Annotated in this window: 46 protein-coding genes, 1 pseudogene and 1 riboswitch (1 of these 48 running past the window's edge); of the genes and pseudogenes, 19 read left to right on the top strand and 28 right to left on the bottom strand. The window is 32.9% G+C overall.

The annotated features are described in order from the left end of the window. The 6 genes in view from F0000_RS15900 to F0000_RS15875 are tightly spaced (at most 38 nt apart) and all read right to left on the bottom strand, a layout consistent with a single transcriptional unit that may run on beyond the window. Positions 1-1,324, bottom strand: the 5' portion of a protein-coding gene (locus F0000_RS15900; RefSeq protein WP_149625718.1) for a fumarate reductase/succinate dehydrogenase flavoprotein subunit. Its footprint begins 587 nt before the window's first position; the window shows 1,324 of its 1,911 coding nt (coding positions 1-1,324); it begins with the start codon at positions 1,322-1,324; its stop codon lies beyond the left edge, outside the window. Between the two features lie 9 nt (positions 1,325-1,333). Beyond that, a complete protein-coding gene (locus F0000_RS15895; RefSeq protein ID WP_149625717.1) occupies positions 1,334-2,002 on the bottom strand; it encodes a succinate dehydrogenase cytochrome b subunit in 669 nt (222 codons plus the stop codon). Between the two features lie 17 nt (positions 2,003-2,019). After that, positions 2,020-3,090 (bottom strand): type II asparaginase, encoded by a 1,071-nt coding sequence (locus tag F0000_RS15890; RefSeq protein WP_149625716.1) that lies wholly within the window; start codon positions 3,088-3,090, stop codon positions 2,020-2,022. Positions 3,091-3,128: 38 nt separating this feature from the next. Further along, positions 3,129-4,553 carry an aspartate ammonia-lyase gene (gene aspA / locus F0000_RS15885; protein WP_149625715.1) on the bottom strand — a complete coding sequence of 475 codons (1,425 nt, stop codon included), beginning with the start codon at positions 4,551-4,553 and terminating at the stop codon, positions 3,129-3,131. A 29-nt stretch (positions 4,554-4,582) separates the two neighbouring features. After that, positions 4,583-5,884: an anaerobic C4-dicarboxylate transporter gene (locus F0000_RS15880; protein WP_149625714.1), complete on the bottom strand. Its 1,302-nt coding sequence runs from the start codon at positions 5,882-5,884 to the stop codon at positions 4,583-4,585. A gap of 11 nt (positions 5,885-5,895) precedes the next feature. After that, a complete protein-coding gene (locus tag F0000_RS15875) occupies positions 5,896-6,270 on the bottom strand; it encodes a hypothetical protein (RefSeq protein WP_149625713.1) in 375 nt (124 codons plus the stop codon). Positions 6,271-8,000: 1,730 nt separating this feature from the next. On the opposite strand from F0000_RS15875, the gene F0000_RS15870 reads away from it, so the two are divergent. Then, positions 8,001-9,455, top strand: coding sequence for a spondin domain-containing protein (locus tag F0000_RS15870; protein ID WP_149625712.1), 1,455 nt, complete (start codon positions 8,001-8,003; stop codon positions 9,453-9,455). Positions 9,456-9,678: 223 nt separating this feature from the next. On the opposite strand, the gene F0000_RS15865 is transcribed toward F0000_RS15870, so the two are convergent. From F0000_RS15865 to F0000_RS15835, 7 genes are all read right to left on the bottom strand, one after another. Further along, positions 9,679-10,734, bottom strand: a complete 1,056-nt coding sequence (locus tag F0000_RS15865) for an NAD(P)/FAD-dependent oxidoreductase (protein ID WP_149625711.1) — start codon at positions 10,732-10,734, stop codon at positions 9,679-9,681. Continuing rightward, positions 10,721-11,338, bottom strand: a complete 618-nt coding sequence (locus F0000_RS15860; protein WP_255452768.1) for a bifunctional precorrin-2 dehydrogenase/sirohydrochlorin ferrochelatase — start codon at positions 11,336-11,338, stop codon at positions 10,721-10,723. Before F0000_RS15860 ends, F0000_RS15865 begins: the two co-directional genes overlap by 14 nt. Positions 11,339-11,443: 105 nt before the next feature. After that, positions 11,444-13,534: a HEPN domain-containing protein gene (locus F0000_RS15855; protein ID WP_149625710.1), complete on the bottom strand. Its 2,091-nt coding sequence runs from the start codon at positions 13,532-13,534 to the stop codon at positions 11,444-11,446. Positions 13,535-13,633: 99 nt separating this feature from the next. Beyond that, positions 13,634-14,881 (bottom strand): sulfate adenylyltransferase subunit 1, encoded by a 1,248-nt coding sequence (locus F0000_RS15850; protein WP_149625709.1) that lies wholly within the window; start codon positions 14,879-14,881, stop codon positions 13,634-13,636. A gap of 163 nt (positions 14,882-15,044) precedes the next feature. Continuing rightward, positions 15,045-15,983, bottom strand: a complete 939-nt coding sequence (cysD, locus tag F0000_RS15845) for a sulfate adenylyltransferase subunit CysD (protein WP_149625708.1) — start codon at positions 15,981-15,983, stop codon at positions 15,045-15,047. Between the two features lie 19 nt (positions 15,984-16,002). After that, a complete protein-coding gene (locus tag F0000_RS15840; protein WP_149625707.1) occupies positions 16,003-16,629 on the bottom strand; it encodes a phosphoadenosine phosphosulfate reductase family protein in 627 nt (208 codons plus the stop codon). Then, positions 16,626-16,892, bottom strand: coding sequence for a DUF2061 domain-containing protein (locus F0000_RS15835; RefSeq protein WP_188112145.1), 267 nt, complete (start codon positions 16,890-16,892; stop codon positions 16,626-16,628). The genes F0000_RS15840 and F0000_RS15835 overlap by 4 nt, the downstream gene beginning before the upstream one ends. A 686-nt stretch (positions 16,893-17,578) precedes the next feature. Between F0000_RS15835 and F0000_RS15830 the strand changes: the two genes are divergently transcribed. Continuing rightward, the gene (locus tag F0000_RS15830) at positions 17,579-17,776 is read left to right on the top strand and encodes a hypothetical protein (RefSeq protein ID WP_149625706.1); all 198 of its coding nucleotides are present in this window, start codon (positions 17,579-17,581) and stop codon (positions 17,774-17,776) included. Positions 17,777-18,029: 253 nt separating this feature from the next. On the opposite strand, the pseudogene F0000_RS15825 reads toward F0000_RS15830, so the two are convergent. Next, positions 18,030-18,206 (bottom strand): annotated as a pseudogene (locus F0000_RS15825) (PLP-dependent transferase); the annotation flags it as partial. Positions 18,207-18,487: 281 nt separating this feature from the next. Here F0000_RS15825 and F0000_RS15820 point away from each other — a divergent pair. The 3 genes from F0000_RS15820 to F0000_RS15810 all read left to right on the top strand — a co-directional run bounded on the left by F0000_RS15820 (position 18,488) and on the right by F0000_RS15810 (position 22,384). Continuing rightward, positions 18,488-18,697: a hypothetical protein gene (locus F0000_RS15820; protein WP_149625705.1), complete on the top strand. Its 210-nt coding sequence runs from the start codon at positions 18,488-18,490 to the stop codon at positions 18,695-18,697. Positions 18,698-18,763: 66 nt separating this feature from the next. Continuing rightward, complete coding sequence (locus F0000_RS15815) at positions 18,764-19,540, top strand: GLPGLI family protein (protein WP_149625704.1); 777 nt, start codon at positions 18,764-18,766, stop codon at positions 19,538-19,540. 192 nt (positions 19,541-19,732) lie between these two features. Further along, a complete protein-coding gene (locus F0000_RS15810) occupies positions 19,733-22,384 on the top strand; it encodes a TonB-dependent receptor (protein ID WP_149625703.1) in 2,652 nt (883 codons plus the stop codon). 149 nt (positions 22,385-22,533) lie between these two features. Here the strand turns inward: F0000_RS15810 and F0000_RS15805 are convergent, their stop codons facing one another. The 6 genes from F0000_RS15805 to F0000_RS15780 are packed head-to-tail and all read right to left on the bottom strand — an operon-like array spanning position 22,534 to position 30,075. Further along, on the bottom strand, positions 22,534-23,712 hold the full coding sequence (locus F0000_RS15805) for a PLP-dependent aspartate aminotransferase family protein (RefSeq protein WP_149625702.1): 1,179 nt from the start codon (positions 23,710-23,712) through the stop codon (positions 22,534-22,536). Further along, a complete protein-coding gene (locus F0000_RS15800; protein WP_149625701.1) occupies positions 23,709-24,134 on the bottom strand; it encodes an OsmC family protein in 426 nt (141 codons plus the stop codon). The genes F0000_RS15805 and F0000_RS15800 overlap by 4 nt, the downstream gene beginning before the upstream one ends. 32 nt (positions 24,135-24,166) lie before the next feature. Beyond that, positions 24,167-25,342, bottom strand: a complete 1,176-nt coding sequence (locus F0000_RS15795; protein ID WP_149625700.1) for a cytochrome-c peroxidase — start codon at positions 25,340-25,342, stop codon at positions 24,167-24,169. A 26-nt stretch (positions 25,343-25,368) separates the two neighbouring features. Beyond that, entirely contained in the window at positions 25,369-27,786 is a 2,418-nt protein-coding gene (thrA, locus tag F0000_RS15790; RefSeq protein ID WP_149625699.1) for a bifunctional aspartate kinase/homoserine dehydrogenase I, read from the bottom strand. Between the two features lie 11 nt (positions 27,787-27,797). Continuing rightward, positions 27,798-28,760: an alpha/beta fold hydrolase gene (locus tag F0000_RS15785; RefSeq protein ID WP_149625698.1), complete on the bottom strand. Its 963-nt coding sequence runs from the start codon at positions 28,758-28,760 to the stop codon at positions 27,798-27,800. A gap of 25 nt (positions 28,761-28,785) precedes the next feature. After that, positions 28,786-30,075: an O-acetylhomoserine aminocarboxypropyltransferase/cysteine synthase family protein gene (locus F0000_RS15780; protein ID WP_149625697.1), complete on the bottom strand. Its 1,290-nt coding sequence runs from the start codon at positions 30,073-30,075 to the stop codon at positions 28,786-28,788. A gap of 126 nt (positions 30,076-30,201) precedes the next feature. After that, a riboswitch (SAM riboswitch) is annotated at positions 30,202-30,307 on the bottom strand. Between the two features lie 349 nt (positions 30,308-30,656). Here F0000_RS15780 and metK point away from each other — a divergent pair. The 6 genes from metK to F0000_RS15750 all read left to right on the top strand — a co-directional run bounded on the left by metK (position 30,657) and on the right by F0000_RS15750 (position 38,577). Beyond that, positions 30,657-31,913, top strand: coding sequence for a methionine adenosyltransferase (gene metK / locus F0000_RS15775; protein ID WP_149625696.1), 1,257 nt, complete (start codon positions 30,657-30,659; stop codon positions 31,911-31,913). A gap of 189 nt (positions 31,914-32,102) precedes the next feature. Beyond that, on the top strand, positions 32,103-32,453 hold the full coding sequence (locus F0000_RS15770; RefSeq protein ID WP_149625695.1) for a hypothetical protein: 351 nt from the start codon (positions 32,103-32,105) through the stop codon (positions 32,451-32,453). Between the two features lie 324 nt (positions 32,454-32,777). After that, complete coding sequence (locus F0000_RS15765; protein WP_149625694.1) at positions 32,778-33,092, top strand: hypothetical protein; 315 nt, start codon at positions 32,778-32,780, stop codon at positions 33,090-33,092. Positions 33,093-33,892: 800 nt separating this feature from the next. Further along, positions 33,893-34,336 carry a hypothetical protein gene (locus tag F0000_RS15760; RefSeq protein WP_149625693.1) on the top strand — a complete coding sequence of 148 codons (444 nt, stop codon included), beginning with the start codon at positions 33,893-33,895 and terminating at the stop codon, positions 34,334-34,336. Next, positions 34,318-35,358, top strand: a complete 1,041-nt coding sequence (locus tag F0000_RS15755) for a hypothetical protein (protein ID WP_149625692.1) — start codon at positions 34,318-34,320, stop codon at positions 35,356-35,358. The genes F0000_RS15760 and F0000_RS15755 overlap by 19 nt, the downstream gene beginning before the upstream one ends. 342 nt (positions 35,359-35,700) lie before the next feature. Continuing rightward, positions 35,701-38,577 (top strand): patatin-like phospholipase family protein, encoded by a 2,877-nt coding sequence (locus F0000_RS15750; RefSeq protein ID WP_149625691.1) that lies wholly within the window; start codon positions 35,701-35,703, stop codon positions 38,575-38,577. A gap of 22 nt (positions 38,578-38,599) precedes the next feature. Here the strand turns inward: F0000_RS15750 and F0000_RS15745 are convergent, their stop codons facing one another. The 5 genes from F0000_RS15745 to F0000_RS15725 form a co-directional block, all read right to left on the bottom strand. Beyond that, positions 38,600-39,073 carry a GNAT family N-acetyltransferase gene (locus tag F0000_RS15745; RefSeq protein ID WP_149625690.1) on the bottom strand — a complete coding sequence of 158 codons (474 nt, stop codon included), beginning with the start codon at positions 39,071-39,073 and terminating at the stop codon, positions 38,600-38,602. Between the two features lie 468 nt (positions 39,074-39,541). After that, on the bottom strand, positions 39,542-40,735 hold the full coding sequence (locus F0000_RS15740) for a serine hydrolase (RefSeq protein ID WP_149625689.1): 1,194 nt from the start codon (positions 40,733-40,735) through the stop codon (positions 39,542-39,544). Between the two features lie 1,096 nt (positions 40,736-41,831). Further along, positions 41,832-42,347 (bottom strand): DUF302 domain-containing protein, encoded by a 516-nt coding sequence (locus F0000_RS15735; RefSeq protein WP_188112144.1) that lies wholly within the window; start codon positions 42,345-42,347, stop codon positions 41,832-41,834. 154 nt (positions 42,348-42,501) lie between these two features. After that, positions 42,502-43,416, bottom strand: a complete 915-nt coding sequence (locus F0000_RS15730) for a DUF302 domain-containing protein (RefSeq protein WP_149625687.1) — start codon at positions 43,414-43,416, stop codon at positions 42,502-42,504. A 218-nt stretch (positions 43,417-43,634) separates the two neighbouring features. Next, entirely contained in the window at positions 43,635-45,032 is a 1,398-nt protein-coding gene (locus F0000_RS15725) for a T9SS type A sorting domain-containing protein (RefSeq protein WP_149625686.1), read from the bottom strand. 357 nt (positions 45,033-45,389) lie between these two features. On the opposite strand from F0000_RS15725, the gene F0000_RS15720 reads away from it, so the two are divergent. Both F0000_RS15720 and F0000_RS15715 read left to right on the top strand, forming a co-directional pair. Then, the gene (locus F0000_RS15720; protein ID WP_149625685.1) at positions 45,390-46,175 is read left to right on the top strand and encodes a hypothetical protein; all 786 of its coding nucleotides are present in this window, start codon (positions 45,390-45,392) and stop codon (positions 46,173-46,175) included. A 7-nt stretch (positions 46,176-46,182) separates the two neighbouring features. Further along, complete coding sequence (locus tag F0000_RS15715) at positions 46,183-46,803, top strand: deoxynucleoside kinase (RefSeq protein WP_149625684.1); 621 nt, start codon at positions 46,183-46,185, stop codon at positions 46,801-46,803. 115 nt (positions 46,804-46,918) lie between these two features. On the opposite strand, the gene F0000_RS15710 is transcribed toward F0000_RS15715, so the two are convergent. Further along, positions 46,919-47,206, bottom strand: coding sequence for a hypothetical protein (locus tag F0000_RS15710; protein WP_149625683.1), 288 nt, complete (start codon positions 47,204-47,206; stop codon positions 46,919-46,921). A 108-nt stretch (positions 47,207-47,314) separates the two neighbouring features. On the opposite strand from F0000_RS15710, the gene F0000_RS15705 reads away from it, so the two are divergent. Beyond that, positions 47,315-47,971 (top strand): DUF2461 domain-containing protein, encoded by a 657-nt coding sequence (locus F0000_RS15705; protein ID WP_149625682.1) that lies wholly within the window; start codon positions 47,315-47,317, stop codon positions 47,969-47,971. 43 nt (positions 47,972-48,014) lie between these two features. On the opposite strand, the gene F0000_RS15700 is transcribed toward F0000_RS15705, so the two are convergent. Further along, the gene (locus tag F0000_RS15700) at positions 48,015-49,268 is read right to left on the bottom strand and encodes a 3-deoxy-D-manno-octulosonic acid transferase (RefSeq protein ID WP_149625681.1); all 1,254 of its coding nucleotides are present in this window, start codon (positions 49,266-49,268) and stop codon (positions 48,015-48,017) included. A gap of 325 nt (positions 49,269-49,593) precedes the next feature. Here F0000_RS15700 and F0000_RS15695 point away from each other — a divergent pair, with 325 nt between their 5' ends. The 4 genes from F0000_RS15695 (at position 49,594) to F0000_RS15680 (ending at position 55,197) form a co-directional block, all read left to right on the top strand. Then, a complete protein-coding gene (locus tag F0000_RS15695; RefSeq protein ID WP_149625680.1) occupies positions 49,594-50,763 on the top strand; it encodes a DegT/DnrJ/EryC1/StrS aminotransferase family protein in 1,170 nt (389 codons plus the stop codon). 111 nt (positions 50,764-50,874) lie between these two features. Further along, entirely contained in the window at positions 50,875-52,056 is a 1,182-nt protein-coding gene (locus F0000_RS15690; RefSeq protein ID WP_149625679.1) for a hypothetical protein, read from the top strand. Positions 52,057-52,169: 113 nt separating this feature from the next. Further along, complete coding sequence (locus F0000_RS15685) at positions 52,170-53,780, top strand: DEAD/DEAH box helicase (protein WP_149625678.1); 1,611 nt, start codon at positions 52,170-52,172, stop codon at positions 53,778-53,780. Positions 53,781-53,922: 142 nt separating this feature from the next. Continuing rightward, complete coding sequence (locus F0000_RS15680) at positions 53,923-55,197, top strand: amidohydrolase family protein (protein WP_149625677.1); 1,275 nt, start codon at positions 53,923-53,925, stop codon at positions 55,195-55,197. A 139-nt stretch (positions 55,198-55,336) separates the two neighbouring features. Here F0000_RS15680 and F0000_RS15675 read toward each other — a convergent pair whose 3' ends face one another. Beyond that, positions 55,337-56,494, bottom strand: coding sequence for a gliding motility-associated C-terminal domain-containing protein (locus F0000_RS15675; RefSeq protein WP_149625676.1), 1,158 nt, complete (start codon positions 56,492-56,494; stop codon positions 55,337-55,339). Positions 56,495-56,799: 305 nt separating this feature from the next. Here F0000_RS15675 and F0000_RS15670 point away from each other — a divergent pair, with 305 nt between their 5' ends. Continuing rightward, positions 56,800-57,321 (top strand): hypothetical protein, encoded by a 522-nt coding sequence (locus F0000_RS15670; RefSeq protein ID WP_149625675.1) that lies wholly within the window; start codon positions 56,800-56,802, stop codon positions 57,319-57,321. The last annotated feature ends 350 nt before the right edge of the window (positions 57,322-57,671 follow it).

Raw genomic sequence — 57,671 nt, 5'->3', positions numbered from 1 at the left:
GTAATGAGTTTGCTCCCAGTCTATTAGCTCCATGATCAGAGAAATTACATTCGCCTATCGCATACAATCCGGGTATCGTAGTCATTAATTCATAATCTACCCACAATCCTCCCATAGAGAAGTGCGCCGCAGGTGATATTTGCATAGGTTCTCTATAGGCATCAATCCCTGTGATTTTTTTATACATCGTAAAGAGGTTTCCATAGCGATCTTTAATCGTCTGGATTCCGAATTTTTCGATGGCATGTCTAAAATCAAGGTAAACGGCATTCTTTAATCTCCCCACGCCATATCCTGCATTTATTCGCTCTTTTGCGGCTCTCGAGGCTATATCACGAGGTGCTAAATTTCCAAAGCTTGGATATCTTCGTTCTAAATAATAATCTCGTTCATCCTCCGGTATATCGTTTGCTTTTCTTGCATCCTGTTGTTGTTTAGGTACCCATATTCTTCCATCATTACGTAAAGATTCTGACATCAAGGTAAGTTTAGATTGCGCTTCGCTAGATTGTGGCAATGCTGTTGGGTGAATTTGTGTAAAACTGGGAGCTGCAAATAAGGCTCCTTTTTTATGAGCTTTCCATAAGGCACTACCATTACATCCAATAGCCAATGTAGATAATCTGAAAACACGAGAATACCCACCAGTTGCCAGTACTACAGCATCTGCAGCGTAGCGTTTAAGTTCACCTGTTACCAAATCACGAACGATGATTCCTTTTGCTTTTCCGTCAATAACTACCAAATCCAGCATTTCACTACGTGGGAACATCTTTACTTTCTTAGCACGTACCATTTTATACAACTGAGAATATGCAGCCATTAATAATTGCTGCCCTGTTTGCCCTCTGGCATAAAAAGTACGCTGTACCTGTACTCCCCCAAAACTACGATTGACTAATACGCCTCCGTATTCTCTGGCAAAGGGAACTCCTTGTTGTACGTAATGATCAATAAGCGGAGCAGAAAGTTCGGCTAATCTATAGGTATTCGCTTCGCGAGATCTAAAATCTCCACCTTTCAAGGTATCATAAAACATTCTCCAAACACTATCTCCATCATGCTGATAATTCTTAGCCGCATTGATTCCTCCCTGTGCTGCTACAGAGTGTGCCCTTCTGGCAGAATCCTGGTAACAGAAGCATTGTACATCGTATCCCAATTCTGCAAGTGTAGCAGCTGCTCCAGCACCCGAAAGTCCTGAACCAACTACAATAACATTTAACTTCTTTTTATTGGCTGGATTGATCAATTGTGATGTAACCTGATAGTTACGCCACTTATCTTCTAGTTTTCCTTCTGGAATTTTTGAATCTAATTTCATCTGTATATTCTATTTGAGGTAAACAATGAATGGAATAATCCCGAAACCAATACCCATAATAAGAGCATAAACCAAAGAGACCTTTGCTATAATCTTTAATCCTTTTTTATGATAAAAGCCTAAGGTTTTGAAACCACTTTTAAAACCGTGATACAAGTGAAATGCCAGCGGTACGGATATAATAGTATAAAAGATAACATAATAAATGTTGTGAAAAAGACTATACGTTACTTCATATACATCTTTATTCCCATCTACATCTAATGCTACCGCATCACCAAATCCTAATTTGATACGCGCCCAAAAATTCACTAAATGTATAACGATAAAGATCAAAATAAGCGTTCCTAAAATCCCCATATTTCGAGAAGACCAGCTGCTATTTTGGTGAGCGTGATTCATAACATATTTTTGTGGCTTCGCTTTTCTATTTCTGATAGTAATCAGTAATGCATACACCACATGAAGAATAATAGATAGATATAACAAATACGCTACAATCTTTATCAATGGACTTTCCCTTAAAGTAGTCGAATACGAATTATACATTCCTCTAGCAATGTCTTCGGGTAATAACAGAATGCAGTTTGCAGAAAGATGTACTACCAGGAAAACACATAAGAACAGCCCTGTTCCTGCAACAAGTGTTTTCCTAAAAAATAATGGATTAAGTGCCATAATCTATTTCTGTTAAATTAGTACGTATAAAAAAGTTCTTGCATGTCATTTAATTTTTCACCCATAGAAAGCGCAAGCATTAATAAAATTCTTGCTTTAGCCGGATTTAAATCTCCAGAGGCAACAGTGTGATAATCTTTATCTTTAAACTCGTTGTCTCGCAAAACCCACCCAGTGGCAGCACGTGTACTTCTAACAACAATAACACCATGATCTTCGTAGGCTTTCTTTGCTGCATTCAGGATGGCATCCGTCATATTACCATTCCCAACACCAGCAATTACAATTCCTTTGGCACCAGCTTTTACGTGCATATCGATTAAATCCGGAGCCATATCTGCATAGGCATAAATAATATCAACTCGGGGTAATTTTTTGACCCCCGTTATTGAAAACTTACTGGTGTTTCCGAATTTTGTGTTTGGTTCGCGGAAAAAGCCCAATCTGCCATAAAACACACCACCCAACATCCCTTTAATAGGGGATTGAAAACTATTGACATTGGTTGTATTCATTTTACTCACGTCGCGGGCTGCATGTATTTGATCATTAAGTGATACCATCACACCTTTTCCTTTGGCTTCCGGGTTCGAAGCAATAGCCACCGCATTGTATAGATTCAAAGGACCTTCAGCACTTATAGAAGTTGAGGAACGCATAGAACCTGTAGTAACCACAGGCTTGTCACTTTTGACAACCAAACTTAGAAAATATGCTGTTTCTTCTTGTGTATCGGTGCCATGAGTTACTACGATGCCATCGACATCATCAGAAGCTAATAGTTCATTAATCCGATTTGCCAATTTCAACCAGATTTCTACCGTCATATCTTGTGAGCCTACATTGGCAACTTGTTCTCCTGAAACATCCGCTAGTTTTTTTATACCAGGAACTGCATTAATCATGGTCTGAATCCCTATTTGACCTGCTTCATAACTCCCAGAAGTGGCAGATGCGGCTGATCCTGCAATAGTACCTCCCGTTGCTAGAATTTTAACATTTGGGAGGTCAATGTCTTGAGCAAAACCAATAGCAGTTATTACAACTACTATTAGGAATGCCTTTATTTTTATATTAAATAATTTCATAATAAAAGAGTTTGTATTCTCTATTGCTTTTGGAAAAATCAATTATTTTTATGTAATGCAGCTGTATATTTTGGATGCATCAAATTATCTACACTGAGAATTTTATCTAATTCTTCTTCGGAAAGTAATTCTTTCTCGAGAACCAATTCACGAATTGATTTTCCTGTTGCCACAGCTTCTTTACCCAGAACATCTCCCATATGATGACCAATGTATGGGTTTAAGAAGGTGATAATTCCAACCGAATTAAACACCATTTGTTTGGTATGCTCTTCATTGGCAGTGATACCATTAATACATTTTTTGGCTAGTGTGACACATGCATTGGAGAGTAGCTCTACAGATTCAAACATACATTGTGCAATTACAGGTTCCATTACGTTTAGCTGTAATTGTCCTGCCTCGGCTGCAAATGAAATGGTCACATCATTTCCAATAATCTTAAAACACACCTGATTCGCTACTTCAGGAATTACCGGATTTACCTTCGCTGGCATAATGGAAGAACCTGCTTGCATTTCCGGAAGGTTAATTTCATTGAATCCACATCTGGGTCCAGAAGAAAGTAATCTTAAATCATTACAAATTTTAGATAACTTCACCGCTGTTCTTTTCAAAGCTCCTGAAATCATCACATACGCACCACAGTCTGAAGTCGCTTCTATCAAATTTGCGGCAGGCACAAAACTAGCCTTTGTGAATTGTTGTAAATACCCTATGGACAGTTCTGTGAATCCATCAGGTGCATTTACTCTTGTTCCGATTGCTGTGGCACCGAGATTAACTTCTAAGATAAGGTCACGACTATTTTTTAAATTTTTAGTTTCTTCTTTTAAATTTGCAGACCAAGCTCCAAATTCATCACCCAAGGACATGGGTACAGCATCTTGTAATTGGGTTCTACCCATTTTAAGGACATTTTTAAATTCGGCAGCCTTTTTATCAAAACTAGTGGTCAGTACATTGATTTTTTCCAACAAATGATTCATATAATAATAAACAGCTACCCTAAAGCCAGTTGGATAGGCATCATTCGTAGACTGTGATTTATTTACGTGATCATTAGGATGTAAAATATCATAACTTCCTTTTTCGTGTCCGTTTAGTTCTAAAGCTACATTTGCAATCACTTCGTTAGTATTCATATTTACAGAAGTACCTGCTCCTCCTTGAAATACATCTGAAGGAAAATATGCTGCGTACTTATCTAGATTTCCAAGAATTTCATCACAAGCCTGAATGATCATATCTGCTTTATCTGCCGGAATTGTTCCGATTTCTTTGTTCGCACATGCACACGCCTTTTTAGTAACTACTAATCCTTTTATAAAAAACGGATAATCTCCGATTATTGAATGCGAAATTTGAAAATTATTAAGAGCTCTTTGTGTATGAACTCCATAATACAAATCTCCGTTTATTTCTAGCTCTCCTAAAAGATCTGTTTCTTTTCTTGTTTTCATAAGTTCTTTATTTTGATTTGATTATGAGTTTATAAAATAAGACCTCCAAGTATAAATCCGAAGATGACACTGGAAGCAATCGTTACTATTCCAGGAATAATAAAAGAGTGATTAAATACATATTTCCCTATTTTGGTAGAGCCTGTGTCATCCATTTCTACGGCAGCCAATAATGTCGGATACGTAGGTAATACAAACAAGGCACTTACAGCGGCAAAAGAAGCTATAGCAGCAATAGGGCTTACTCCTAATGCTAAAGCAGCTGGCATTAATGCGGTTGTAGTCGCTGCTTGAGAGTATAGCAACATACTCGCTAAGAATAAAACAACTGCCAGCATCCAGGAATATTCATTTAAAATACCTCCTGCTGCTTCTTTAATTTCCACAATATGATTACTCACAAAGGTATCTCCTAACCAAGCAACACCAAGAACGCATATTGCAGCACTCATACCCGATTTAAAAGTGGACATACCTGTAACTTCATTAAGTTTTATTTTACAAACTAATGCAATCACCATAGCAGCTAATAACATAATGGCCATTATGGCGTGATTACGACTAATTGTTGGATCAGGAATTAACCCCACTTTCTTAGAAATTAAGCTTGCGTAGGTTACTATAATTAATATAGCAACACCAAAAATACCCACAGACCATTTTGCGCTTTTGGGGCTTTCGCTACGTTCCTCTGTTTTCTGTTTTATCAATCCAGACGCTACACGTCTTTGATATTCTGGATCTTCAACCAAGGGTTTCCCTAATTTGTTAGCTACAATAGCTCCAACCATACAAGCTAAAACTGTAGAAGGAATAGCAACAGCTAAAAGTTGCAAGTACGATACTCCTAAAGGCTCTAAAAAACTTGCAAAAATCACTACAGCTGCTGAAATAGGAGAAGCTGTAATTGCTATTTGTGATGCTACTACAGAGATACTTAAAGGTTTAGAAGGTCTTACGCCTCCTTCTTTAGCCACTTCAGTAATTACAGGTAAAGCAGCATAAGCGGTGTGACCAGTTCCTGCCAATAACGTCATCCAATAGGTTACGGTAGGCGCAATAAACGTAACACGCTTTGGGTTTTTTCTAAGAATCTTTTCAGATACATTGACTAGATAATCCAGTCCGCCAGCCTTTTGCATCGCAGCAATGGCAGCTATTACAGACATAATAATGAGTATTACATCTACTGGAACCGAACCAGCTTTGAGTCCAAAAACCAAGGTAAGAACAACAACACCAGCACCACCAGCATAACCAATACCGATACTTCCCAGTTTTGAACCCAAGAATATAAAAAAGAGTACAACTAATAATTCAATCCAAATCATATCTCAAGTGTTTAGTTAGTTAATTTCCAATTTTTACGTTGATAAATACCTTTAAGAATGGCATTCCAACTGTTCTTATGAATTTCAAATTGTTTAGGGTTGAGCAGGTCTTCTACATCCTTGTGAAGTTTTCGTATCTGCTTCGGGAATTCATGACGGATTTGTTCATCACTTAATTGAGCTTTTGGGTTTCCTAGACGTTCCATTTTGTAGGCGTGATAGACCACAATTTTCTTGTAATTTTCTCGTAACTCTCCTGTTAGCTTCATTTTATCCATTCGGTCTTCATACCATAATGCTTGTAGTTCCTTGTCATCTGTAGAGAAAACATCTACTTTGTATTCGAGACGTTCTTTTTGTTCGTCTGTTAATTCTTGTGCCTGCACATTTAAGAAACAAAAGCAAGCCAAAAAAACTATGATAAAATGATTACGATACATATCTATATATAAAATTTTATAAGTAACACTAATGTTGGAAGTCTTAGCTAAAGTAGTTCGCTATTAAGATTAAATTTCTAGCCATTTAAGTGAAGTAACCTAAATCAAACATGAAGTGTCTAAACCTAATATTGAAATCTTTTTTTGGTTATAAAGCTTATTTTTTTTACTTAAAAGTAGATACTTTATTATGTACTATAATTATCAATTTGGTTCAGTAGGTTTGGTAAATTAAATTAAAAAAAATATTCATTCCCAACCGTTGCAATGATCAGACAAATAACAGATATATAACATGTAGATATTGACTTCTTCCGAGTCTCTGGTTATGGCTAGTATATAAATAAAAAGAATTCGAATAAACCGATTCAATTATGAAATGTATTAATGATATAAGTCAAGAATTATATACACCTGCTTTCTTTAGATATATATTATAGTAGAAGGTTATATTTATGATGATGATCATTAGATTTAAGGCTGGCATATTAATATTATACGATTTACGGGTGAGAATTTCGTAAAAATAATGGCAAGGATTTTTCGCTAGATTGATGAATCAAATTAAAGAATAGCTATTGTTTCATTTTATGAAGAAAATATAGTAGAAAAAGAATGTCATTAGATGCGAAATTTTTATTCGTAAATCGTATTAGACCATCTAATGAAAATCCTGAAAATAAATAGTTTTACAATATATCTTAATGCTTTGAAGAATATGGGTTATCAAATTAACGATGGTGGTTCTGGTCTTTGCAATGCATAAATAATCTCAAAAATCCAATTAAACGATCTATAATAAATGAAAGGTGAGGATGAATGGTAGAATCAACTTTAAAAAAATATAGTAAAAAAGGAGAGATTAATTTCAAATATTGAATTTGTAAAAGCTGTATTTCAATTTTTCACAAGTGAGTTAACTGATACATCATTATTTGAAGAAATAATAATATCTACCTTGTATAACCATGCTAAGAGAATGAAAATAAAGGTTTGTGCTAAGAAGGGGTCATACGATTTATAACTAAAAATTTCGCATATTCATCGTTTCTTTTTCCTTTCTACTTCGTTTAAAAAAATAAACCGTAGCTATAGCTATGCTTGATTTTTTTGCCTTGCATAAAGAAAAAATAATTCAATGAATTTATACGAATTTTTTAATCACAAATCGTATCACAATATCAATATATAATAAATCATCGTCCACCAATTTGATATTTATAATATATTTTGTTCTTATATTTCACTTTTACACCTCATGCTACTGATAATCAAAGTATTTTCTTTTACCGCAAATTCAAACAATAAATGGTATAACAGGGGTATTTTTTAAGTATACAATTCTTATATGAAATCAGCGTAAACTGAATCAAATTATTTTTTGATTCAGACGAGAAAGAAAATTGACAGATTGCAGCGCTATTGGCTTTTTTTATTTCGAAGTATGAAATAATTTTGTAGGTAATTTCGTTTGAGAATTGAATTATTTACGGAGTAGACATATCTAAAAAAAGCCAAAACCTCCTTTGCTTATTTCTCTATTTACAAAAAGGTCCACCCATATATTTAAACATCAATTCGTTACACAATTTAACATTAAATTTCCCTAAAAAAATGTAAGGTGCTCTTCCTCCAACTGACAAACATTAGATTATTATTAACCAAATTAAAATCAAATGAAAAAACTTATTTTTCAAATTTCAATGTTTGTAATGGCAATTACAGCCTATGGACAATCTACAGCAACATACGATGTTGTTTTTACAAGTAATTGGGAAGCCCATGGATCACTTCCTGGTAGTAACGCTCATTTTACTGAACTTGTTGGTGCCACCCATAATAAGGACATCACTTTTTTAAGAAATGGAGGTATCGCAACTTTAGGAGTAGAAAGAGTCGCAGAAACAGGGTCAAACGGAACATTTTCCGGTGAAGTAAACAGAGCCATTAATAATGGTACCGCAGATCAATATATCGAGGGACCAAATCTTTTTTTTAACGGTACAGGCAGAACAATTACCATCAATGATTTAGCTGTTAGTTCTGAGTATCCGTTAGTATCTCTTCTTTCTATGATTGCCCCTAGTCCTGATTGGATTATTGCTGTAAACAGTGTCTCTTTATTAGACACTTCTGACGAATGGATTCAAAATATCACTTTGGATCTATTTCCTTATGATGCAGGAACCGAAGAAGGAACAACTTATTCGCTAAACAATCCTGCTACAAATCCAAAAGAGCCTATCTCCAGCATAAGAGGCATTAGTCCTTTTAATTCTGAAAAAATAGGCACATTAGTTTTTACATTAAAATCAGTAGATACGGGTGGAGGAAACACTAGCGAATGCACTACAGCGGTAACTGATTTTCCTTACAATCAAGGATTCGAATCTACCTTAGGAGATTGGTCTCAAGATACTTCAGATGATCTCGATTGGCTCATTAACTCTAATGGCACTCCTTCTAGAGGTACAGGTCCGGATAGCGCTATAGAAGGGACTGAATATATATACGTAGAAGCCTCCGGAAATACCGTAGGGTTCCCTAGAAAAAGAGCGATTATCAATTCTCCTTGTTTTGACTTAACTCAAATGAGCACAGCTTCTTTTACATTTAAATATCATATGTTTGGTAGTAATAATATGGGAAGCATTGATCTAGAAGTAAGCACAGACAATGGTGCTAACTGGACAAGCATATGGAATAAAACAGGGAACCAAGGAAATTCGTGGTTTAGCGAAAATGTAGATCTTAGCCCTTACACAAACACTAGTATCAAATTAAGATTTAACAGACTAACAGGAACTACCTGGCAAGCAGATATCGCCATTGATGATATTACGGTAACTGCAACTTCTTCCTTAGTTACTAAAAATAGCAATACCATTACCCAACCATTGGTATCAAAATTAAAAATACATGCGAACCCTGTACAAGATGGCATTTTAAATATTAGTATATCAAATGAAACTAAAGGAAATTATACCATTAATAATCTTATGGGTAAAACTATGCATTCCGGAATTTTTTCTAACACCATTAATGTAGAAAAACTGGTTTCAGGAATATATCTTATAAACGTTAAAACTAAGGATGGAGCTGAATATGTTGAACGTTTTATAAAGCAATAATTTTCAGTTCTTATACGCTTCTTTGACGCTCAAAACATGTAAACAGCGTACGTTAAACAAGTATATTGCAGAGCTCACGTTGCGTAAAAAATAATACCTCAATTACAAATCTCCTTGTATATGTTAAGAGATTTGAAATTGAGGTATTTTATTATATGATAATCTCAATTAAAAAAGTATACCATATACTTCTTCACAAATTATCATACTACTACTTTTATTCTTATATGATAGCTTTTACAACTTCTTTTTTTGCTTCTTTTTTAGAGCCATCAAATCCTTCAACACCTCCCACAGTCGTATACTTCATTACGTATTTTTTATCTGGAAAAATTCTTTGATACGCACTCTGACACATAATTGCAGCTTCATGGAAACCAGAAAGAATTAGTTTTAATTTACCCTTATAGGTATTTACATCTCCAATAGCATAAATACCAGGAATATTAGTTTGATAATCGTATGAGTTATTTACCTTAATAGCATTCTTTTCGATCTCTAATCCCCAATCGCCTATCGGCCCTAATTTTGGTGACAATCCAAATAAAGGAATAAAGTAATCTGTTTCAAAATGTATATCACCTTTTGTTTTATGTTTTATACCAACAGCAGTTAAATGATCTTCTCCTTTTAGTTCTTTTACCTCTGCTTCTGTAATAAGGTTTACTTTTCCTAATTTAGAAAGTTCTGCAACTCGTTCTACAGAATCCAAAGCTCCTCTAAACTCGTTACGTCTATGTACCAAAGTGACTTCACTGGCTACATCTGCTAAAAAGATGGACCAATCCAAAGCAGAATCTCCTCCTCCAGCAATAACCACTCTTTTGTCTCTATACACTTCTGGATCACGAATGATATAGGCAACTCCTTTATCTTCAAAATCAAGAATATTAGGGATTGGTGGTTTACGAGGCTCAAAAGAACCTAAACCACCAGCAATTGCAACCACTGGTGCATTATGCTGTGTTCCTTTATTGGTCGTCACTAAAAAAGTATCGTCTTCTAGTTTTTCGATAGTTTCTGCTCTTTCGCCCAATGTAAAACCAGGTTCAAAAGGCTTTATCTGTTCCATCAGATTATTTACTAAATCTCCAGCCAGAATCTCTGGAAAACCAGGGATATCATATATTGGTTTTTTAGGATATATCTCTGAACACTGTCCTCCAGGTTGAGGCAAAGCATCGATAAGGTGCGTTTTTAACTTCAGTAATCCTGCTTCAAAAACGGTGAATAATCCTGTTGGTCCCGCTCCGATGATTAAAATATCAGTCTTGATCATTTTCAACTTCTTTTTTTCCTATTAATCCTTTGGTAAATTCATTAAGTGTTTCCACTTTTTCTTCGAAATCACCTTTTATTGTTTTTCTATATTCGTTTAAATTCTTCACTAAATCGTCTACATTTTCTGGAATTACCTCCTCAAAAAACTGACGTAATCGTTTGGCTGTTGTAGGTGATTTTCCATTAGTAGAAATCGCTACTTTCACATTCCCTTTGCTCACAATGCCACCCATATAAAAATCACAATATGGAGGATTATCTGCTACATTAACCAATTTTGCCTGCGCTCTACAATCTTTCCAGACCTGAATATTCACCTCTGGAATATCTGTAGTAGCGACCACAATATGACGCCCTTCCAGATATTTCTTGTTATAAATATCAGTAACCCTGGTCACGCAAAATTTTTCTGCCAAGGCTATTGTTTTTTCTCTAAACATTGGCGAAACCATAGTTACCTTAGCATCCGGACTCGATTTTAATAAGAACGTTAGTTTTTCTTCTGCTACATTTCCTCCTCCTACAATCAGAACACTCAAGTTTTTAACTTTCAGAAAAACCGGATATAAATTATTTCTTTCTTCCATCTTATAGCTATCCATAACTATCAAGATACAATTTCTTCTTGAATTTTATTATAAATAGAATTTAATTTAGCTTTTTGTTTCACAATATTATTAATCTCGATGTAACATTTAACAACTTACTTACGCGTTTGTTACTTCTAAGTTTCTGTACTCCTGAACTTTTTGTAAAAACTGTTCTGCACTCTTTATATAATCTACTGCAAAATCTTTACTTGGTGAATTTTTCTTTAATTGATATATTAATTCTGCAAAAGTACCGTCCAATGCTATCTTTCCACTCGCAATAAATTCTTCATCAAACTGATTTATGATTCCTGCATGTGTATTTGTCTTTTTATTTTCTGCCAGAAGCATCGCTTTTGCCGAGTTTACCAAGGAACTATAGGCGTGGTAAATTGCATCAGAGTACACTCGATTTTCGAAAGAAATTTTGGCATTTTCTATCTTTTCCTGGCTTTCCAGAAACAAGGTAGCAATTAGATCAATAACTACACCTGCACATTCTCCTATTCCGATTGCTTTTACATATTCTTCTTCAGTTCCCCAATCGATAAAATCTTCTTGGGTAAGGTTATCTACATTAGATAAATCTGTCAGAAAATCATAAAAATATTTCTCTCCTCTATCTGTATAATAATCCACAAAAGTTTTTCCATTCGAATTTGCTTCAAAATCATCCAGAATTCTTCGTAATGCTTCAGGTCCTCTTCTACTTGGTATTTTTACCACCTTATCTGCAAAGCGACCTTTTCCTGATCCTAAATTTCCTCCTCCCAGCAATACTTGTAGTGCTGGCGCTACTAGTTTATCTTTTGTACGCACAGACATTCCCTGAAAACCAATATTTGCCATATTGTGTTGCCCACAGGCATTCATACATCCACTGATCTTAATAACCAAGTCTTCTTTTTCGAGATATTGAGGGTATTCTGTTTTTATAACTTTTTCCAGTTCTTCTGCAATACCTGTACTACTGGCAATACCTAGATTACAGGTATCTGTTCCTGGACACGCCGTAATATCTACCGCTTTATTATATCCAGCTTCTACAAATCCTAATACTGATAATTCCTGATAGAAAAATGGTACTAAATCTTCCTTTATAAAAGGAATCAAAATGTTCTGACGTAATGATAATCTGATTTCCCCAGCAGCGTATTTATCTACTAAATCTGCTAGTAATCTTGCCTTATCTGTATAAAAATCTCCTAATAGCACTTTAATCCCAATAGCTACATACCCTTTTTGTTTTTGCGGAATCACATTGGTAGATTTCCATAAATCAAATGCGTTTTGGTCTTTTATTCCTGCTTGCGGAGCATCGATTGATACTGGTACAGATATCTTGTATGCCTCTGCATCAATAGCAACAGTTTTTTGCGCTATCGCTTTTTGTTCTGCTTCTACTAATTCTTTAAATGCTTCTAAGCCTATATCTTTTACAAGGAATTTCATTCTGGCTTTGGCTCTACTTTTACGTTCACCATAGCGATCAAATATTCTTAATACTCCTTCCATTAAAGGAATAATTTTATCTGAAGGTAAAAAGCTATATAATTCATCTGCCAGTCTTGGTTGCGAACCTAATCCTCCAGCCAACATTACTTTAAATCCTCGCACACCATTTTCAATTTTAGCGATAAAACCTAAATCGTGCATATAAGAGAGTCCTGTATCTTCTTCGGTTCCTGAAAAAGAAACTTTAAACTTACGTCCCATTTCCTGACAAATAGGATTTCTCAAAAAGAAACGAAATAAAGCATCTGCATATGGAGAAACATCAAAAGGTTCTTTTGGATCAATTCCAGCAGTTTCTGAAGCTGTTACATTACGAACTGTATTACCACAAGCTTCTCTTAGGGTTACATCATCTTTTTCTAATTCTGCCCATAGTTCTGGAGTTCTGTTCAGATCTACATAATGAATCTGTATATCCTGACGTGTTGTAATATGCAATCGCCCTCTGGAATATTCATCAGACACCTCACAAATTCTTCTTAACTGATTACTTAGCACTTTGCCATAGGGTAACTTGATACGAATCATCTGCACTCCTTCCTGCCTTTGTCCATAGACTCCACGTGCTAAACGAAGACTTCTGAATTTTTCTTCATCAATCTTTCCTTTATGGAATTGCTCAATTTTATTGGCTAATTCAATAATATCATTCTGGACAATCGGATTCTCTATTTCAGTTCTAAAACTTTGCATTTTTTTTCGTATTTTATCCTTTCAGGAAAGAATGTAGTTATGACTTTTGTATAACAGTTTTTTATTCTAAAATCTTGTTTTTTTCTTTTCAGTTACGACTTATTCTATAAAGCCTACTCCTGAGGTATTATTGGTTTGAGAGTCTATTAATATAAAAGAACCTGAGGCTTTATTTTTACTATATGAATCAATAGCCAATGGTTTGCTCAATTGTATCTGAACTTTTCCAATTTCATTTAAACTCAATGAATTTTTATCTGTATTCTCTCCAGAAAAATCTGTGGAAATAGTACCGCTAATATTTTTTATTTTTGCCAACACTCTATTACTTCCACTCTGTATAAAATAATTAGTTCCGGGATTTAGATGCTTACTATCCATCCAGCATACAGTAGCAGTTAATTGTTTTTCTATTCTTGGTTTTTCTGATGACTTTACGATCATATCTCCACGACTCACATTCACATCATCTGTCAATGTAATTGTACAAGAACTTCCTCTACCTGCTGTTTCAAATGTTTTGTCAAAGAAGAAAATCTCTTTTACTGTTGAAGTTGTTAATGAAGGTAAAATTGTTACCTCATCTCCTACAGAAAGATCTCCCCCATATAGTTTACCAGCATATCCTCTAAAATCGTGAAATTCATCTTTTTTAGGACGAATAACTGTTTGAACAGGGAAGCGAACTTCTGCTTTTTCATATACATCCTGAGCATCTAATTCTTCTAAATGTTCTAGCAATGTTTGACCTTGATACCAAGGTGTGTTAGCTGATTTGTCCACTACATTATCTCCTTGTAAAGCACTTACCGGAATGAAGGTAATATTCTGTTCTTTATACTCACTTTTCTCAATTAACTCTTCAAAATCTGCTTTTATAGCTTCATATTTATCTTGAGAAAAATCGACTAAATCCATTTTATTTACTGCAACAATCACATCTTTTACCCTTAACAAGTTATTGATAAAAAAGTGTCTGTATGTTTGTTCTATAACGCCCTTTCTGGCATCTACCAAAATTATGGAAGCTTGCGAGGTGGATGCTCCTGTTACCATATTCCTGGTATACTCTATATGTCCGGGAGTATCTGCGATGATATAGCTCTTTGTTTTTGTAGAAAAATAAATATGTGCTACATCAATTGTTATTCCTTGTTCACGTTCTGCAACTAATCCATCAGTCGCCAATGAAAAATCCAGGTAATCAAATCCATTTGCTTTACTTCTGGTCTCTATTGCTTCTAATTTATCTGTAGTGAGCGATTTTGTGTCGTACAATATACGTCCGATCAGGGTACTCTTACCATCATCTACACTTCCTGCTGTTGCTATTTTTAGTACTTCCATCTTATTTTTGGTTGATGGTTGATAGTTATTTATGAATCCTATTTGTTAGATTTCATAAACTGATAATAATTAACTATCTCCAGTTATTATTTTTAATTCACATTCTTTGTTGGTCTTTTCAGCTAAAAACAGTTAACTTTTAATCATCGACCTACAAGTAATCTTAGAAATATCCTTGTTGTTTTCTTTTTTCCATTGCCGCTTCAGATCTTTTATCATCAATACGAGCTCCTCTTTCTGATATAGTAGATTCTCTTATCTCAGCAACTACTTTTTCTATCGTTATGGCATCAGACAATACTGCTGCTGTACAAGACATATCACCAACTGTACGAAATCTTACCAATCTTTCTTCTACCACCTCATCATCATCTCTAAACACTACATCATCTTCTGCAGACCAAATCATCCCGTCACGTACAAAAGTTTTACGTTTATGCGCAAAATATATAGAGGGAATTTCTATATCCTCTTTTTCGATATAACTCCACACATCTAATTCTGTCCAATTACTAATTGGGAATACGCGTACATTCTGCCCCAAATCAATCTTTCCGTTTAGGTGATCAAACAATTCTGGACGTTGATTCTTTTCATCCCACTGTCCAAAATCATCTCGTACTGAAAATATACGTTCTTTTGCTCTTGCTTTCTCTTCATCTCTACGAGCCCCGCCAATTGCAGCATCAAATTTAAATTCTTCTAATGCATCCAATAACGTTGTGGTTTGCAAACTATTGCGACTTGCATATCTCCCTTTTTCTTCTATTACTTTACCTTGATCTATAGAATCTTGTACATTACGAACGATTAATTCTACTCCTAGCTCTTGTACTAAACGATCTCTAAATTCTATAGTTTCCGGAAAATTGTGACCTGTATCTATATGTAATAAAGGAAAGGGAATCTTACCTGGATAAAAAGCTTTCTGAGCTAATCTGACCAAGGTTATAGAATCTTTTCCTCCAGAAAAAAGTAAAACAGGTTTTTCAAACTGAGCCGCTACTTCTCTAAAAATATAAATTGCCTCGCTTTCTAAAGGGTTTACTTTTAGCAATTTTGAATCCACAACTTGTTCTTTTATATTTTCAATTACTTCCATTCTTTAATTTCTTTCTTGATTAACTAGTATGTAATCCACATTCTCTATTTCCTAATACTTTTGTAGGATCAAAGTATTTAAATTCGTTTGGTAAATTATTTTCTTCTAAATACACATCCAGTTCTGCATCGCTATAATAATAAAATGGACTCACTTTCAGCACTCCATCACTTCCTAAGCTCACAATATCCAACGAATCTCTTAAGGCCGTTTGTCCTTTTCTAAGATTAGTAAACCAAACATCCGGTGTATGATCAGCCATGGCTCTTTTAAAAGGTTCTAATTTTACCTGTTCTGTAAATATTTTATGTTTCGGATCTTCAATGTCCGGAATTCCCATAACAACATCTCTATGTGATGATGTTTGTTTTGGTACATACAACTTAACATTAAGGTTTAATAACGCAATCACTTCTTCTGCGTGTCTATACGTATTAGGAGTATTATAGCCAGAATCACACCAAATCACAGGAATAGTAGACAATGCACGTACACAAACACTTAATATTGCCGCCTCGTATGGTCTGAAATTTGTTGTTACCACCGGCTTTTCAGCATTTGCAACTGCCCACTCTATAACCTCTAAAGGCGTTTTATCTTTAAGTTTTGTATTTAACTCTTGTATTTCTTTTTCTGTAAATTTCATCTTCCCCATTTAATGCGATTCCAAATTCTTTCGTGAAAGAAATAAAGAATCATTTTTGTAACAAAATCAATAGATGCAATAGAAGTCGCCAAAGCCATCTGTCCTGTAAGAATGTAAGACACTATTAATGTATCCAAAGTTCCTACTACTCTCCAACTTATAGCCTTAACGATACTTCGCAAAGGTTTTTCAGAAACTATATCATTCTGATAAGTTGTTTTCTCTGTAGCTACTTTATCTAAAATCATTTGATCTACAATCATTTTTTTAATTAAAATCTAATACCCTATCGGATTAGTAGATTATTAAACAAATATATACATATAAATTAATTACTTGGTCTCAATTGTTTAAAAAATATTACTAAAAACAAAAGAATTACGATATTATCAATAAAAAGCCTAGTAGTTTAGTAGATTATTACTTTTTGAATTCATAAACTTTATTTTTGAGTGAATTAATTTTAATCTACTTTACCCAGGTGTATTCATTTATTTTATGCAATTACTGTAGCCTCTGTCCCAAATGCTACTCATCTAAAAGAAACAATCTCTCTTCTTCATAAGAAAAACGCAGGACTTACCCTGATAAGCTTATATAAAACACAACTAGTTACCCTATTTACAAAATTGATAATCAATGGTTTATTTATTTTTTAAATTGTGTTTAATTTGGAAACAATCTTAAATTAAATTCTTTTTTTAATTTAATCAATTGATTATAAAATAGATTTTGTTTTTATTGAAAATTTGAAATCTAACCCAATACCCTTAACAAAAAGCAAACTGATTAGTTACTACAAAATTCACTTGTATCAGAACGATCTTAAGCTATAAAACAATGTTTTGATCATTTTTTCGGCATCACACTGTTATGTTTTTAATTATCATCATCAATAGTATATAATCTTGAATGTCTTTAAAAATGCACATACAAAATATAACTCATTATGCTAAAAAACATTTTAAATTTTGATGGAATTCAAAAACTAAACAAGGAGCAACAAATCTTTATTCATGGAAGTCTTCAATACTCCTGTGGCACCGGTAGAAACTGTGCTTCTGCGGCAAACTATACTATATATTGTAATATATATAGAAATAAATGCATATATACTCCTATCGAAAAGACTGGATCTGTTTTATAAATAAAAAAATACGCATTGTCAGATTGAGCTTGTCGAAACCCATTGAAATCAGCTCCCTAAAGAACTTCGGCAGGCTCTGTTTGACATCATATGAGTAGAAATATTAAAAAATAGCATAAATTTCGCATATCGTTAAATGCAAAAGACGCTATCATTATTAGTTTGTTAAAAGCTAGATACTCTTCTTCTCTACACAAAAAATAATAGGTAATCTTCGTGCAACAATAGCACTACAACCTCATTGAAATTAAAACTATATTTTACCCAAAGCCTGCCCAATATCCGCAATAACATCATCAATATGCTCCAGACCGACAGAACATCGCACCATTCCATTTGTAATACCGACTGCTAATTTATCTTCAATCGCCAGTTTACTATGCGTTGTAGAAGCAGGATGCGTAACAATCGTTCTGGTATCCCCCAGATCGTACCATTTTTTTCACAAATTCATGGGTGATCTATAAACTATGAAACAACTCTTTCTAAAAAAAGGGAGAAATTCACACTTTTGTAAGAAAGAACTTTAGTTCTTTTGAGGAAATACCATCCTTTTATTAAAGAGTACTTCCCTAATTTTACACTCCATAAAAAAAATGCTCTTTTAGGGGTAACAATTTGTGGAATTATAACACTATTGTATAGAACCCTGAATATTTGGGTATTGTTGATCAACACAAATTATTTTATTAATCTTTAAATCTCAAAAAAATGAAAAAATTATTTTTAGGGCTAGTATTAGCCGGAACTATGGTGAGTTTTACCAATTTAAATGCAAATGAAGCTACCGAGGTTACAGACACCATTTTACCTCAATGCTGTACTTCTGAATTAGGAGGAAATTCTGTTACTATATGTGAAGGTAGTAACAAATGTGAAAGAGCTCTAGAATTGGTTATTATAGCGAATTCTAGTAATTAATAATCTCATTTTAAGAACAGCCTTAAAGCATAAAAATATGCTTTAAGGCTTAAAATTATTAAAAAAATGAAGAAACAAATTGTAATTCTTTTTTCACTTTTGATATGTTTTAGTATGCTATCGCAAGTTTCATACAAAATTGATTATGAGTTCACGGACCAACATAATTATACTTGTGATAGTAGTTTATATATTAATTCGGATGAAACACTTTTCAAAATTAATGATACCAGAGAAACTGGAATTAAAACAGATGAAAGTACTAATGATATGTTTTTTGTGATAAACGATGAACTATCGAGGTTTATATATTGTATAAACAGCAAAAGTCATACAAGAATCCCTTATAGAGGAAGAGAATTAACATATGAATTTGATAGTTCTCATTTACCATGGAGTTTTACTGGTAATTCAAAAAAAATAGGTGATTATAATTGCTCTGAAGCCATTTTGGATCTAAATGGAAGAAGCTATAAAGTATGGTTCACTTCAGAGATTCCTATAAATTATGGCCCTCTAAAATTAAATGGGTTACCAGGCCTTATTTTAGAAGTTATTGTGGACAATAATTTTTTTCATTTAAAAATGCTGAATATAAAAAAAGTGTCCTATCCAAAGGAATTGAACGATTTTAAGGCATATTTTAAATCTAAAAAAGTACTACCATACAAAGAATATGAAAGTTTAGTCATAAAACTGATGGCAGAGCGAAAAATAAAAAAAATAGCGCAGATTGCTGAACTAGGTGGTCTTTTGACTTATGCAAAAGATCAGAGAAGTTTTACCAAACATCTAATTGATATACCAACTAATCTTGTTGAAGAGTTACAAAAGATTAATTGATAAAATTTTCACCAAACTCTTAGTTATGCTATTCTGTTTATGAATAGAATTTCTCGAAATGCTACAAAAGAAAATTTGAAAATTCGAGATTTTCATCAAACTAAAAATAAACTATTTCCTGTTGGGTCAGCTGACTGCTTATTTATTTAACCTATCTAGATAGTTAAATAGAAAATTAGATAAAATAAACGAATGTCTATAAAGCATATTAATTTTTTGTTCTTTGTTTTTTTTATATGTATTACATATTCACAAAAATTAGAAGTTACCGTAAAAGATAATTTGGGTAAACCTATACCCAGAGCAAATATTGTGATCAAGATTTCACAAGCAACTTCTGAAGTTTCAGAGTTCTTTATTACTAATGACAAAGGCTTTTTTTCTTATAATCTGAAAAAAAAATATGATAATGAAATTTTCATAGAAGTGAGTGCTTTAAATTATGAAAAAACTACAAAAATCATCGGTGAACCAGAAACAAACGAAACATACCGGTTTGATTTTATATTGGCCTCCAAAGCAACAAAACTTGAAGAGGTAATTATTTCTGAAAGAAAAAAATTTAATATTAAAAAAGATACCATAGTTTTTAATACTGAAGCCTATAAAGATGGAACCGAACGAAAAGTAGAAGATCTTATTAAAAAACTACCTGGAATGGAAGTCGCCGAAAATGGTAAAATCAAATACAAAGGAAAAACTGTAAAATCGGTACAGCTAGACGGTGATGATTTATTTGGATACAATTATGCCGTGGGTACCAAGAATATCTCTATTGATATGGTAGATCAGATTGAAGCAATTGATAATTACTCTAAAAATCCATTACTAAGTGGAATTAAAAATTCTGATCAGGTAGCTCTGAATCTTAAACTAAAAAAAGGAAAAGTTGATTTTTCAGCGACTCCAAATCTTGGATATGGGTTCGGTAATCAATCGTATTATGACCTCTCTACAAGTGTCTTAGGAATTTCTAAAAGTTTTAAATCTTTTGGCACACTATCATACAACAATATTGGGGTCGGTAATTCACCTTTTGATTACTTTTCTAGATCGACTAGTGTGGAGAAATTAGTATACGAAGATTTATATAGTAAGACTATTATAAATCAAACTCCGCTAAATAGTGTATTGAATAACGATAGAACCCGAGTGAATAATGAATGGTTTGTCAATTATAATTTTATCTATCGCTTTTCTCCAAAACTAAGCATCAAAACAAATTTATATTATGTAGAAGATGAATTTTTTCGGCAAGAATTGTTCCAAAATACTTTTTTCCTTTCTGATGAAAATATAAATTATATAGATCAAACAGATATCATAAGAAGACCTGATAACAAAAGGTTGGATCTTGGATTAACTTATAATCCGTCCAAAAAATCTTTACTAGAAATAGAAGCTTCTGTTAGTAGAGAAAGAGTATCCGATAACAGCAACTTTATCCGAAACTTGGAAACAAGTTCTAACGTAAGCCTACATACGGATAACTTTTTTCTTAATAATAAATTTAAATATACCCATAAACTAACTGATAATAGCGCCCTTCAACTAATTTCTCAGTACTCACGCAATAATACACCACAAAGGTTTAGTACTTTTGGAAACTTTTTGTCTGAAGAAATTATAAATAACCAATATTTTCAATTTAGCGAGTATCGCAAAGAAGTATTTCAAAATAATTTGGTATTCTTAGGAAAAAAAAGAAAAACAAAATATGCTGTGATTGCGGGGTTTAATTATTATGACAGCCCATTTAAATCTTTTTTGCAAGAAAACGGAATAGAATTATTTGATTTTAAAAATGATTTTGAATATAAAAAAGCAAATCAGTATACACATTTTTCTTTGACATATAAAAGCAGAAAACTAAAAATAGAGCCTTCTTTAGTTATGAATTGGATTTCTCAAAGATTAGATAATAAATTGACACAGTTCAATACTAAAAATTCGGGTTTTTATCCAGAACCTTCATTAAAGCTGTCTTATCATCTAAATCCTGTTTCTACCTTACGTTTTACTGGAAACTTAGAACAAAAAACACCTAATGAAAATGTTCTTTTTGAAAATGGTATCATAACAAATAATCGCTTAGTAACCAGAAGTATAACATCCTTAAACTTAGAGAAACGGCAAAAATATGTACTTAACTACAGATACAATGACTTATTTAAAAATATTGACCTCTCTCTAGCTACAGGCTATACTAATAGAAAAAATGTATATCTATCTAATATAAATGTGAATTCTAATTTTTCTGAAGTTACTTATTTCCAGTTGCCAGTGCATCTGGATGACTACTTTTTTTCAATGTCTTCAGAGAGGTATTTAAGTTTCATAAAAACTACTTTTAAGTTATCTTCTCAATATACTATATCAAATTTTAAAAATATTATAAACCAATCTCAACTACGCAATGGACAAATGGATAACTTTAATGCTTCTATCTTTACTAAGACAGCCTTTAGAATTCCCATAAATTTCCAAAATAGTATTACATTCAATTCTTCAATATACAAAATAGGTGACCTACAAGCCAATAGCAATAACACTATTAAAAACTCTTTTAAAACACTATTTAAACCTCATAGCAATTGGTTCCTAACTTTGTCTTATGATTATTTTAAACCAAATACCGAAAGTAGTAAGGATTTTTCTTTTTTGGATTTTGAAATTAATTATAAGCCTAAAAAAATAAAATGGCTATCAGCTCGGTTTGCTGGAAAAAATTTATTAGATACTATAGTTTTTGAGCAAACAGATAATTCAGATTTCTCGACTACATTGTATCAAAGTAATTTGATTCCTCGCTATTTTATGTTATCGCTAGATGTAAGTCTCTGATACTTTTATCACTTATCTAATTATCCTGTGTAAAAACCTCTTCCTAACAAACAATTAAAATTTATCAATTCAAAACTTCAAGAAAAATTTTATTTGGGGTTTTGACATTAGAAAGGTAATAGAAACACCTTTTCAGACCTCTCTAATTTTCATATTTTATCCAAAGCATGCTCAATATCCGCAATAACATCATCAATATGCTCCAGACCGACAGAACATCGCACCATTCCATTTGTAATACCGACTGCTAATTTATCTTCAATCGCCAGTTTACTATGCGTTGTAGAAGCAGGATGCGTAACGATCGTTCTGGTATCACCCAGATTGGCAGAAAGTGAACACATCTTGATACTATCAAAAAAAGTACGCCCTCCTGTTACTCCTCCTTGCACCTCAAAAGCTACAATATTACCTCCTGATTTCATCTGTTTTTTAGCCACTTCATATTGAGGATGCGATTTCAAGAATGGATATTTCACCCAATTTACCTTAGGATGTGCTTCTAAATATTCAGCCAGTTTCAAGGCATTCTCGCAATGACGATCTACTCTGACAGCTAATGTTTCCAAACTTTTTGATAATATCCAGGCATTAAATGGTGATAAGGCAGGCCCCGTATTACGAGAAAACAAATAGACCTCCCTAATCAATTCTTTTTTACCTACAGTTACCCCTCCCAGAACTCTACCCTGACCATCAATTAATTTTGTAGCAGAATGAATAACCAGATCTGCTCCAAATTTTATTGGATTTTGTAAATAAGGCGTAGCAAAACAATTATCAATTACTAATAGTACATTATGCTTTTTTGCAATTTTCCCCAGCGCCTCTAGGTCCAAAACGTCTACTCCTGGATTGGTAGGCGATTCGGCATAAATAATTTTTGTATTGGATTTTATTAAGCTTTCTGCTTTAGCAATATCATCTACCTGAAAATAACTTGTTTCTATATTCCATTTTGGAAAATATTTAGTAAACAATGCATGTGTAGACCCAAAAACCGATCGTGCAGACACAATATGATCTCCCGCATTTAATAATGCGGCAAAAGTAGAAAAAACAGCAGCCATGCCAGTAGCAAAAGCATATCCATCTTCTGCGCCTTCTAGCTTACAAATCTTATCTACAAATTCTGTGGTATTAGGATTACTGAAACGACTATACAAGTTACGATCTTTTTCCTCTGCAAAAGAAGCTCTCATCTCCTCTGAATCCTCAAAAACAAAACCAGATGTCAAATACATTGGTGTAGAATGTTCTAAGAACTGAGTTTTCTCGGTTTGTGTTCGAATCGCCTGTGTCTCAAAATTTTGTTTCTCTATACTCATATTTCTTGATCATTAACCAACACTTTATATACTACGGTAGCAGTTGGTTCTAGTGTTTTAGATACAGAACAATATTTCTCAAAAGACAATTCTGCTGCCCTCTTAGCTTTTTCTAAAGCAATATCCCCTTCGAGATAAACAGTAACGGCTATCGTTTTAAAAGGTTTGGCTCCACCTGCTTCTACACGCGTTCCATCTACTTCTGCTCTGTAGGTTGTAATTTCCTGTCTTTGTTTCTTAAGTATTGATATGATATCAATTGCACTACAACCCGCAACCCCCATCAGTACATACTCCATAGGACTTGGCGCAAGATCATGCCCCCCCACTTCGGCTTTGCTATCTATATGAGTAACATGACCTCTTTCATTTGTTAGTTCAAAATGATAATCATTATCAATTCTTTTTAATCGTATTTTCATTGTATATTTTTTTTAAAATTGAAATTTTTGAGTTAGTTAATAGCTCCTCCTACCTGCAACCCACTAGGGACAGCATCAACTACTTCTTTATCAAAATCTGTTTCATTTAATGTATTCAAAAAAGAAATTATAGGCACCATATCCTTTACTTTTAAGTTTATTTTTCGCACCAAAGAATCCAACTCATCTCCTGCTACATGCTGATTTTTGGGCTCCCCCGAAGCTATATCCTCATAAAACTCAAGCACTTTTTGTAAATTTTTCAAACTTCCATTGTGCATATAAGGTGCTGTGAATCGTAAATTTCTAAGGCTTGGGGTTCTAAAAGAAAAAGTTTCTTCAAAACCAGCATCAGGTGTGTCTAATTTTTTATTTTCTGACACTCCTAAGACATGCATCTTATAATCTGAAAACATAGGACCACTATGACAGGCTGCACATCCTACTTTTTTAAATAATTCAAAACCTTCTTTTTCAGATAATGAAATCGCTTTTTCATCCCCTGATAGATATTGATCAAAACGCGAATTATTTGTAACTAATGTCCTTTCAAAAGTAGCTAACGCTTTAGATAAATTAACACTATTAATACTATTTTTTTTTCCAAAAGCAATTTCGAATAACTCTTGATATTTTTGATTTCCCTTAAGGCGACGTACTACTTCATCCAGAATGGATTCTTTTGAATATTGCCGTCCTCTCATTTCTTCTAATGCCAAAATAGGTTCTAATGCCTGTTTCTCAAGGCTTTTTATTCTGGAATCCCAAAACATAGGCGCATCTTTTGGGGAGTATTCTCCATTAATAGTAATTCCATTATACGCTGTATTCAAAATCGTATGTGCATTTCTTTTTACGAAAGGAATATCATTTGGTGCGTTAAAAACTCTTTTTTTACCAAAACCCTTTCCATTAACGCCAATTGAAATATCCCGAAACTCCGCATAGCCATTTTCAGGATGATGGCAGGTAGCACACGCAACATCTCTATTACCAGACAATATAGGGTCAAAAAAAAGTAGTTTCCCCAAAGCAGCTTTCTCTGATGTAATTGGGTTGTCTTTTGGTGATTTTACCTTTACAGGCAATGGTATATACTTTTTATCATCAAGACCTTCTTTTGTATCTGCTACCTTTTCTGAATCAAAACAGCCGACTATTAAAAATAGTATTCCAAACAGAGAGAAAGAAAATCTTTTTTTATTCATAAAATATTCACTTTTAATTTTCTATTTTATAATCCTTTATCTGTCAATCTCAGAATATCTCCAAAAACTCCTCTGGCAGTTACTGCCGCCCCAGCTCCAGCTCCCTGAATTACTATAGGTTGATCCCCATAGGATTCTGTATAAATTTCGAATATAGAATCTGATCCTTTTACCTGCCCTAAAGAACTACTTTCTGGCACAGAAACTAATTTTACATCCAGTATACCTTTTTCTTGTGATAAATCTCCATGCAAATCGCCAATATAACGTAATACGTGATTAGGTTTCTGCTCCGATTTTATGGTTTCAAATACTTCATCTAATTCTTTTAATTTTTCTAAAAAAGAAGATACACTGCCATCTCTTAAATTTTCCGGAATCAAATTATGAATAATAACATCTTCGAATTCGTTACTAAGATCCAGCTCTCTTGCCAAAATTAATAGTTTTCTTCCCACATCATTCCCACACAAATCTTCACGAGGATCAGGCTCAGTAAATCCCTGATCAATAGCTTCTTGCAACACTTCACTAAAACACCTTTCTTCTTTAGAAAAAGTATTAAACAGATAGCTTAACGACCCGGAAAAAACACCTTTAATTCTAGTGATATTTTCTCCAGAAAGATGTAATAATTTAATGGTATCAATTAGCGGAAGTCCAGCCCCAACGTTCGTTTCATAAAGATACTGTTTTTGATTCTCTTTTAACTTTTCTCTTAACGCTTTATAAAACTCAAAACTTACTGTATTTGCTACTTTATTAGAAGATACAAGATCAAATCCATTAGAAACCAAGTGTATGTAATTACCCGTAAAGTCAGCACTTGCTGTGTTATCAATAGCTATTAAATTCTCTAAATGGTGCTTATCAGCAAATTGAACAACGTCTTCTATGGTATAAGAAAGTCCTTTTGATGCTATTTCTGACCTCCAGGTATCACCTACTCCTTGTTCGTTTAAAAGTATTTTTCTTGAGTTGGCTATTGCAAAAATATTTAAATCAATCTTTTTTCTTTTTACAATGTCTTGCGCAGATTTTAGAACCTGATCAATTAAAGTACCTCCCACAAGTCCATGACCAAAAATTGCTAAATTAATTTTTTTAGAAATTCCAAAAACCTCCCCATGAATTACGTGCAGTGCTTTATGCAATTGATTTTTTCTAACCACAAGACTTACATTCTTTCCCGTGACGGTATTATTAAACAACAAGGGAACTACCTGATTCTTGATCAACGCATTATAAGGTTTATGGAATGTACTTAGGTCTTGACCAACAATAGAGATCACAGAAACATTATTTTCTACGGTAATTGTACTTACATCTCGTTTATAGAAATCTGCTTCAAATTCTTCTTCTAATACTTTCTTAGCAATAACAGCCTGATCAGCTTCAACAACAATACCAATACCTCGTTCTGACGACCCTTGAGAAATGATACTTACACTTATATTTTTATAAGCCAGTGCCTGAAAAATTCGAGCATCTACCCCAACTCTTCCCAGTAAACCTCTACCTTCTAAGTTAATTAAAGACACATTTTCTAAGGCAGAAAGCGATTTAATTCCTTTCTTACTGGCCTCAGAAGTAATAAGTGTCCCTTTGTTTTTATGATCAAATGTATTTAGAATACGTAAAGGAATATTCTTTTCTATCAAAGGGATAATTGTTTTTGCATGAAGAATGTTAGCACCAAAATATGCCAACTCATTAGCTTCAGCAAAGGACAATCTTTCTATTTTTTTTGCATCAGGAACCAAATCAGGATTGGCGGTATAAATACCATTTACATGCGTGAAATTTTGTAACTCATCGGCATCCAGGTAATTTGCCAAGAGCGAAGCTGTATAATTACTTCCGTTTCGTCCTAAAGTAGTTGTTTCATTTTTGGTATTAGAAGCTATAAACCCTGTAACTACATTTACAGTATCGCCATTATATTTTTTAAAATGATTTACTACATTTTCTTTTGACAACTTGTCTAATGGCTGTGCATCTCCAAATTGTGCATCTGTAATAATTAACTCTCTACTATCCGTAAAATTAGCATTAATCCCTTTATCAATCAATAACTGTGTTACCAACTTTGCAGAAATCACTTCACCCAGTGACAGTACCTGATCCTTTATTCGTTTACTATAATCACCTAATAGAGAGACTCCTTCAAAAAGTTTATCCAAAATACCAAATTCCTCCTGAACATCCAGATTTTTAAAATCACCTATTTGATATTCCTTAAAAGCTTTTAATTCTTCTGTATACGCTTCATTATTCACTGCTTTTTCCAGTATCATTTCTAATGCATCGGTAGACCCGCCTCTGGCAGAAAGCACAACCGTGATTACTTGTCCTTTTTTTACTTTATCTGCAATGATATCAACGACGGCATGAATTCCTTTTCCATTCGCTAGTGATTTTCCTCCAAATTTTAAGATCTTCATTTTCTTTTCCTTTAAAATACCTTATTTAATAATTCCTTTAACTGCTCAAATTCAATTAAAAATGCGTCATGACCATGTACAGAATCAATTACCCCGTGCGTCACATTTTGTTTTACCTGTATCAGTTTCTGATACGTGAGGCTATCCTCATCTTCTGTAAAAAACATATCAGAGTTGACACTAATGATATGAATGTTTGATTCGATAGAAGCAGCGACTTCCTTAAAATCTCCTCTCCCTTCAGTAATATCAATATTGGCTAAGATATAATTCAATTCTTTATATGCAGAAAGTGTAAATCTTTTATCTAATTTCTCCCCGTGATACAACAACCAACTTTCTACATTATACATAACCTTCTCTTTATTATAACTTCTATCAAATTTCTGCCGGAACGATTGTGGCGATCTATAAATTAACATCGCATGCAATCTTGCATCATAAACAGGATTATTAGAATGTAGCAAAATTTGTTCCTGTACTAAACAATTTGCTTTTAACCAATCTGTAGATTTCCAATCTGTAGCAATAGGAATTAGATGCGTAATTAACGTGGGGTCTAATACTGCTAGTTCCCAGGCAATACCTCCTCCTACAGATCCTCCGATAACAGCATAGAGATTTGTAATATTTAGCTTTTTAAGGCCTTTTAAAAAAATGGTAGCAATATCTCTTGCATTAAAAACTTTATAATCTGAAATCAGGTTTTCTTCAATACCATCATATCCATTGCCTGGTATATTAAACGATACTATTGTGTAAACATTTGTATCAATACATTTATTTTCCCCAATTAAACCATTCCACCAACCTTCTTCTCCGCACACAGTAGAATTTCCTGTCAATGCGTGGTTTACTAAAACTATCGGGGCTTCATATAAGGGTTTACCAAATACTTCATAAGTGAGGTCAATGGAATCGAAATATGTATTACCAATTGTTGTAAAATCTGATATTTTAATTTTTTGAAGCATATTTTAACCAACAAATCTGTTTTAGTTATTTTGCAGTCTCATTTATTTTAGCGAAAGCTTCCTTTAGGTCTGTTTTTAAATCCTCAACATCTTCTAAACCAACAGAAAGCCTTATTAAATCTTGAGTTACCCCTGTAGATTTCTGCTGTGTTGGATTTAATTGTTGATGTGTAGTACTCGCTGGATGAATAATCAAGGATTTAGAATCTCCTATATTAGCTAATAAAGAAAAGATCTTTGTTTCATCTGCAACTGTCTTAGCAGAATCAAACCCTCCTTTTACTCCAAAAGTTATAATTCCGCTTTGCCCTTTTGGAAGATATTCTTTTGCCAATGTATGATAAGGATCATTCTCCAGTCCTGGATACTTGATCCAAGATACCTCATCTTGTTCTTGTAACCATGTTGCTAGTGTTAATGCATTTTCGCTATGCTTTTTTATTCTAATCTCTAATGTTTCTAACCCTTGCAAAATCTGAAATGCATTAAACGGGCTCAAGGCAGCTCCATGATCTCGTAATCCTTCTATTCTTACCTTAGCAATAAAAGCTGCAGCCCCTAGCGCTTCATGATACACGAGTCCATGGTATCCAGGAGATGGCTCCGTAAACTCCGGAAATTTGCCACTAGACCAATCAAACGTACCTGCATCAATAATAACACCCCCTAAAGAAGTCCCATTACCGCTAATATATTTAGTTAAAGAATGGATAACAATGTTCGCTCCATGTTCGATCGGGTTTAATAATGCTGGTGTTGCTACTGTATTATCAACAATAAATGGCACTGCATTCTTTTTGGCTTCATCAGCGATCGCTTTAAGATCTAATACATCTAATTTTGGATTACCTAATGATTCTGCAAAAAATACTTTTGTATTTTCCTGAACAGCGTTTTTAAAATTTTCAACATTTGATGCATCTACAAAAGTGGTTGTAATCCCAAATCTGGGTAAAGTAACATTCAAAAGATTATAGGTTCCCCCATATAAACTACTAGAAGCAACAATATGATCTCCTGATCTCAATAGTGTTAATAATGCCGTATTAATAGCTGCAGTTCCAGACGCTGTTACTACTCCTGCAATGCCTCCTTCTAATGTAGCCAATCGTTGTTCCAGAATATCATTTGTAGGATTGTTTAATCTTGTATAAATAAATCCCGGTTCTGAAAGATTAAACACATTTGCTGCATGATCCGCATTCTTAAAAACATAAGATGTAGTTTGATAAATAGGAACAGCTCTTGTTCCTCCATTAGCACTCACATCATGTCCTGCGTGTAAAGCTTCTGTTGCAAATTTTTGTCCACTCATAATTTTTTATTTTAAATTTTAATAATTCAATAAAATTCAAATACATTAAATACCCTTTTAAAAAAAGGTGACAATAAAAAATTAAAAAGAAAGGAAACGACAATTATTTTAGAATATAAATGTATCGAGTTATCTTCTCTCAAAAATTGAGATAGAATTTAGCACCTTCTTTACTAATAAAGGGTTGCTAAGGTTTCATAGGGTCTAATCCCTCCACCTTTCTTAATAACTTACTAATATGTATAAGAAACTTGGAGACAAAGCTAATAATTATTTTCGTACTAAAAACAATTTTCAATATAATTGTTTTTAGTACGAAAAAAGAAGTCAAAAAAACTATTAATTTTATATAAAATTAATGATTCGTTAAATTCTTTAGAATATTATCATTTTTTTTACCTTTGTTGGAAATAGTGAAAGGGATAGATTTGACTGATTGCAACCCTAAGCTACATTGAAATAAATTCAATGTTACTGTTCAGACAGTGAAAATGCTAAAGCAGTTCGATAAATTATAGTGTCATCGAAAGCTTTTTGTTGCAGTCTCTTTTTGTACCCAATCCAAAAAAAAACAAAAAAGAATGGCATATTTATTTACTTCAGAAAGCGTATCTGAGGGACATCCGGATAAAGTAGCAGATCAAATCAGTGATGCTTTATTAGACAACTTTTTAGCTTTTGATAAAGACTCAAAAGTAGCATGTGAAACCCTTGTAACCACTGGTCAGGTTGTTCTCGCCGGAGAAGTAAAATCAAAAACCTATCTCGATGTACAACATATTGCCAGAGAAGTAATTAATAAAATAGGATATACAAAAGGAGCCTACCAGTTTAGTGGTGACTCCTGTGGAGTAATATCATTAATTCATGAACAATCTCAGGACATCAATCAAGGTGTAGATAGAGATACCAAAGAAGAACAAGGAGCAGGTGATCAGGGAATGATGTTTGGGTATGCTACCAAAGAGACCGAAAATTATATGCCTTTAGCCTTAGACATATCACATAAGATTTTAATAGAACTGGCCAAATTAAGAAGAGAAGCAATTGACATCCCATATTTGCGACCAGACTCGAAGAGCCAGGTTACTATAGAATATAGTGATGATAATATACCCCAACGTATTGTTGCCATAGTTGTATCTACTCAGCATGATGATTTTGATATTGATGATACAATTATGCTCGCAAAAATTAAGAACGATATTATTTCTATCTTAATACCAAGAGTCATTTCTCAGTTACCAAAATATGTTCAGAAGTTATTTACTGATCAAATTACCTACCATATTAATCCTACCGGTAAATTTGTTATTGGCGGTCCTCACGGAGATACTGGTCTTACAGGACGTAAAATTATTGTAGATACGTATGGTGGTAAAGGAGCTCATGGTGGTGGTGCTTTTTCTGGAAAAGATCCAAGTAAAGTAGACCGTTCTGCCGCATATGCATCAAGGCATATTGCAAAAAACCTGGTGGCAGCCGGAGTGGCCACAGAAGCCTTAGTACAGGTATCATATGCTATTGGAGTGGTAGAACCTACCTCAATTTTTGTAGACACCTATGGAACAGGAACTCTAGGAATTACGGATGGTCAGATTGCAGATAAAGTAGCCAAGATATTTGATATGAGACCTGCTGCCATCGAAGAACGTCTTAAACTGCGTAATCCTATCTATCAGGAAACCGCAGCATATGGTCATATGGGTAAAGAACCAAAAGTAATCACTAAAGTTTTTGAAAGTCCTTACTCTGGAAAAATAGAAAAAGAAGTTGAACTATTTACCTGGGAAAAGCTAGATTATGTAAATGAAGTAAAAAAAGCGTTTCAAATCTAATTTTACATCTTTTTTATGTAAATTACTGCCTTATAAATATTTAGCAATAGTATTCGGTTACATTCTATCAAAGATGCTTAATCGAATACTATTAAAAGACCTACGAATACTAAAAGTTTTGGAACATTTGTTACTATTAACAATATCTTTCGACAAAATGGTCACACACCATCTTAAAAGTATGAGGAAATGAAATTAAAAATCACATTCACTGTTGTCCTATTTTGTATCTGTTTACTATCATTTGGACAAGATTATAAAAGCAGTACAAAATCAGTAAAAGATATTGACTCACAAATAGAACATGGTCAATATACTGCTGATGCTACTATTTCTGCCGATAAATTAATAATCAAAATCATTGATCAAGACACAATAGTATCTTATAATGATACCGAATGGGATAAAATCAAAGAAGAAATTCAACTAAACAAAGAAAGGTTCATAAAAACTAATGAAACTTATATCAGCCGGGTTATTGATACTATATTTATCAATGGTTCTACTTTTACAAACAAATCTCAACTTTCTGGTTGGTAAAACATTTTGTTAATAAACATACACACTATAAAGAGACGATCTAGTTATACTAGATCGTCTCTTTTTTTATAACGGGATTATACTTGTCATAAAACACACAGAAGTAGCAACTACTTTATTTTTACTTGTATTTTTTATCTCAAAGGAGAAAATCCCTTAGAAAAAGGGTTGTTTCCCCTCTGTTTTTTTGTTTTGTAAATTCATAAATTAGCCTTTGACAATCAAACACTTACCCCCAAAACTATAATGCACAAGTATAAAAACATATACTTACTAAAAAAGTAGTGATTACAGTATAAGGTATAACTCTTAAAAAAAAAAAAAATGAGAAGAACCATGATTATTATTTTGCTTTGGATAGCTCAACCTACATTTTCGCAGATTCCCGAAATTCAAAATGTAGGATTAAATGAAAACGCTAACGACTGTCAAAAAGAGAATAATAATAACAAAGTATTGGAAAAAGAGTTGCAGAATATGTATTTCAAAAATAATCTGCACTATTATAGCAACGAGGAATGGGAAAAAATAAAAGAAGAAATTCAACGAAATAAAGAGAGAATTGCACAAGGTAAAGAAATGATTCATAGCTATACAGTCATCGACACCATATTTATAGAAGTTTCCAAAGTAAAATAAATAGTTTGCAAACCAATATGTAGCTATTTTACGAAGAGAACTCATCTTGAATAATGCTTTGATCTGCAAAATTTACATTTTGCATGCTAATTTTGTTCGTTTTTTTAACCATAAGCTATGGCTATGCTGAAAAAAACCTGGTTCATTATAGTACAAAAGCCAAACTTTTCGGTTGAAAACCATTACTCAAGATGAGTTCAAAACCATTATCTTCTTAAGAAAATAAGTGAATTAAAATTTTTGGAGGAATTGGACTGCGTTTTTTCTGCATTTGATAGTAATATTTATGAAATATGAAAAACATGAGAATTGATACGATTTGTGATTAAAAAATTCGTATAAATTCATTGAATTATTTTTTCTTTATGCAAGGCAAAAAAATCAAGCATAGCTATAGCTACGGTTTATTTTTTAAACGAAGTAGAAAGGAAAAAGAAACGATGAATATGCAAAATTTTTAGTTATAAATCGTATGAGTAGAAAAGTATATTTTTATAGTGAATTAAAAAAGTATAATACGAGTTCTTGTTTGAATTTATTATGAAAGAAAATTAGGCTTTTTTTAGTGAAGAAGAAAAAATGACGTTTTATTCCAGTAAATTTTGAGGATAAATGGCGTTGACCAACTCAATAAATATGGAATTCTCATTTTATTAAATTTAATAAAATTACAGTAATTTAGATTTTTTATAGTTTACAATAATGGAAATATCTAATATAGATGAGCTTTTCAAAAAATCAAACAATGGTTTTTTATAAGTTCTCAAAAAAAATATCAGCAATTTTAAACCATACTCAACATGCCAAAATCAAATTATTGTTTAATAGACCCGGATGGTGGCTCCTTAGCAGTCAAAATAACCGCCAATAATGGGATTCGGACTGGATCGATCTTCGTACTATGGGAAATCAAAAATGGTACATGGGAAAAGCAAGAAAAATTTCAGGCAGTAACTGGCGATGATGGAATTGGTCATTTTTTGATTAATAAAACACCTGATTCTTTAGAAAATAAATCTCTCGCCTGGTCTATAAACACTTGTTCTTCTATTGCAAATGTTACACGTGGAGAGATTAGTATTTCCATTACTCAAGACAGCATAGAACGATGGAAAAAAGAATCTTCTCGCCTTGTACCAAAGTGTGAAGATGGAAAACAATTACAGTTTGGAAATCATGTCATATTCAAGCATATGATTTCAGAAAACATATCTACATCTGAGCTATGGAAAGACACAGAATAATAGTCCTAGTACTTATATCCCTGATTACCATCACGGCATACACCCAAGATGGCAGTACTCCTGGAGATACTCAGAATGTATACACCTTTAAATTAGATTATAATGTCCCGGAAAGTCCTGCTTTTGCCGTATTGGATGCCAATCCTACAACCATTTTAAGAGCAAGTACTCCACAGGAAATTGTTACTCATCTAGCCAGTAATTTTCTTAGTGGCAATGAAGTAAGTCCAGGTCTGGCATTAGATTTTAATCCATACCTTACTTTTGGAGGAAGGCTAAAAAGTGTAAAAGAATATAGAAATAATTATGGTAAAAGATTTCTTGCCAACTTGCAACTGTCTTTTGCTACTATAAATTCAATGAATTTTCCTGATGACTTATTATTCTCTGGAGGAATCCGAGCTACACTTTTTGATAGTAAAGATATTATTTTTGATGAGCAATTAGGTAAAGATATTGATACAGCTTTACTTTCTGGGTTTTCTGACTCAGGTGAACCAGGACCTACAAATAATAATCAAGGAATCGTTGTGGATAATCCTTCTTTAAAAAACGCATATCTCAATGCTAAAACACGTTATATGGAAAAGGAAGGTGGATCACTAGCCCTTGGATACGCGATTGCAGGAAGAGCTAAGGATAACTCATTTAAAACCGATAGTATTGTTACCTACAGACATCAAGCTTGGTTAGTAGGGCAATATGACCTTGGAAAAAGTGAGATGAGTATAAATGCCATGGTAATGTACAGATATGATCAGACGCCACAAACCAATAATAATGACGGATTAATCAGTGGGATTGCGTTGAGAAAATATGGCCAAAAGCTAATTCTATCTGCAGAAATTTATCACAATAGCATGACAGAGAGTATTGATTTTGGCGGGTATGCAGAAGCCTATTTAATACCTAGTATTACTCTTTTTGTATCACTAAAAAAAGAAGTCAATAGTGTCACTGGTGATGAAGATGTGGTATTAAAACCTGGAATAAAATGGAATTTTAGTGAAGCCAAAAAATAATTAAAAAAAAGCGCAACCAAATAAGAAATACAATAAACTAAATATAAAACGTTAAATCAACATAGCTCTAATACCCCATATTTAGAGTGTGTGCATCCATAGTAAAACCTCCCTTACAAGCCCCAAAAGTTGACAGGAAAATTGGAAGATCGAGATATACGAACTACCTCGGGGTAAGCCTGAAAGGCTTTTATTGAAAAAAACATTGCGATTTCGAGGCAAGCTCCGGAGCATTTAAATATCGATTCTCGAGTAAAAACCAATTATCAAAAAAATACATTTGATTCCATTTGTTTTACAAGAGATGGAGAGGGCTTATTATTTAATTTAAAACATACTATCATGGGAAAAACATTGCGTATTTGCCTGGCAATGGGCGGAGGAGTTTCTTTAGGTTCTTTTTCTGGTTCGGCATTGACTGAAGCGCTAAAACTATTAGTGATTTATGGAAAAGATAATGACGGAAAAGATTATGACAATGTCATTGTAGATGGAATGAGCGGTGCTAGTGCTGGTGCAATCGCACTGACCATTATGCTTAAATGTCTGATTGACTATCACGCTATGATGCCTCTTTATAGCAAAATACTTACAGAAGAAGATTTACTTCATGAAATCATTAAAACTTACTTTAATGACGATCAACAAAAAGCTGAAAAACATAAAGATAAATTCGAAACATTAAAAGCATTACAGCTGGCTCAAAAAATTCAATATAAATTATGGGTAGAGGAAGTAAACGCAATAAAATTATATGGCGATCGTATTGATAAAAATTTCAAAACACAACCTAATGAATCATTCTCCTTATTAGATCGCAAGCTTTTGGAAGATCTTACTAAAAAATATTTAATGACTTCTCAAGGGGTTGATATTTCGAGAAGACAACTTTTGGATCCTAAACGTGTCATTTTTGCATGCTCGCTTACGAACCTTTTACCCATAGAGTTTAATCTATCCAAAAATGATACAATGGACACAGACAAATTAGAGAAGAATGTTTTAAGATCTGTAGGTTCCAAAAATCATTCAGAATTAAGAGTGATTGATTTTGTTTTTGATGATACCGAGTTAACAAAGAAAACAGATTCCAGATGGTTAAAATTCTGCAAATCACCAGAAGCAAACGATTCTACACAATTTAGTATTACTGATAGAGAAGCCTGGGCCACAATTTCGGCTTCAGCTTTAGGTTGTGGCGCATTTCCGATAGCATTTGAGCCTGTTGTTCTTAAGAGGTTTAAACAAGAATTTGGTGATGAGTGGCCCTTATCTTTTAACGAGATAGAAACAGATGTAAAAACATATCAGAAAAAAAACAGTACGAATAAAGAAAAATTTGTCTATAACAGTTACTTTGCAGAAGAAGGAAATACAACGCTGGATTATAACAGTTTTAATTTCCCATATATCGACGGAGGTACTTTTAATAATGAACCTATAAGAGAAGCTTTTAAAATAGGTACATTTCAGGATTTTAATCGTATTACTGACGCTGAAGAAAGACTTATTTTATTCGTAGATCCAATTGTTAGAAAAGAACCACATCATTCTTTTAAAATTTCTGCTTTTTCTCCTGTTAAAAAAACTAACGATGATGTTTTCTTTAAAAAAGAACTGAGTAAATTTTTCGGAAATACATCTAGTATTTTAGGTGTACTTACCAATCAAGGCAGTATAAAAGAAGAACATAAAATTATAGATATCAAAGAAAATTTTGCGCTTAGAAATACCTTATTTGACTATTTAGATGCGAATACCGATATGAGTAATAATCTAAACATTCAGATTATTGCTACCGCATTCAATAAAATTGCTAAAAATCTTAAAAATGGAATCATTTCTTTAGGAACCAGAGATCCTATAGAATATTTTTTAGCCGAAATAAAAAAGAATTGTTCGGGGCAAAATAGCAATGCCCATGACTGTATCCAAATAGCTCGAGAGGATCTAAGTGAATTGAAAAATATTATTGATGAAAAGGTAAGAAAAAAAGAATCTTTAACTATTGGTGAAGTTTATACCAAACTAAAATTGACCTCAAAAGCTGATAAAAATGGCTTTGCACAAACGGTATTTAAGGTAATTGGTGATTTTGCCCTGAACACTGATGGCAAAAGTGAAAATGCCTATAGAGCAGCTATTTTACCTATTAACAAAAATCTGGATATTATAGAATTACCAGGAAGTGAAATTGAAGCATTTGGTGGATTTGCATCTCTGAAAGCAAGGCAATATGCTTTTGAATTTGCACGTTTGAGCACCTTATTATCATTGCGAGAAAATGCCGGAGGGTTCAGACCCAATAGTCCTTTTATTGTGAATAAAGGTTTTATAAATCTGGAAAAACAACTGACTGACAGGATAAAAAAAATTAATTTCTTTACAGAGAAAAATCAATACACCTCAGAACTAGAAAATCACTTATTTAATCCTTCTGCAATACGTATCAAGGGTATTTTAATTAGCAATAAGTATCTAAAATTTATTTTACTTAAAGTCCCTTTTGTAGCTACATCGTTACTAGGAACTGTTTTAATGCCCATTGTATCTATTGGATTGTTAACACGTTCTATTTTTAAAAAATCCCCATGGAGAGGATCTAATATTTTAAAAAAAATCATTACCAATAGTATCAATCAAATACACTATTTACCTCTGGAGCCAGTTACTATTTCGATACTTAGTGATCATCGACTAAATAAAAAACTACTATTTCGTTGTGCTGATGGATCTATCAGAAAACGCAAAGCAATAGAGCATACCTCCAACATTATGAATGGTAAAGTACGATATCAATACTATTTTCAAGTATCTCTTTTGGAATATATAAAAAAAGAAAAAATAATATATCCACAAACAGTTGCTAAGAATGCTGTATCGCTAAAAATAAATTCACAGTTAATTCAACATTTAGGACTATCACTCTCTGGTAAGGTAAAAATCCCAGATACTATAGATGGAAATCTTAATCCTGAAAATAAAAGGATTGCCCTAGAAAATAATTATACAGACATTATTACAGAAATACGCATCGACAACGTCAATCTTCCATTACTAAATAATGCAATAAATAATCCTGGGACTTCACTTCATTACTCATTAAAAAACATTAACTATCATGTAAATCCATTATTAGAAATCGATTTACAGAAGCTGGTAGAAGGATGGTATTTTAAAGAACAAACAGAGTCTCTGGACAAGAAATTATTACGTTGACTTTGTCTTATTGAGAAGTGATTTAAAGAGTCGAAAAAATATCTTTGGGAATTAGTTTTTCAAAACATAGACTGTCCTCAACACCTTTATATTGATCATAATTAGGGATTCTATAATATCCACTCTTTTTATAAAGCCCTATTGCTTCTGGTTGTCTTATACCTGTTTCCAAAACACATCTGGTATATGATAATTCATTAGCCCACTTTTCTAATGACAGCAAAACCTGCGTTGCCACGCCTTTTCCCCTGCCTCCAGGAGCGGTATACATGCGTTTGATCTCTACGGTAACTGGATCATATTCTTTGATAGCACCACAGCCTACAGGAATTTCATTTTCATAAGCAATCACAACATATTTAATCGTATCTATCGTATTGAATTGAGCGTAGAAGGCGTGGTCTTCCCCATCTCTTTCCTTTAAATCTTTATCAAGATTCTTAACTAGTTCTATAAAATCTGTATGATGAGAGTTCGTACGTAGTAATTGTAGCATTGTATGGTGTATAATAATGATATGTTGAAGTGGTTAAAACTTTTTTTAATTCGCTATAAAAATGCCTTTTTTCACTCAATTTTTGTCTTTTTCTTACTTCGTAACGCCGCAATGAAGTGCAAAAAACACTTCAATTAATCAAAAAAACATTATTTTTCTCCTGAATCAAAAAAGTGTAAACAACTTTATTATGCTATTCAGTTCTCAATTAAAATTATTTCTTTTGAGAACTGGTATTACACAAAAATAAAAGATAAAGCCGATGATTAAAAGTTATCTGTTTTTTTTATTTTAGAGAAGACGAAACATAAAGTATAGCTGGACTACTGTCTATTGTATGCTGATACAAAGATGAAAAAAAAGCATTTTATCCCAGTAGATCTAAATGGCAAATAGTACAACTCCATTCATAGCATTTCTTTATACGGATACTCATCCAATCATGGCCAGGTTACAAATCTGTAACTGTTAAAAGTTATTCTGAGTTATTGTATCCCAGATTTCTATAACTGATTGAACTATATCTTCATCAAAACCTTCACTAATATTTGTTATAAATAGCTGTCCTTTATTTTTTTCAGGATCAAAAGAAACAAAAGTTAAGATTCCCGGATCTCCTCCTGAATGACCAATCTCACCAGTATTTTCAATTCCCCAAAAGATACCTTCTTTTGCTACCGATATGCCATAATTGCTTTGATAGGAAAACATTTCTTCATAAGAACCTTCTGATAGCAATGTCCCTTTCCCCTTATATCCTTTTATCATTTCTATCAAAAACTTACTTAGATCAGTACTACTAGTTATCAGCCCTCCATCAGCCTTTGTAATTAAAAAGTATCTTGGAACTTCAAATTCTTTTGTAAAATAAAGTGTAGCATAATTTTCCATATTTACCTCATCAAATCCCCATCCTGTCGCATCCATCTGTAGCGGTCGTAGTATATGGATTCGTATATATTCTTCATAAGAGATTCCTGCAGCTTCCTCTACAACATAAGCAGCTAGTGCTGCTGCAATATTACTATATTTTCGATGGGTTCCGGGAGCATTTTCAGAAAAACTATCCTGAGTATACCATTCTCCGGTTTGAGATAAAACTTTTTTCAGAAATACAGAATCATCTATTTCAATATTGGTTTTCAGAAATGCAATATAAGACTGATACTCTTCAGGGTATTCAGATACATTTACAGCAGATGGATTCTGCAATAGATAGCTTCTACCATATGCTGGCCCATCAAGAATTCCAGAGGTATGAGTTGCTAAATGTCTCACGGTAATCGGCAGCCCTGGATGATATGGGTTTGTTACCTCAAATGGGAGATAACTATTAATATTGGTATCCAGATCCAATTTTCCTTGTTCTACTGCTTTCATAATAGCTACAGCAATAAATGTTTTGGAAATTGATCCAATATTCTGAATCGTATTAGAAGTAAATTCTATGTTTTCTTTTATATCTGCATACCCATAAGAATTTTGGTAATTGACATTTTTATCATTGACAATTGCAACTGAAAATCCGGGTAAATCAGATTCTTCATATATCTTTTTTAGTTTATTAGTAAGTTCTACCTGTGTATTAGGAGTATTATCATCATTTTTCTCACAAGAAATAATGAATAATGAAAGCATAAGTAATGTGATTATTTTTTTCATTTGATGTTGTTTTAAAATTTGTAACTAAACCCATTTGCTTAAGAAAAGAATACAAGTACCCCAGTAAAGTATTTTAAACATTTCTCTCCTCAGATTGTTGTCGGTTCTTTTAACATTGTATTTATTCCCCTACTATTATTACTGACAATCCAAAATTGAGAAGGTTGCTTCAGTCTATAACTTTTATATTGAAATACTGCTTATGAATAAAAATTCAGGAAATAGGTTTTATACGATTTATAACTAAAAATTTCGCATTTTCATCGTTTCTTTTTCCTTTCTACTTCGTTTAAAAAATAAACCGTAGCTATAGCTATGCTTGATTTTTTTGCCTTGCATAAAGAAAAAATAATTCAATGAATTTATACGAATTTTTTAATCACAAATCGTATTAGTCCTTTTTTTCAGAAAAAAGAGCACATCCTTTATCATAAAGAAATACTCAAAATGATTATGATATGTGGCTAATTACATATTATAGAAGTCCGGAAATATTTGCACCTAATCGCAGAAAGCGATAATACATCAAATAGTGGGGAGAAGATTACTCATCTATGGAATCATTTTAAAACCTAAGTAACGGGTTGAGACCAATAAGTTTCATACAATATATTTTATACTGCTTAAAATTACTTATTCAAATTTGCTCTTTTTCGTTTAAAAAAACTGCTCCTTTTTTATTTGATAAATTTGAAGGAGACTTGGTATTAGCACAAACAACAGAGGTACTTATAATCTGGTTATGAAAATTCCCGAGTATTTTAATGACACTACGAGTAGCGCATAGATTTAATCCCATCCTCAAATGAAATTACCTGCTAAAATCATTTCTTTTTGTTTCACACCTCAAAATAAAAAGCATCGATAGCCTTGAATAGCTCCATAGAAACAAATGAGATGTTACGAAGTTTCTTATCTGTAAAGAAATCTGGACAAAATATCCTGGCAAAGAAGGTAATTCAGATATAACTATGAACTACCTTAAGGTTTTTTAGTCTGGATTCAGGCTGTTTTATACATGATAAATGTAACCTACAATAAAAAAAACCACATCTGATTATCTAAATCTCTAATCTAGTATAACTTTTTAGATACACTATAATCCTGCAGCCACATTGGTGATTTTATCTAATGCACCACTCACTTTCTGTAGCACTTCATCTTTTTCTGAAATACCATGTCTTTCTTGCAGATAAAATGGATCATTATATGATATGTTTATCTTTTCCTGTTCATCTTGCCATACCAGAATTTTCTGCGGCAAATCTAATCCAGTCGTTTGTGCATTTTGCATAAGAGGTGTGCCTAATCTTGGGTTTCCAAATAAAATAATTCTTGTAGGATTTAATTCTAAACCTACAGAAGCCGCATTTGCCTGATGGTCTAGTTGTGCAATAATCTTTAGATTAGGGTTATTTGTAATTACTTCTACTAATGCGTTATATGTTTCTTCAAAACTTTTGGTACTTATCTTGGTAATTAGTCCCTGCTGTATTTTATCTTTCATACCTTCTTTTAATTCGGTTTGTTCGCCATTAGACGAATCTTTTGCTGTTTGATTACAAGAATTTGAAATGGTACATATCAATAATAGTAGTAGGCAATATCTCATAAAATATAATTTGACTAAATATAGCCGAAGCATAAACACCTCACAGTAAGTTTATTAAAAAATTAACATAACAAAAGCTCCGTATGAATATGAACAAATACGGAGCTTTTGAAAATTTTTGTGCTATAAAGTGATTATTATATCGTTTCTGGTGTTACAACCCTGTAGCCACATTTGATAAATTATCCAGTGCAGTTGTTATGGTTGTAAAGATATTTTCATTCTCTGTAATCCCATGGCGACTTCTCAGAAATGCAGGATCATTGTAGGATACTTTAACTTCATTTTGATCATCTTCCCAAACCAAAATTTTCTGCGGTAAGTCAATTCCGGTAGTTTGCTGATTCTGCATTAAAGGTGTGCCTAAATTTGGATTACCAAAAATCACTAGCCTGGTCGGGTTTAATTCTAGATCTATCGATTCAGCATTCACTGTATGATTGACCTCAGCTACTAATCTTAGATTAGTATTACCATTGATTGCAGCAATCAAAGCATCATATGTTTCTTCAAAACTCTGGGTACTGGTTTTAGTAATAATGCCTTCTCCTTCGTTCAGAGATGCTGCACTTGTATCAACTAATTCATCTGTTACAGTAGTTGCAAAGTTTTCTAATGCAATTCCAGCTACGTTAAGCTCTTCTATTTCCTCTAATCCATATCTGGCTATTAAATAAGAAGTATTATTATATACTACTCTTACTACTCCTGAAGCATCTCTAAACAAAAACATCTTTTGTGGTAAGTCTAAACCTGCCAATTGATTCTTCTGCATTATAGGAGTACCTATAGCCGGGTTCCCAAAAATAATAACTTTAGTACTATCTAATTCCAATCCTACAGAGGCTGCATTCTCAGTATGATTAACCTGGGCGATAATATTTATTGGATTTACGGCATCTAGAGCATCAGTAATTTTCTGATCTGAAATGCTAAATGTTTCTGCACTTACACCAATAGTCAATCCACTTAACAAAATAGAATTTTGATCTGGCGTTGTGGTATCATCATCACATGAAACAAAAATAATTGAAAAAATAAACACATAAAAAAGAGACCTGATTTCCATAAAGTTTTGATTTTTAGAGTTATATATAGTATATCTAATAACAGAAAATATATGAATTTATTTTCTGTTACAAGTAAATTAACTATATATACATACCTCCAATCATCCTTGACTCTCTAATATGTCTCACTTAATCGCTGGCAGTTATTTACAGTCCTACTTTTAAGCAAGTCAGTACTAATCAGTTTTTTAAACAAAGGAAGATTACAACACAATTCTCACTTCACTACTATCCTTTTAATCAACTTATTGGCTGTCTTTTTTTCTTCTACCTCTATTATGTATATTCCTTTACTTAGTGATGAAAAATCAACTTGTAACTCCCCTGATCTCCTAGCACTTACTACCTCACTAATTTTTTTACCAGAAATATCCAGTATTGATATGTGGAATTGCTGTAAACTAATATTGGTTTTAATAGTCACAAAATTATCAGTTGGATTAGGATACACAGTAAAAGCTACCTCTTTTTTTATCTCTTCTTCCTGAGTGGAAAGGATATTAGGAGTATATTTAATAAATGTAATTGCATTTGATTCATTATATCCTACTACTACCGCACCATCAATCTCTACCATAGCTGACAGAAACCCTGATATAGTTCCACCTCCCAGAATATTATTAGTAATTTGATCCCAGTCATTGGTAATTCTATTAAAAACATAAAACGCATTATTACCATTATCCGGATCAAAAACATTAATATAAAGATCACCAACTGCTGTTCTTAAAAATCCAACAGGCCGGATCACCGAATCAGAAAAACTGGGTATTGTTTCTCCCAATTGGGTAAAATCAGAACCGTCATAATGAACCACAGAAACTCCATTGGTTGAATTGTGACTTGTAACATAAATTTCATCTGATGATATTACATCAATATCCACAGTGTTAACAATATCTGACCCACGATAGAGTTCATCCCAGGAATTAGTGGTTTCATTAAAAATTACTACACTGACCCTATTACCGGTACTCGGATCTCTGTAAACCACATAAATAGCCCCTTCTTCATCAATGCCTATCCCCGATGATGAACCTCCAGAAATATTTTCAACTATAGCCGGTAATGTAGTCCATTGGGTACCATCCCATCGTTCTACAGTAATATCGATGAGATTATGAGAATAATAAAGATCTCCTGTTGTAGGATCTTGAACAGGTTTGATATCACTCCCTGCATTACGACCTGTAAAATCAGGCTGTACTCCAAAAGGAATTATTTCCCCATCAGGCTCTATAGTATATACAAAATGACCATCATTCGTATCTTTATCCCCTACGGCAATAACACTCCCATCTTTCTGACCGATTACTCCTTGAGGGAATGCCACTATTGAAGCCATTGAGTTATCATTATCAATCACTATATCCCAGGCATTATTTAATGGATCATATCTCAATAAATCAAAATTCCTGCTTGAGGGTTGCCCAACCGGTACTCCTCTTTGTATATATGCATATATGTTATTGTTACTATCCAGATACAAATCCTTAACCAGAGGTATATCCCAATTATTGGGGTTAAACATTCTTTTTCCTAGCACTTCTAAAGTCTGTGAGACCCCAGACCCTAAAATCATTAAAAAAAATAGAGAGAATAAACGAGTTTTCATTTGTGTAAATATTATTAGGTTTATTGAATTTCTAATCAAATATCTGTGTTTAACAAAATATTCTCATCTGTTAGTATTCTTATATAAAGAGAAATACTATTCCTTGATCCTTAGTTTGCTTACACAACGTGTTTATAAAGTATAACAACTATCTTAAGAATTACCCTAAAAAAAAATTCATTATTTTCAAAAACTATGATTTTTTGTAAAGACATTTTTCTACCATCGTAGATCATGGATCGGATTGTCATTTTTTTTAGATAATATTTTTACAATCTTGCACAAGATGCTGATAAAATAGAAAAACCAGAGAAGTACCTTCTTGATATTTTGCTTTTTTTTGTACTTTGCTTATCAATGAACAAAATAGTTTTCTTTTTAGTATTATTTAGCACGCTAACTACTATATCTGCCCAACAGGATCTTATTATAAAAGATTCTATTTCTCTAAAAGCAGATAGATTTCTGGGCATTGATTCTTTTGGTGCTATTTATTACAGTAAAGGAGATATTTTTTATAAAAAATGGAATGATCACGAATGGCAATTTGGTGATTTTATTTTAGGAAAACTCACATCCGTTTCTATCCGTAATCCATTAAAAATTATTTTATTCTATGAATCCTCAAACACGGTGGTTCTTGTAGATAAATATCTTTCAGAAATTAAAAGAATTAATTTTAATACTATTGCAGATTTTAAGGCAGTGACCCGAGTTTCAGCTGCAAATGATAATAATCTTTGGATCTTTGACAGTAATACACAGTTATTAGAGGTTTTTGATACCGATTCTGATAAAACATTGGCTACTACTCAGCCTATTAATGAAATTCCAATTGTACAAAGGGGGAATTTTAACTATTGTTGGATACTTACACCCACAAAGCTTTTCAGATACAATATTTACGGTAGCCTTCTAGATACTATTGAAAATAAAGAGTTTTTGGATATTAAAATTATAAATGATGATTTGATTATGCATAAAGATGATGGGATATATTATTTATCAATTGCACATCAAGAAATAGAAAAAATAAATCTTCCTCAAATTCCTGTAAAACAGTTTTATGTTACTAATGAAATCCTTTATATTTACCACCAAAGTAAGATTTACAGTTTTGAATTAATACCCCAAAAAAAATAATTTACATATGCATGTAGCCATTGCAGGAAATATTGGTGCCGGAAAAACAACATTAACTAAATTATTAGCTAAGCATTATAGATGGGAACCTCAGTTTGAAGATGTGCTGGAAAATCCATATTTAGAGGATTTCTATAATAAAATGGAACGTTGGTCTTTTAACCTGCAAATTTATTTCTTGAATAGTCGTTTTAGACAAATTCTTGAGATCCGAGAGAGTGGAAAAGATATTATACAAGATAGAACGATTTATGAAGATGCTTATATTTTTGCACCAAACCTTCATGCTATGGGGTTAATGACCAATCGTGATTTTGAAAATTATAAATCACTTTTTGATTTAATGGAAAGTGTCGTAGAAGGTCCTGATTTATTAATTTATCTTAGAAGCAGCATTCCTAATTTAGTAGCTCAAATACATAAAAGAGGAAGGGAATATGAAAATACAATTAGTATTGATTATTTAAGTAGGCTGAATGAAAGATATGAAGCCTGGGCTCATGGATATGACAAAGGTAATTTATTAATTGTTGATGTAGATCATCTTAATTTTGTAGACAATCCTGAAGATCTGGGTACTATTATAAATCGTATTGACGCTGAGTTAAATGGTTTATTTCAAGAATGATTATAGTCTATATAATTTGAATTGATCTAAAGACCTTATCCTGACTAATCATAAAAAAGACCTTTCGATCAAGAAAGGTCTTTTACTTACATAAGTTATAATCCAAGATAACTTATTAAGTCTGTTGTTCACCCTCTGTTTTAGTTTCCTGACTGTCTTCTTTGACAGCAGCCTTATCCAGAGCGTTATCTTTTTGTGCTTCAGCTTCTTTTACTGCTTGTTCTACTTCTTTTTCTATCTCAGCAGCTTCTTTCACAGCTTCTTCTGCGGTATTCTCTACTTCGTTTTGAACTTCGCTAGTTGGCTCTACAGGTGTTTCTGTCTCTTTGCTCGTATCTCTGCAAGAAACAAATACTACATTTAAAGTAAACAAAAACGCGACTGCTAAAATTACTTTTTTCATAATATGAAAATTTTTGTTTGTTATTATGTGGCTATAACGGTGTTCTAATCTCACTATTTCTATTACCTTGGTAATGTTTTCACAAAAAACCTTAATTTTTTTAACACAATGAATTTCAATGATTTATTTCAATTCCTTTCAGAACTACAACAAAACAACAATAAAGAATGGATGGATATTAATCGAAAATGGTATCAAACAGTTCGTAGCTTTTTCATTGATTGGTTAGATAATTTGGATGCAAAACTTGCTACCATTGATCCTGACTATTACCCGACATCAGGGAAAAAAGGAATCAATCGCATTAATAACAATTTACTTTTTCACCCTAACAAACCTGTTTATAAAAATCACTTTGCCGCAGGATTGGATCAACGTTCCAAACAAGGAGATTTTTATATCCAGATAGGCATCGATGATTGTGAACTGGCGGGTGGATACTGGAAACCTGCTCCTAATATTCTAAATAGTATAAGAGAAGCAATTGATTATAATGGTGAAGAACTGGTGACTATACTAAACAAAAAGAGTTTTCAAAAAACTTTTGGAGGATTGTTATCAGATAAAGATATGCTAAAAAAAGCTCCAAAAGGGTATGCAATGAATCATCAGCACATCAATTTACTTCGTCTTAAAACCATAGCTGTCATCCGTCCAGTGACAAAAGAAGAAGTACTGGATACTAATTTTGAAGAAAAAGTTATTGAAGTCTACAAAGAAATGCTTCCTTTTAGAAGATATCTAAATCAGGCAGTCACAGTTTAATACCATTCATCAGTTGAATTATAAGATAAGTATTGAGAAAATACTATTCTTTTTTACTATCTAATATTGCTACGAAATACTTAATAATAGTATTTGTTGCTCCGGTATTGCTATTAATAAAATGTCCAGATATCATGCCTGTTTGCTCTCTGAATTTTTTATCCTCTAATAATCTATTCATAATTACAGTAAATTCTGCAGCAGTAGAAACAGAAAATAATCCAGCAAGTTTTTGCAATTGTTGAGCTTCTCTAAATTTCTCAAAATGCTGACCTATGACAATAGGAATTCCAAAAGTTGCCGGTTCCAGGATATTATGCAAGCCAGAAGTTCCCATAGCCCCCCCTACATAAGCAATATCGGCATAACTATATATTCGTGACAAATACCCAATAGTATTCATAACAAACACCTGGTAATCTGTTATGTTTCCCCCTTTCTTTTCTGAAAATAAAATGGTTTTTTGTTTTAATTTTTGCTTTAGCACATTGATACCAGCATCTTTAATCTCATGGGGCGCAATGATAAAACACACTTCTTCTGATGCATTATTTATAAAATCTATAAAAACATCCTCATCCTCTGCCCAGGAACTTCCAACCACAATACAACGTCTATGATTTATAAATTCTGAAATAAAATCTACCCGATTGTCCATCTCTATTTGTCGAGACACCCGATCAAATCGAGTATCACCACTAATTGTTACATTATCAAAACCGGCTTGATTCAATAACTCTTCAGAAATCGAATCCTGAACAAAAAAATGATCAATCGTTTTTAATGCATTCTTCATAAAACCTCCATACCATCTAAAAAAAGACTGATTTTCTCTAAAAACAGCCGACACAATAGTAATAGGGATATTTTTTCTTTGTAATTCTCTGAGGTAATTTGGCCAAAATTCATATTTTATAAAAACGGCAAGTTCAGGATCAACTAACTTTATAAATCTTCGTGCATTTAATTTAGTATCTAATGGTAGATAGACAATAAGATCTGCTAATTGGCTATGTTTCTTTACCTCATAACCAGAAGGAGAAAAAAATGTAACCAATAATTTATAACTCGGATATTTCTCCTTAAGCACCTCCATTAGAGGAACACCTTGCTCATACTCTCCCAAAGAAGCACAATGAAACCAAAGAACCTGATCTTCAGAATGTATATTGCTCGCAAGTATATCAAAGACATTTTTTCTTCCATTAACAAATAATGCAAGTTTTGGACTTAATCGTCCAATAACAGGAAGCAATCTATTGAAGAGAGTAATTAAGATAGTATATAAGAGACCCAAAAGTAATCATTTTATGTGCAGCTAAAATACAGTTCTTTATGCTATTTCCCTATTTCAAAAAAAGCAGTTCATAAAATATTCAGAAATATTTTTTATCTTTTATACTACGAATCCTGTAAACACATTCCTGAAGGGACAATAAGCTTTTGTAATCTTCAATTTATTAAGGTAAAAATAATAATTTTATAACTGTCAAATTTAGGATACAATAAGCTTAGCAGTGTCTCTAATTTAAAGAAATGCAATAAAAACACATCAAAAGTGATGATCACATTGCCAATCGTATCATAATTTTGTACTTTCGTCGAGTCACAAAACATGTTTAATGAGGAAGATTCAAATGGTTGACTTAAAAGGTCAATATGAGCATATAAAAGAACGTATAGACACCTCTATCTCAGAAGTTATAAACGCTACCGCTTTTATTAATGGTCCAGAAGTACACAGCTTACAGAAAGAATTAGAAGAATACTTAGATATAAAACATGTAATCCCCTGTGCCAATGGTACGGATGCATTGCAGATTGCCATGATGGGACTTGGACTAAAACCGGGTGATGAAGTAATTACTGCAGACTTTACATTTGCTGCTACTGTAGAAGTAATTGCATTATTAAAACTAACACCTGTATTGGTAGATGTAGAACTCGATTCTTTTAATATTAATCCTGATGCTATTCGCAAAGCAATTACCCCTAATACAAAAGCTATTGTTCCTGTTCATTTGTTTGGTCAGGCGGCCAATATGGCTGCTATCATGGAAATTGCCAATGAGCATGGCTTATATGTTATAGAAGATAATGCACAAGGTATTGGTGCCAGTTATAAATTTGCGGACGGAAAAGGAGCTAAAACCGGAACTATTGGTCATGTATCATCTACTTCTTTTTTCCCTTCCAAAAATTTAGGTTGTTATGGAGATGGTGGAGCTATTTTTACTAATGATGATGATCTGGCGCATACGATAAGAGGTATTGTTAACCACGGAATGTATAAGCGATACCACCATGATGTAGTAGGTGTAAATTCTAGATTAGATTCTATACAAGCTGCAGTTCTTAGAGCAAAACTACCACATCTGGATCAGTATAATAATGCCAGAAGAGAAGCTGCCAGAAAATATAATGAAGCTTTTAAAGGTGTTGATCGTATTATTATACCAAAAGTAAAAGGCAATAATTGTGAAACTAATGAAACCATAATTTGTGACACTTGTAATTGTCATGTATTTCATCAATATACATTGCGCGTAGTAAATACTAATCGTGATGCTTTGGTAAAGCATCTTAATGCCCAGGGAATTCCTTGTGGTGTATATTATCCAATTCCTTTGCATAAACAAAAAGCCTATATGGATGCTCGATATGATGAAGCTGATTTCCCTATTACAAATCAATTGATAAAAGAAGTAATTTCTTTACCAATGCATACAGAATTAGACACTGAACAAATTGATTTTATCACAAAAACTGTTATTGATTTTGTGATTCAATAATACGATATGCTTATTCACTTAAAACTAGGGTTGGTAATCTTATTTTTAAGTTTAAAAAAAATATTTACCCCTTTAGTTTAATTAACTATAACCAATCAATACACATTTTCAATGGATTCACTTTGTATCTGTTATAATCTAGTCGATCATAATTTACCTGGAATTCCTCCGCTACCAGAAGCCTATATTGTCCCTATAACAAATAACCAATTAGGGTATGTAGAAAAACAAGCAACCCCAGACACGCTAAAAAGTTTTGGGATACCCTACTTAGAGACATCTCATGAACAACTCTTAGATATATGCGCTATCCTAAAACCGGTTATGCTAGAACAACGTTTCAGACCGGCAAAAAAAAGAAAAAACTTTGGGCTTGCCGATATTATCAAAGATCCTCAAATGAAAGAAGTTGTGAGTAGCCATATTCATAAAAACTTATCCGTTTTTTATGAATTAGTGATTACTAATCAATATGCAATTAGCTATAATGCTCAAAGAAAAGATCCGTTTGAAGATCACAGGCTTTCTACAAACAACAACACACTAACCCCCATATTAGAGTTTACAAAAACAGAAGAAGGAATTGATTATTCATTTTCTTTAAAAGATAATGAAAAGGTCATTATCCCACAAAATCACGATATCCAAATATTATTGAACGAACCTTCTTGTATTACAATAGGTACGCATGTTCATCATATAGAAAACCTGAATGCTAATAAATTAAAGCCTTTTTTTAGTAAAGAAAAAATTACCATCGCCAAAAAACACATAAAGACATATCTGGATAAAGTCATTATCCCTGTTATTAAAAATGTAGATGTTGTAGCTAATGGTTTTGAAATACGTATTTACAAAAACATCGTTTCTTATGAGATTGAAATCATTCAGGATTTTATAAAAGAAAATTATGTAGCAAAAGTTGTGTTTCACTATGAGCAAGCTTCTTTTGATTTTAACAGTGCCAAAAACACTTCTTCTAATGTAAATTTTGGGGCTCAGGAAGAAATCCAAATTACACAAACCAAAAGAGATCACGATGCAGAAAAAGAAATAATTTCTCTTCTGGAATCCAAAGGATTAGCAGTAAATAACAATCTCTTCTTAGAAATTGAAACATCAGAAGATCCTCTGGCTATTTTTAATTGGGTGCAACAAAACTATAAACAACTGGAAGGTGAAGGTTTTAAGATAATGCTTCCTTCATTAGAAGATAGAACTATAAATCTAGATTCACATCAGATTAAAATTCAAAACAAAAAAAAAACGACTGGTTTGACATCAAGGGAATAGTAACTATAGGATCGTTAGAAATTCCTTTCTCCAGATTTATAAAAAACATAAAAAGCAATAACCGTTTCTATCGGATTGATGATACACACGTTTTTATCATTCCGATAACCTGGATGAGTCGCTATAAAAAACTTGCAGATTTTGGAAAAGTAGAAAACAACAGTATACAAGTCCCCAAAAGTAATTATACTATACTCCAGGATATCGTTCCTCCAGAAGAACTTGTAATACATGAAAATACGAGCCTGGAGTATCGACAATCAACTAGATTAAAAGCTTCGTTAAGACCCTACCAGGAAGCAGGTGTAAAATGGCTTATAAAACACTACCAAAACCAACTCGGTGCTTGTCTTGCAGATGATATGGGATTAGGGAAGACATTACAGACAATTGCTGTATTAGATTTTGCAAAAGAACAGCTCTCTCCAGAAGAAGGTGAAGTAAAAAAAGTACGACTGGACCTGTTTAGCGACCCGCTGGAAATAAAAACGTACTTAAAAGCGCTCATCGTTTTACCATCATCATTGGTATTTAACTGGGCGCAGGAAATCATAAAATTTGCGCCTCATCTAAATATTGTAAAATACACCGGGGCTGATCGTAAAAAAACAGCACCATATATCGAAACTTATGATATCATTCTTACCACCTATGCTACGGTATCCAGAGATATAAATATTCTAAAGAAGACCACGTTTTCATACCTAATAACTGATGAAAGTCAGCAAATCAAAAATAAGGAATCAAAAATATTTCAAGCAATCAATAGTATCTCCGCAATTCATAAAATTTCACTAAGTGGTACACCTATAGAAAATTCCTTGGCAGACCTATGGTCACAGATGGAATTTATTAATCCGGGGATGTTAGGTAGTTTTTCATTTTTTAAAGATCATTTTAAAATCCCTATAGAAAAACATCAGAATTTAGAGCGAATCTCTGAGTTAAAAACATTAATCGAACCATTCATCCTGAGAAGAACCAAAGAACAAGTAGCAAAAGATTTACCTGAGTTATCAGAACAAATTATTTATACTGAAATGTTAGCTGCACAAGAAAAAGAATATGAATCCCAAAAATCAGCCGCCAGAAATCTATTGCTAGGTATCGATCCGGTTTCTACAAATAAGATTCATATTATGAACACATTGACAAAATTACGTCAGTTAGCCAATCATCCCAAATTACTAAACATAGCTTCAGAAGATCCATCTGGTAAATTTCAGGATGTCACCTCCTATCTAAATACACTGGTACGATCTCATAAAAAAGTACTCATATTTAGCTCTTTTGTATCTCATCTGGGCATCTATCAGGAATGGTGTACCAGTAATAACATTTCTTTCCTTACCTTAACAGGTAAAGTTCAGAGCTCTGATCGAGAAGCTATCGTAAATGAATTTCAGGAAAATGATGCTATTCCCTTATTTTTTATCTCTCTAAAAGCAGGTGGGGTTGGTCTTAATCTTACCAAGGCATCTTATGTAGTTTTATTAGATCCCTGGTGGAACCCTTTTATAGAAAAACAAGCAATTGCGCGATCACATCGTATCGGTCAGACTAATAATGTTATGGTTTCTCGTTTTATCACTAAAAATACAATTGAAGAAAAAATAGTACAGTTACAAAAACGAAAAAAACATTTGTCTGATGAAATAATCTCGAAAGATGCCATTCCTGATTATATTAAAATAGAAAATGACCTGAATGAATTATTAAAGTAATTTATCAATACAGCTCCTCTTGAGTAATGATTCTAAAATCAGTATGTATACTCAAAAAAACAATGATCGATTTTTAAATTATTTCATTTTGAATTATATTACTAACTTAGTCACGCAACAACTTTATATAATTCAAGGGCTTATGAAATTTTTTTACACGCTAATTTTTGCATTAATTAGTACGACTATTCTATCGCAAAACACATATCTACATTGTGGAAAATTAATAGATACTAAAACAGGAACGATACTAACCGAAAAAACTGTGGTAGTCTCTGGCAACAAAATTATAAAAGTCGAGAGCGGTTATCTGGATGGAAATCCCGATGACATTACCATTAATCTTAAAAACAAAACGGTGATGCCAGGATTAATAGATATGCATGTTCATTTGGAACAGGAGACGAACCCAAATGCTTATTTAGAGAAATATACTGCAAGCGAAGCTGATGTAGCTTACAATTCTGTAGGATTTGCAGAGGCAACACTCCTGGCAGGGTTTACTACCGTCAGAGATCTTGGCGGCAGTGGTGTAAATATATCCTTAAAAAAGGCTATTAATAAAGGGAGGATTGACGGTCCACGTATTTTTACTGCAGGTAAATCACTGGCTACTACAGGAGGGCATGCTGATCCTACTAATGGTAATAAAAGATCTGAAATTGGTGATCCGGGGCCAAAAGATGGTGTTGTAAATAGTATTGAAGATGCTAAAAAAGCTGTTCGTCAACGTTATAAAAATGGAGCAGATTTGATCAAAATTACAGCTACAGGAGGCGTATTAAGCGTTGCCAAAAGTAGTTCTAATCCTCAGTTTACAGTAGAGGAGATCAAAGAAATTACAAAAACTGCTAAAGATTATGGGTTTCATGTAGCCGCACACGCCCATGGTGATGAAGGAATGCAGCGTGCAATTTTGGGAGGTGTAAAAACAATAGAGCACGGAACTCTTATGAGTACCAAGACCATGGATCTTATGAAAAAGTATAAGGCATATCTTGTTCCAACTATTACTGCCGGAAAAGAAGTTACAGAAAAAGCGGCAATCGATGGGTATTATCCAGCGATTATAGTTCCCAAAGCACTAGAAATTGGTCCTCAGATACAAAATACTTTTAGCAAAGCCTTTAAGCGTGGAGTACGTATTGCTTTTGGCACAGATGCAGGAGTATTTAAGCACGGACAAAATGCAAAAGAATTTGCATATATGGTAGAAGCAGGCATGCCGGCAATGACCACGATACAATGTGCCACGATTGTAAATGCCAAAATACTCAATATGAGAACTCAGCTAGGACAAATTGCTCCAGACTTTTTTGCAGACATTGTAGCTGTAAACGAAGATCCTACTAAAGATATTTCTACTATGGAAAATGTAGTGTTCGTTATGAAAGATGGAAAAGTGTTTAAGCAGTAAACTATCTCGGAGCAAGTCCATCAGGCATTTATTGAAAAAAAAAATCGATTTCGAGACAAGCCTCTGAGTATTTAAATCTCGATGATCGTGCAAAATCATCTCAAATTAATAAAGAAACACTATTTTTAGTGCTATTTCTTTATCTATTTATATATAAGTATCCAGCTTTATCTTTTGCTCCTTCGATTTTTAAAACATAATAGTATGTACCTTCTGGCAACTCTGTCTTTTGAGAAATAGTCGCTCTACCTTCAGAAATACCTGCGAAATTTTGATTCTCATGGTACGCCTGTTTCTGAAAAACCAATACTCCCCATCTGTTATAAATCATTAGTTCATTTTCTGGAAATTTTGCTAGCCCTTGAATTGTAAAAGTATCATTAAAACCATCTCCATTAGGAGATACCGCAGTAAAAATCTCTAAATCACCATCTAACAATCTGGTAGAAGATCCAAAAGTCAATACCTCATACTCATCCGGGATAATCACATCAGAAGTAATCTCTCCCTGATCCGTATTTCCAGTAAAATTAGTGTTTCCTAAATTTACCCATTTTTTTAATTCTTTATGCCACCCTACAACTCTTAAATCTTCTAGATTATTAACCAAAGTAGGTATATTACTATTCGAATCCCAGGTCAGAGAAACTCTTGTTTCTTGAGTACCATCCAAATCCCAAAATTCAAAAACACTAACTCCAAATAAGAAATCATCAAAAGCATTCGTATCAAAACTTTCTACAAAAAAATTAGGCGTATTTGGATTTTCAAAAAAGTAAGCAGCTCTGGATGTACTAACTGCTGCACTTTCAATTTTGATAGGTCTTATTCTAAAATCATCTCCTACAGGAAAAGAAAAATCTAATTCCCCGGTCATTGATGCATATCCATCAATATATCGGTCATTACTCTCTCCTAAATAGGGAGTATCACCTATATACATTAAGGAAATATCTTTTTGATCTCTTGGCGTAAATACTTTGCCATTAATAAATTCCTGAAAGTTTACAACTCCAACACCTACTTCTAAGAACATATCTTCTATAACATCAATCTCTATGTCATAAAATACTGGTGATTTAGTCCCGGATACCAAAAGACTACCGTCATTATAAAAACCAACTTTTCCCAGGTTATTATCAAAATCTCCATCATTCGTAACATCTATATGAAAACCAATTTGTCCCTTACCATGAATTTGAACATCTCCGAAATTATGAAAAGCTTCTTGTGAACATACTACCCCAGTCATTATTATTGTAATTAAAGTAGTTGTTATATTTCTTACTGTTGACATCCTTATTATGTTTTTGGCATTTATTTACCGTAAAGATATATGAGGAAAGACCTTATATTTGGTAATATTAGATAAGCAGGAAGCATATATAGATAAATGAATATTTTAATGCGTTAAATGGTTTTAACGAAGATTAGAACTAATAAACATCGGTGAATGGAAGTAATTAAGAGATAAGCTGATCATACCAATTCTAAAAAGCATAGTCATTGAACTCATTTAATAGAAATATAAAAAAAGAATAAATAGATCGTTAAAAATAATTTGCCAGTATCTTAGTACATGTTTCATCAAATAACTATCTCATGAATGCTCGAACTATAAAAATAATAACGTTGCTTCTTTTTATAACTCAGGTAATATTAGGACAAGAATCAAATCTTTCAATATTCAAAAACCTGGTAGGAAAAGAGTGGAAAGCAGAAGGGAAATGGAGTGATGGGAGTAAGTTCAAACAAGAAACAATCTTCACGTTTGATCTAAATAACACAATAATCATTGCAAAATCTAAAGGATTCATAGATAAAAAACAAAGTAAATATGGCTGGCGTAATCACGGAATCAGAAAATTCGATAGTAAAACAAAAACAATTAAATTCTGGGAGTTTGATGTTTTTGGCGGACTTACTCAAGGAGAAGTAATAATTAATGATAAAAACATGTTTTATCAATATCAATATGGTGAATCACTTGTTACGGATATGTGGGAATATGTTGATGACTATACTTATAACTTTAAAGTGGGGAATTATCGTGATGGGGTCTGGAAAGAACTATATCTTGAAACTCAATTCAAAGCAGAAAAAAATATTAATAGTGGCAGATAACAAGTCTGTTTTATAAAACTACATTGACGAGATACCATTTTTAGAAAGACATCACAGTTAATCTCATAAAAAAACTAACAGTATATGTATAAAAACTAAAACTTAAAAGAATCATCTTTTAATACCAATTTAAGTATAAATATCGCAGTAAAGTTGATGTTCTTTTAAAGTCTAAACACTGTGACTAGATTGTATGAGAGTGTAAATATAACCTTGTCTGAACACTAAATTTTTAATTTACACATTATTCAGATAAGATGACAAATACAGAACAACAAGAACTAGAGAAGAAAGCTCTTGAACAATTTATGAGCGGCAAGAGTTTATTTGGCAAAGATGGCGCATTTGCA

This window comes from Aquimarina sp. RZ0 (assembly GCF_008370685.1).
GTDB lineage: Bacteria > Bacteroidota > Bacteroidia > Flavobacteriales > Flavobacteriaceae > Aquimarina.
This window is presented reverse-complemented; position numbering and strand designations above follow the sequence as displayed.

Excerpts from the sequence above, each read along its gene's own strand:
- F0000_RS15895 (WP_149625717.1), bottom strand. The coding sequence starts at position 2,002 with ATGGCACTTAATCCATTATTTTTTAGGAAAACACTTGTTGCAGGAACA.
- F0000_RS15890 (WP_149625716.1), bottom strand. The coding sequence starts at position 3,090 with ATGAAATTATTTAATATAAAAATAAAGGCATTCCTAATAGTAGTTGTA.
- aspA (WP_149625715.1), bottom strand. The coding sequence starts at position 4,553 with ATGAAAACAAGAAAAGAAACAGATCTTTTAGGAGAGCTAGAAATAAAC.
- F0000_RS15880 (WP_149625714.1), bottom strand. The coding sequence starts at position 5,884 with ATGATTTGGATTGAATTATTAGTTGTACTCTTTTTTATATTCTTGGGT.
- F0000_RS15870 (WP_149625712.1), top strand. The coding sequence starts at position 8,001 with ATGAAAAAACTTATTTTTCAAATTTCAATGTTTGTAATGGCAATTACA.
- F0000_RS15865 (WP_149625711.1), bottom strand. The coding sequence starts at position 10,734 with ATGATCAAGACTGATATTTTAATCATCGGAGCGGGACCAACAGGATTA.
- F0000_RS15860 (WP_255452768.1), bottom strand. The coding sequence starts at position 11,338 with ATGGATAGCTATAAGATGGAAGAAAGAAATAATTTATATCCGGTTTTT.
- F0000_RS15855 (WP_149625710.1), bottom strand. The coding sequence starts at position 13,534 with ATGCAAAGTTTTAGAACTGAAATAGAGAATCCGATTGTCCAGAATGAT.
- F0000_RS15850 (WP_149625709.1), bottom strand. The coding sequence starts at position 14,881 with ATGGAAGTACTAAAAATAGCAACAGCAGGAAGTGTAGATGATGGTAAG.
- cysD (WP_149625708.1), bottom strand. The coding sequence starts at position 15,983 with ATGGAAGTAATTGAAAATATAAAAGAACAAGTTGTGGATTCAAAATTG.
- F0000_RS15840 (WP_149625707.1), bottom strand. The coding sequence starts at position 16,629 with ATGAAATTTACAGAAAAAGAAATACAAGAGTTAAATACAAAACTTAAA.
- F0000_RS15835 (WP_188112145.1), bottom strand. The coding sequence starts at position 16,892 with ATGATTGTAGATCAAATGATTTTAGATAAAGTAGCTACAGAGAAAACA.
- F0000_RS15830 (WP_149625706.1), top strand. The coding sequence starts at position 17,579 with ATGCTAAAAAACATTTTAAATTTTGATGGAATTCAAAAACTAAACAAG.
- F0000_RS15820 (WP_149625705.1), top strand. The coding sequence starts at position 18,488 with ATGAAAAAATTATTTTTAGGGCTAGTATTAGCCGGAACTATGGTGAGT.
- F0000_RS15815 (WP_149625704.1), top strand. The coding sequence starts at position 18,764 with ATGAAGAAACAAATTGTAATTCTTTTTTCACTTTTGATATGTTTTAGT.
- F0000_RS15810 (WP_149625703.1), top strand. The coding sequence starts at position 19,733 with ATGTCTATAAAGCATATTAATTTTTTGTTCTTTGTTTTTTTTATATGT.
- F0000_RS15805 (WP_149625702.1), bottom strand. The coding sequence starts at position 23,712 with ATGAGTATAGAGAAACAAAATTTTGAGACACAGGCGATTCGAACACAA.
- F0000_RS15800 (WP_149625701.1), bottom strand. The coding sequence starts at position 24,134 with ATGAAAATACGATTAAAAAGAATTGATAATGATTATCATTTTGAACTA.
- F0000_RS15795 (WP_149625700.1), bottom strand. The coding sequence starts at position 25,342 with ATGAATAAAAAAAGATTTTCTTTCTCTCTGTTTGGAATACTATTTTTA.
- thrA (WP_149625699.1), bottom strand. The coding sequence starts at position 27,786 with ATGAAGATCTTAAAATTTGGAGGAAAATCACTAGCGAATGGAAAAGGA.
- F0000_RS15785 (WP_149625698.1), bottom strand. The coding sequence starts at position 28,760 with ATGCTTCAAAAAATTAAAATATCAGATTTTACAACAATTGGTAATACA.
- F0000_RS15780 (WP_149625697.1), bottom strand. The coding sequence starts at position 30,075 with ATGAGTGGACAAAAATTTGCAACAGAAGCTTTACACGCAGGACATGAT.
- metK (WP_149625696.1), top strand. The coding sequence starts at position 30,657 with ATGGCATATTTATTTACTTCAGAAAGCGTATCTGAGGGACATCCGGAT.
- F0000_RS15770 (WP_149625695.1), top strand. The coding sequence starts at position 32,103 with ATGAAATTAAAAATCACATTCACTGTTGTCCTATTTTGTATCTGTTTA.
- F0000_RS15765 (WP_149625694.1), top strand. The coding sequence starts at position 32,778 with ATGAGAAGAACCATGATTATTATTTTGCTTTGGATAGCTCAACCTACA.
- F0000_RS15760 (WP_149625693.1), top strand. The coding sequence starts at position 33,893 with ATGCCAAAATCAAATTATTGTTTAATAGACCCGGATGGTGGCTCCTTA.
- F0000_RS15755 (WP_149625692.1), top strand. The coding sequence starts at position 34,318 with ATGGAAAGACACAGAATAATAGTCCTAGTACTTATATCCCTGATTACC.
- F0000_RS15750 (WP_149625691.1), top strand. The coding sequence starts at position 35,701 with ATGGGAAAAACATTGCGTATTTGCCTGGCAATGGGCGGAGGAGTTTCT.
- F0000_RS15745 (WP_149625690.1), bottom strand. The coding sequence starts at position 39,073 with ATGCTACAATTACTACGTACGAACTCTCATCATACAGATTTTATAGAA.
- F0000_RS15740 (WP_149625689.1), bottom strand. The coding sequence starts at position 40,735 with ATGAAAAAAATAATCACATTACTTATGCTTTCATTATTCATTATTTCT.
- F0000_RS15735 (WP_188112144.1), bottom strand. The coding sequence starts at position 42,347 with ATGAGATATTGCCTACTACTATTATTGATATGTACCATTTCAAATTCT.
- F0000_RS15730 (WP_149625687.1), bottom strand. The coding sequence starts at position 43,416 with ATGGAAATCAGGTCTCTTTTTTATGTGTTTATTTTTTCAATTATTTTT.
- F0000_RS15725 (WP_149625686.1), bottom strand. The coding sequence starts at position 45,032 with ATGAAAACTCGTTTATTCTCTCTATTTTTTTTAATGATTTTAGGGTCT.
- F0000_RS15720 (WP_149625685.1), top strand. The coding sequence starts at position 45,390 with ATGAACAAAATAGTTTTCTTTTTAGTATTATTTAGCACGCTAACTACT.
- F0000_RS15715 (WP_149625684.1), top strand. The coding sequence starts at position 46,183 with ATGCATGTAGCCATTGCAGGAAATATTGGTGCCGGAAAAACAACATTA.
- F0000_RS15710 (WP_149625683.1), bottom strand. The coding sequence starts at position 47,206 with ATGAAAAAAGTAATTTTAGCAGTCGCGTTTTTGTTTACTTTAAATGTA.
- F0000_RS15705 (WP_149625682.1), top strand. The coding sequence starts at position 47,315 with ATGAATTTCAATGATTTATTTCAATTCCTTTCAGAACTACAACAAAAC.
- F0000_RS15695 (WP_149625680.1), top strand. The coding sequence starts at position 49,594 with ATGAGGAAGATTCAAATGGTTGACTTAAAAGGTCAATATGAGCATATA.
- F0000_RS15690 (WP_149625679.1), top strand. The coding sequence starts at position 50,875 with ATGGATTCACTTTGTATCTGTTATAATCTAGTCGATCATAATTTACCT.
- F0000_RS15685 (WP_149625678.1), top strand. The coding sequence starts at position 52,170 with ATGAGTCGCTATAAAAAACTTGCAGATTTTGGAAAAGTAGAAAACAAC.
- F0000_RS15680 (WP_149625677.1), top strand. The coding sequence starts at position 53,923 with ATGAAATTTTTTTACACGCTAATTTTTGCATTAATTAGTACGACTATT.
- F0000_RS15675 (WP_149625676.1), bottom strand. The coding sequence starts at position 56,494 with ATGTCAACAGTAAGAAATATAACAACTACTTTAATTACAATAATAATG.
- F0000_RS15670 (WP_149625675.1), top strand. The coding sequence starts at position 56,800 with ATGAATGCTCGAACTATAAAAATAATAACGTTGCTTCTTTTTATAACT.